The sequence below is a fragment of the Halotalea alkalilenta DSM 17697 genome (assembly GCF_000621205.1).
Lineage (GTDB): Bacteria > Pseudomonadota > Gammaproteobacteria > Pseudomonadales > Halomonadaceae > Halotalea > Halotalea alkalilenta.
Window position 1 is genome coordinate 57,672 of record NZ_JHYY01000025.1, and the last position, 57,671, is coordinate 115,342.

At 64.5% G+C, this 57,671-nt stretch carries 46 protein-coding genes (2 of these 46 cut by a window edge); 8 read left to right on the top strand and 38 right to left on the bottom strand.

Translation table 11 applies throughout. The features are described 5' to 3' along the window. Both Q376_RS21515 and Q376_RS0105320 read left to right on the top strand, forming a co-directional pair. Positions 1 to 36: the end of a metal-dependent hydrolase gene (locus tag Q376_RS21515; RefSeq protein WP_052364975.1), read on the top strand. 1,053 nt of this gene lie to the left of the window's left edge; the window shows 36 of its 1,089 coding nt (coding positions 1,054-1,089); the start codon falls outside the window, past its left edge; it ends in the stop codon at positions 34 to 36. Between the two features lie 51 nt (positions 37 to 87). Continuing rightward, the gene (locus Q376_RS0105320; RefSeq protein WP_027349439.1) at positions 88 to 1,029 is read left to right on the top strand and encodes a LysR family transcriptional regulator; all 942 of its coding nucleotides are present in this window, start codon (positions 88 to 90) and stop codon (positions 1,027 to 1,029) included. Here the strand turns inward: Q376_RS0105320 and Q376_RS21520 are convergent. Both Q376_RS21520 and Q376_RS0105330 read right to left on the bottom strand, forming a co-directional pair. Continuing rightward, entirely contained in the window at positions 1,011 to 2,702 is a 1,692-nt protein-coding gene (locus tag Q376_RS21520) for an ATP-binding protein (RefSeq protein WP_052364976.1), read from the bottom strand. The two genes, Q376_RS0105320 and Q376_RS21520, sit on opposite strands and share 19 nt — an antisense overlap. Continuing rightward, entirely contained in the window at positions 2,702 to 3,403 is a 702-nt protein-coding gene (locus Q376_RS0105330; protein WP_223302794.1) for a winged helix-turn-helix domain-containing protein, read from the bottom strand. Before Q376_RS0105330 ends, Q376_RS21520 begins: the two co-directional genes overlap by 1 nt. A gap of 785 nt (positions 3,404 to 4,188) precedes the next feature. On the opposite strand from Q376_RS0105330, the gene Q376_RS0105340 reads away from it, so the two are divergent. Next, positions 4,189 to 4,479 carry a hypothetical protein gene (locus tag Q376_RS0105340; RefSeq protein ID WP_027349441.1) on the top strand — a complete coding sequence of 97 codons (291 nt, stop codon included), beginning with the start codon at positions 4,189 to 4,191 and terminating at the stop codon, positions 4,477 to 4,479. Between the two features lie 61 nt (positions 4,480 to 4,540). Here the strand turns inward: Q376_RS0105340 and Q376_RS0105345 are convergent, their stop codons facing one another. The 7 genes from Q376_RS0105345 to Q376_RS0105375 all read right to left on the bottom strand — a co-directional run bounded on the left by Q376_RS0105345 (position 4,541) and on the right by Q376_RS0105375 (position 15,239). Then, positions 4,541 to 5,479, bottom strand: a complete 939-nt coding sequence (locus Q376_RS0105345) for a phosphate acetyltransferase (protein WP_027349442.1) — start codon at positions 5,477 to 5,479, stop codon at positions 4,541 to 4,543. 19 nt (positions 5,480 to 5,498) lie between these two features. After that, positions 5,499 to 6,521: a dihydroorotate dehydrogenase-like protein gene (locus Q376_RS0105350; protein ID WP_027349443.1), complete on the bottom strand. Its 1,023-nt coding sequence runs from the start codon at positions 6,519 to 6,521 to the stop codon at positions 5,499 to 5,501. Between the two features lie 51 nt (positions 6,522 to 6,572). After that, positions 6,573 to 10,190, bottom strand: a complete 3,618-nt coding sequence (gene nifJ, locus Q376_RS21525) for a pyruvate:ferredoxin (flavodoxin) oxidoreductase (RefSeq protein WP_052364977.1) — start codon at positions 10,188 to 10,190, stop codon at positions 6,573 to 6,575. Beyond that, complete coding sequence (locus Q376_RS0105360; protein ID WP_027349444.1) at positions 10,187 to 11,848, bottom strand: NAD(P)-binding protein; 1,662 nt, start codon at positions 11,846 to 11,848, stop codon at positions 10,187 to 10,189. The genes nifJ and Q376_RS0105360 overlap by 4 nt, the downstream gene beginning before the upstream one ends. 174 nt (positions 11,849 to 12,022) lie before the next feature. Then, positions 12,023 to 13,231 (bottom strand): MFS transporter, encoded by a 1,209-nt coding sequence (locus tag Q376_RS0105365; RefSeq protein ID WP_211266602.1) that lies wholly within the window; start codon positions 13,229 to 13,231, stop codon positions 12,023 to 12,025. 958 nt (positions 13,232 to 14,189) lie between these two features. After that, positions 14,190 to 14,588: an MAPEG family protein gene (locus tag Q376_RS0105370; RefSeq protein ID WP_027349446.1), complete on the bottom strand. Its 399-nt coding sequence runs from the start codon at positions 14,586 to 14,588 to the stop codon at positions 14,190 to 14,192. A 30-nt stretch (positions 14,589 to 14,618) separates the two neighbouring features. Beyond that, positions 14,619 to 15,239, bottom strand: coding sequence for a flavin reductase family protein (locus Q376_RS0105375; protein ID WP_027349447.1), 621 nt, complete (start codon positions 15,237 to 15,239; stop codon positions 14,619 to 14,621). Positions 15,240 to 15,510: 271 nt separating this feature from the next. Between Q376_RS0105375 and putA the strand changes: the two genes are divergently transcribed. Both putA and dps read left to right on the top strand, forming a co-directional pair. After that, a complete protein-coding gene (gene putA, locus Q376_RS0105380; protein ID WP_027349448.1) occupies positions 15,511 to 19,449 on the top strand; it encodes a trifunctional transcriptional regulator/proline dehydrogenase/L-glutamate gamma-semialdehyde dehydrogenase in 3,939 nt (1,312 codons plus the stop codon). Between the two features lie 318 nt (positions 19,450 to 19,767). Continuing rightward, positions 19,768 to 20,295 carry a DNA starvation/stationary phase protection protein Dps gene (dps, locus tag Q376_RS0105385; protein WP_027349449.1) on the top strand — a complete coding sequence of 176 codons (528 nt, stop codon included), beginning with the start codon at positions 19,768 to 19,770 and terminating at the stop codon, positions 20,293 to 20,295. Positions 20,296 to 20,916: 621 nt separating this feature from the next. Here dps and Q376_RS0105390 read toward each other — a convergent pair. Genes Q376_RS0105390 through Q376_RS23935 form a run of 3 tightly spaced genes read right to left on the bottom strand, consistent with a single transcriptional unit; the run spans position 20,917 to position 23,266 of the window. After that, the gene (locus Q376_RS0105390) at positions 20,917 to 22,068 is read right to left on the bottom strand and encodes an MFS transporter (RefSeq protein ID WP_027349450.1); all 1,152 of its coding nucleotides are present in this window, start codon (positions 22,066 to 22,068) and stop codon (positions 20,917 to 20,919) included. 20 nt (positions 22,069 to 22,088) lie between these two features. Next, positions 22,089 to 22,733, bottom strand: a complete 645-nt coding sequence (locus tag Q376_RS23930; protein ID WP_052364978.1) for a DUF305 domain-containing protein — start codon at positions 22,731 to 22,733, stop codon at positions 22,089 to 22,091. Positions 22,734 to 22,738: 5 nt separating this feature from the next. Then, positions 22,739 to 23,266 carry a MarR family winged helix-turn-helix transcriptional regulator gene (locus tag Q376_RS23935; RefSeq protein WP_052364979.1) on the bottom strand — a complete coding sequence of 176 codons (528 nt, stop codon included), beginning with the start codon at positions 23,264 to 23,266 and terminating at the stop codon, positions 22,739 to 22,741. A 211-nt stretch (positions 23,267 to 23,477) separates the two neighbouring features. Between Q376_RS23935 and Q376_RS0105405 the strand changes: the two genes are divergently transcribed. Then, complete coding sequence (locus Q376_RS0105405; RefSeq protein ID WP_081803413.1) at positions 23,478 to 25,157, top strand: tannase/feruloyl esterase family alpha/beta hydrolase; 1,680 nt, start codon at positions 23,478 to 23,480, stop codon at positions 25,155 to 25,157. A 13-nt stretch (positions 25,158 to 25,170) separates the two neighbouring features. Here Q376_RS0105405 and Q376_RS0105410 read toward each other — a convergent pair whose 3' ends face one another. The 26 genes from Q376_RS0105410 to rpsB all read right to left on the bottom strand — a co-directional run bounded on the left by Q376_RS0105410 (position 25,171) and on the right by rpsB (position 54,787). Continuing rightward, positions 25,171 to 25,869, bottom strand: coding sequence for an extensin-like domain-containing protein (locus Q376_RS0105410; RefSeq protein WP_027349452.1), 699 nt, complete (start codon positions 25,867 to 25,869; stop codon positions 25,171 to 25,173). Positions 25,870 to 25,883: 14 nt separating this feature from the next. Next, on the bottom strand, positions 25,884 to 27,554 hold the full coding sequence (locus tag Q376_RS0105415; RefSeq protein WP_027349453.1) for a BCCT family transporter: 1,671 nt from the start codon (positions 27,552 to 27,554) through the stop codon (positions 25,884 to 25,886). A 117-nt stretch (positions 27,555 to 27,671) separates the two neighbouring features. After that, positions 27,672 to 28,763 carry a 3-deoxy-7-phosphoheptulonate synthase gene (locus Q376_RS21540; protein ID WP_052364980.1) on the bottom strand — a complete coding sequence of 364 codons (1,092 nt, stop codon included), beginning with the start codon at positions 28,761 to 28,763 and terminating at the stop codon, positions 27,672 to 27,674. 305 nt (positions 28,764 to 29,068) lie between these two features. Continuing rightward, the gene (locus Q376_RS24680; protein ID WP_155834163.1) at positions 29,069 to 29,209 is read right to left on the bottom strand and encodes a hypothetical protein; all 141 of its coding nucleotides are present in this window, start codon (positions 29,207 to 29,209) and stop codon (positions 29,069 to 29,071) included. Positions 29,210 to 29,286: 77 nt separating this feature from the next. Further along, positions 29,287 to 29,490 (bottom strand): hypothetical protein, encoded by a 204-nt coding sequence (locus tag Q376_RS0105430; protein ID WP_027349454.1) that lies wholly within the window; start codon positions 29,488 to 29,490, stop codon positions 29,287 to 29,289. A gap of 86 nt (positions 29,491 to 29,576) precedes the next feature. Next, a complete protein-coding gene (gene folM / locus Q376_RS0105435; RefSeq protein ID WP_027349455.1) occupies positions 29,577 to 30,290 on the bottom strand; it encodes a dihydromonapterin reductase in 714 nt (237 codons plus the stop codon). Continuing rightward, positions 30,290 to 31,054 (bottom strand): FAD-binding oxidoreductase, encoded by a 765-nt coding sequence (locus tag Q376_RS0105440; RefSeq protein ID WP_027349456.1) that lies wholly within the window; start codon positions 31,052 to 31,054, stop codon positions 30,290 to 30,292. Before Q376_RS0105440 ends, folM begins: the two co-directional genes overlap by 1 nt. A gap of 52 nt (positions 31,055 to 31,106) precedes the next feature. Then, complete coding sequence (ubiD, locus tag Q376_RS0105445; protein ID WP_027349457.1) at positions 31,107 to 32,579, bottom strand: 4-hydroxy-3-polyprenylbenzoate decarboxylase; 1,473 nt, start codon at positions 32,577 to 32,579, stop codon at positions 31,107 to 31,109. A 105-nt stretch (positions 32,580 to 32,684) separates the two neighbouring features. Then, complete coding sequence (gene rho, locus Q376_RS0105450) at positions 32,685 to 33,944, bottom strand: transcription termination factor Rho (RefSeq protein ID WP_027349458.1); 1,260 nt, start codon at positions 33,942 to 33,944, stop codon at positions 32,685 to 32,687. Between the two features lie 578 nt (positions 33,945 to 34,522). After that, on the bottom strand, positions 34,523 to 35,830 hold the full coding sequence (tilS, locus tag Q376_RS21545) for a tRNA lysidine(34) synthetase TilS (protein ID WP_052364981.1): 1,308 nt from the start codon (positions 35,828 to 35,830) through the stop codon (positions 34,523 to 34,525). A 7-nt stretch (positions 35,831 to 35,837) separates the two neighbouring features. After that, positions 35,838 to 36,791: an acetyl-CoA carboxylase carboxyl transferase subunit alpha gene (gene accA, locus Q376_RS0105460; RefSeq protein ID WP_027349459.1), complete on the bottom strand. Its 954-nt coding sequence runs from the start codon at positions 36,789 to 36,791 to the stop codon at positions 35,838 to 35,840. Between the two features lie 346 nt (positions 36,792 to 37,137). Next, positions 37,138 to 40,641 carry a DNA polymerase III subunit alpha gene (dnaE, locus tag Q376_RS0105465; protein ID WP_027349460.1) on the bottom strand — a complete coding sequence of 1,168 codons (3,504 nt, stop codon included), beginning with the start codon at positions 40,639 to 40,641 and terminating at the stop codon, positions 37,138 to 37,140. Between the two features lie 108 nt (positions 40,642 to 40,749). After that, the gene (gene rnhB / locus Q376_RS0105470; RefSeq protein WP_425402423.1) at positions 40,750 to 41,391 is read right to left on the bottom strand and encodes a ribonuclease HII; all 642 of its coding nucleotides are present in this window, start codon (positions 41,389 to 41,391) and stop codon (positions 40,750 to 40,752) included. Then, complete coding sequence (gene lpxB / locus Q376_RS0105475; RefSeq protein ID WP_027349462.1) at positions 41,388 to 42,572, bottom strand: lipid-A-disaccharide synthase; 1,185 nt, start codon at positions 42,570 to 42,572, stop codon at positions 41,388 to 41,390. Before lpxB ends, rnhB begins: the two co-directional genes overlap by 4 nt. 65 nt (positions 42,573 to 42,637) lie before the next feature. Then, entirely contained in the window at positions 42,638 to 43,405 is a 768-nt protein-coding gene (gene lpxA, locus Q376_RS0105480) for an acyl-ACP--UDP-N-acetylglucosamine O-acyltransferase (RefSeq protein WP_027349463.1), read from the bottom strand. Further along, positions 43,402 to 43,845: a 3-hydroxyacyl-ACP dehydratase FabZ gene (gene fabZ / locus Q376_RS0105485; RefSeq protein ID WP_027349464.1), complete on the bottom strand. Its 444-nt coding sequence runs from the start codon at positions 43,843 to 43,845 to the stop codon at positions 43,402 to 43,404. The genes lpxA and fabZ overlap by 4 nt, the downstream gene beginning before the upstream one ends. 371 nt (positions 43,846 to 44,216) lie before the next feature. Beyond that, positions 44,217 to 45,245: a UDP-3-O-(3-hydroxymyristoyl)glucosamine N-acyltransferase gene (gene lpxD, locus Q376_RS0105490; RefSeq protein WP_027349465.1), complete on the bottom strand. Its 1,029-nt coding sequence runs from the start codon at positions 45,243 to 45,245 to the stop codon at positions 44,217 to 44,219. An 81-nt stretch (positions 45,246 to 45,326) separates the two neighbouring features. Continuing rightward, positions 45,327 to 45,833 carry an OmpH/Skp family outer membrane protein gene (locus Q376_RS0105495; RefSeq protein ID WP_027349466.1) on the bottom strand — a complete coding sequence of 169 codons (507 nt, stop codon included), beginning with the start codon at positions 45,831 to 45,833 and terminating at the stop codon, positions 45,327 to 45,329. A gap of 84 nt (positions 45,834 to 45,917) precedes the next feature. Further along, a complete protein-coding gene (gene bamA, locus Q376_RS0105500; RefSeq protein ID WP_155834165.1) occupies positions 45,918 to 48,251 on the bottom strand; it encodes an outer membrane protein assembly factor BamA in 2,334 nt (777 codons plus the stop codon). A gap of 217 nt (positions 48,252 to 48,468) precedes the next feature. Then, positions 48,469 to 49,812 carry an RIP metalloprotease RseP gene (gene rseP / locus Q376_RS0105505; protein ID WP_027349468.1) on the bottom strand — a complete coding sequence of 448 codons (1,344 nt, stop codon included), beginning with the start codon at positions 49,810 to 49,812 and terminating at the stop codon, positions 48,469 to 48,471. Between the two features lie 34 nt (positions 49,813 to 49,846). After that, positions 49,847 to 50,647: a CDP-archaeol synthase gene (locus Q376_RS0105510; protein WP_027349469.1), complete on the bottom strand. Its 801-nt coding sequence runs from the start codon at positions 50,645 to 50,647 to the stop codon at positions 49,847 to 49,849. Next, the gene (uppS, locus tag Q376_RS0105515) at positions 50,640 to 51,410 is read right to left on the bottom strand and encodes a polyprenyl diphosphate synthase (RefSeq protein ID WP_052364982.1); all 771 of its coding nucleotides are present in this window, start codon (positions 51,408 to 51,410) and stop codon (positions 50,640 to 50,642) included. Before uppS ends, Q376_RS0105510 begins: the two co-directional genes overlap by 8 nt. A gap of 9 nt (positions 51,411 to 51,419) precedes the next feature. Then, positions 51,420 to 51,977 (bottom strand): ribosome recycling factor, encoded by a 558-nt coding sequence (gene frr / locus Q376_RS0105520; RefSeq protein ID WP_027349471.1) that lies wholly within the window; start codon positions 51,975 to 51,977, stop codon positions 51,420 to 51,422. A gap of 83 nt (positions 51,978 to 52,060) precedes the next feature. After that, positions 52,061 to 52,798: a UMP kinase gene (gene pyrH, locus Q376_RS0105525; RefSeq protein WP_027349472.1), complete on the bottom strand. Its 738-nt coding sequence runs from the start codon at positions 52,796 to 52,798 to the stop codon at positions 52,061 to 52,063. Positions 52,799 to 52,970: 172 nt separating this feature from the next. Beyond that, entirely contained in the window at positions 52,971 to 53,840 is an 870-nt protein-coding gene (gene tsf / locus Q376_RS0105530; protein WP_027349473.1) for a translation elongation factor Ts, read from the bottom strand. Positions 53,841 to 54,055: 215 nt separating this feature from the next. Then, on the bottom strand, positions 54,056 to 54,787 hold the full coding sequence (gene rpsB, locus Q376_RS0105535) for a 30S ribosomal protein S2 (RefSeq protein ID WP_027349474.1): 732 nt from the start codon (positions 54,785 to 54,787) through the stop codon (positions 54,056 to 54,058). Positions 54,788 to 55,206: 419 nt separating this feature from the next. Between rpsB and map the strand changes: the two genes are divergently transcribed. Beyond that, on the top strand, positions 55,207 to 56,004 hold the full coding sequence (gene map / locus Q376_RS0105540) for a type I methionyl aminopeptidase (RefSeq protein WP_027349475.1): 798 nt from the start codon (positions 55,207 to 55,209) through the stop codon (positions 56,002 to 56,004). A gap of 65 nt (positions 56,005 to 56,069) precedes the next feature. After that, positions 56,070 to 57,671, top strand: the 5' portion of a protein-coding gene (locus Q376_RS0105545; protein ID WP_027349476.1) for a [protein-PII] uridylyltransferase. It continues 1,110 nt past the right edge of the window; the window shows 1,602 of its 2,712 coding nt (coding positions 1-1,602); the start codon lies at positions 56,070 to 56,072; its stop codon lies off the right edge, out of view.

Below are 57,671 nucleotides of genomic sequence, written 5' to 3' on the forward strand. Positions count from 1 at the left end.
CCCTCGACCCTGCCCCAGTGCGCGACTAGCGAATGAACATGAATGAAATTAAAGTAAAGGCCAATCAGGCTGAAAAAATCGAATCCAATGCTCGAGCTCCGTCATCTCCGTACTCTCATCGCCCTGCGTGACTCGGGCTCTTTGGTGGAAGCCGCCGAACGGGTGCACCTCACCCAATCGGCGCTTTCCCACCAGCTAAAAGAGCTGGAAGGCCGCCTTGGCGATGCATTGTTCGTACGCAAGACTCGTCCGGTGCAGTTCACCCCCTGCGGCCAGCGGCTGCTCGCGCTGGCCGAGCAGGTGCTGCCCCAGGTAAGGATCGCCGAGCGCGATGTGGCACGCCTCGCTGCGCGCCGGGACGCACGGCTGCACATGGCGATAGAGTGCCATAGCTGCTTCCAGTGGCTGATGCCGACGATCGATGCCTTCCGGCACGTCGCCGCCGAGGTCGAGATCGACATCCTCGGCGGCAACGTGTTCGAACCTCTCAACGGCCTGGTACGCGAGCAGCTCGACCTGGTGATCACCGCCGACCCCCAGGCGCTGCCGGGGATTCACTACCAGCCGCTGTTTCGCTACCAGAGCCTGCTCGCGGTTGCGCCCGACCATCCTTTCGCCGGGCGTGAGTGGATCGAACCCGAGGAGCTACGCGACCAGACATTGATCATCTACCCGGTCGAACATACCCGCCTCGATGTATTCACCCGCTTCCTCACCCCCGCCGGGGTCTATCCCCAGGAGGTGCGCAGCGCCGAACTGACGATGATGATGATGCAGCTGGTGGCCAGCGGCCGCGGGGTCTGCGCGTTGCCGAACTGGGCGCTGACCGAGTATCTGGAACGCGACTACGTCGATGCGGTGCGGCTCGGCGAGCAGGGAGTATGGGGCACGCTCTACGCGGCGATTCGCGCCGAACAGCGGGAGCTGGGCTGGATGCAGGCCTTCCTCGACACCGCCAAGCGCACCAGTTTCGACGTGCTCGACGGCATCGAACCCCCCGAGGATCGGGATCAGCCGCTGGCTTCCTGACCAGGACTAGAACTGCTGGGCTCGCGTCGCCGTCGACGCAGCAGCCTGCCGCGACTCTGCTCGCGCTGCGGCACCGGCAGCAGCAGTGAGAATCGTGCACCGCCAAGGGAGGGCGAGCTGGTCACCACCACCCGGCCGGCGTGCCAGCGCATGATCCTGGCCACGATCGCAAGCCCCAGGCCATAGCCGGATGGCCGCTGGCCGCGCGCAGGCTGGCGCCGCGCGCGACTGCCATCGAGCCGGGCAAAGGGCTGGAAGATCCGCTTGCGCTCGCTCCTGGGCACGCCCGGGCCGTCGTCGTCGATGTGCAGGCAGGCGACCCGTCCGATACGTTCGAGGCGGATCTCTACCCGAGAATCCGCATACTGGCATGCGTTGCTGATCAGGTTCTGCAGCGCGCGGGTGAGATAGCGCACGTCGGCGAGCACCCAAAGCTCGTCGAAACCACTGTGCGTGATCGAGAGCTGGGCATGCAGCGGCGCCAGCGCCTCGACCAGATCGACGACGATGCTGCGGACATCGCACCACTCGCTCGCCAGCGGCATATGGCCGTCGGCGGCGCTGTCCACCCGTGCGTAGGTGAGAATCTCATCGATCAGATGGTCGAGAGACTCGATGTCGTTGTCGACCTCTCCGAGCTGCCGACGAATGGTCTCGGATTCGCTGATGTCGCTGATCATCTGCAGCGCGAAGCGAATCCGCGCCACGGGGGTCCGGAACTCATGGGAGACCGCGCGCATCAGGTCCTGCTGGGCCCCGAGTGCCGCCTGCACCTGGCTCGCCATCGCGTTGATCTTGATCGCGAGCTGAGTGAACTGGGAGTCGTGCTCGATCGACGCGCGAACGTCGAAATCACCCGCGGCTATCTGGCCCGCGCTGACCTCGAGCTCGTTCAGACGCCGGTCGTCACGGCGTATCATCCAGTAGCCGATCAGCACGTTGAGCAGGCTGAGTATCAACGGCAGCGCGTAGAGCAGCCAAACGGGCGCCTGGGCGAAGATGCCGACGGGGCCGACCGCGATCCAGCGGCCATCGTCGAGCATCACGTAAAGCGTCACGGATGGGGCGCTAGGGTTGATGTTGAGCACCACCTGCTGGTCCACCAGCCGCTGCAACTGCTCGTTGCTCAACCCATCCGGCGTGCCGTTGCCCATCCCCATCGCTATCGAACTGCTCGAACGCAGGCGCTCGAAACGAGCATCCCGGGCGTCCCACGGAACCTCCTGGATCCAGTCGCGCATCATCGCCATCAGCTCGAGCGGCAGCTGCTGGCTGAGCGATACCGAGTGCATCACCAAGGCCCGGCTGCCATCGTCGATCAGCCGGTACAGGCTCCAACCGCTGTTGCCCTCTTCGATGACCACCTGCCCTCGCTCGAGGCGCATCCGCTGCCAGCCGCTGAGTCCCAGGGTGACCGGATCGACGATCGAGAGCCCCGAGCCGAGCCTGCGCGAATTCTCCTCGAGCCACGCATCGCGATAAGCGGCCGGCTGGTTATCGACCAGATAGCCGATCAGCGCCATCGGCGTACTCGCCAGGCGCTCGCGATAGCCCTGCTCACGATAGGATTCGTAAGCCCAGATCGAGACGATGCAGCCGACCAGGATCAGCAGCTGCATCAGTACCAGGGTCAGGTAGACGCGCCGGTAGGAGGCGCGAAACGGTTGGAACATCAAACATCCCGAACGAAGAGATAGCCTTTGCTGCGCACGGTCTTGATCCGCTGGGGATGGTGAGGATCGTCGCCGATCTTCGGCCGGATCCTCGAGACACGCACGTCGATCGAACGATCCTGCCCATCGTACTTGATCCCCCGCAGGGCGGAGAATATCTCCTCGCGGGTCAGCACACGGCCAGCGTTGGAGGCCAGGAACCAGAGCAGGTCGAACTCAGCGCTGGTCAGGTCGATGCGCTCGGCGTTGAGCCAGGCTTCGCGAGTGCCGGAATCGATCACCAGGTCGCGAAACTCGAGGCGCGCCTCGGCGGGCGCGCTCTCGAGCACTTCGGAGCGACGCAGCAGCGCGCGCATGCGCGCCAGCAGCACCCGTGGAGGCACCGGCTTGGGGACGTAGTCATCGGCGCCCATCTCGAGCCCGAGCACCTGGTCCATGTCATCGGTCCGCGCGGTCAGCATCAGAATCGGCCCGGGGAACTGCGGACGTACGCGACGGCAGATGGACAGCCCATCCTCGCCCGGCAGCATGAGATCGAGGATCACCAGATCGGGACGAAGTGCCAGAATCCGCTCGACGCCTTTCGCACCGTCGTGTTCGACACTGACCTGGAAGCCACTGCCCTCCAGGTACTCCCGCGTCAGCGACGCGAGACGCTCGTCATCCTCGATGATCAGGATATGGTCGTTACGAGTTTCCAAGACGCGCTCCAAGGCTCGAAGTCGTATGACGCCGTCATATCGAGGGTTCAATCATGACGGCGAATGGAGATACTGAGATTCGGGGGCTTTTATACCTTGATCGCCATGATGCTGACAAAACAAACGTAACTAATGACAGTCATTATCATTTCCGGCGAATACGGGAGGCGCCCCGTCAAGCCCAATTGAAAACCGCTTTCCGATAGAAAATTTTTCTGGCCCATTGCGCCCAAGCAGGACGCGGATCGAACTCCCGATCTCGAAACATACACAGCTTAGTCACAACTTATCCACTTGTGGGGGGAGGCTATCGACTCTATCGTGGCCGAGGAGATTCCCGTCCCGAGGCGTTAGCGACGCAGTATCGAGCCTCGAGGTTCCAAACCACCGTGCGGCAGCATGCGGACTCGGCCCAGCCCTTGCAGGGGCGCGCTGAATCGCTCGACGAAGCGGCGGCACCGTACGAGTTCTTGAAGTCCCGGCAAGATCGTTTCAAACGACTTTTTTCGAACTGATTGAGAACTGATTGAAAGGACACGAGAGATGCCAAAGCCAACGTTTCGTGACCCTGGCCCCGTGCCCTAGCACGGCGCAACAACGAGAAACGCCCAGTGTTGCAGCACTGGGCGTTTCGAGCGGCTCCGAAGGTTGCAGCCTCCGGGGCGAATGTCAGGCAGGCTTCCGACCTCCCCACTACGTGTTTCCAATAGTGGTCGGAATTCCTGTCGCCGTCAATCTCGCGCCGAAAAAATGGTGCGAGTAGCCGATGCAAGAGGAATCCGACCATGGATCGCTACATCATCACCTGCGACATTCCCGCCGACACCGAGCGCTATGACAAGGTGCTCCAGGCGCTGTCCAAGTGCGGCAGCTTCACCCGCGTCACCGACTCCACCTGGCTGGTCGCCACCCGGCTGCCGACGCGCGAGCTGTTCCTGCGCCTGCGCATGCACACCCACGCCCAGGACACCCTCTACCTGCTCCGCTTCGACGAGGCCCTGGAGGGTTTTGGCCCGCGCCGGATAAATCAGTGGATCGAACTCACCGAGAACCAGCCCCGCGCGGCCAACGGCTGACGCCGGGGGCACGCCCCAGGCGACTGCCGTGGAGGGCTTTGCCGGTATGCGCGGCCGTCGATCAAGCATTGATCGCCGCGGCCTGTCCCTCCCGCCGAGCGGCGGCCAGCAGCGCACCTATGCTGCAGCTGGCGATCCGCGCCCGCGCGCTGTCGGAGCGGCTGGTGAGCACGATCGGAACGCGAGCGCCGAGCACGATCCCGGCCGCCTCCGCACCGGCCAGGTAGATCAGCTGCTTGGCCAGTATGTTGCCCGCCTCGAGATCCGGTACCAGCAGGATATCCGGGTCACCGGCGACCTCCGAGCGAATCCCTTTGATCCGCGCGGCCTCGGCGCTGATCGCATTGTCGAAAGCCAGCGGTCCGTCGAGCAGCGCGCCCTCGATCTGCCCCCGATGGGACATGACCACCAGGGCCGCCGCCTCGATCGTCGAAGGCAGCTTCGCGCTGATGGTCTCGACCGCGGAGAGGATCGCCACCTTGGGGCGATCGACATGCAGCACTTTCAGCAGATCGATGGCGTTGCGGCAGATATCGGCCTTGTCGTCCAGGGAGGGGAATATGTTCACCGCCGCATCGGTGACGAACAGCGGCTTGTGGTAGCTCGGCACGCTCATTGCGAATACGTGGCTCAAGCGACGTTCGGTGCGCAGCCCGCCTTGTCGCGCGGTCACGGCGTGCAGCAGCTCGTCGCTGTGCAGGCTCCCTTTCATCAACATCTCGGCCCGACCCTCGAGCACCATCGCGACGCCCCGCTCGGCCGCTTCGTGGCTATGGGGCACATCCTCAAGCGGCAGGTCGCTGATGTCGACCCCCGCCTCCCGGGCGGTCGCCTCGATCTTGCCGCGCGGTCCCACCAGGATCGGCGAGATCAGGCCCAGCGCGGCCGCGTCCAATGCGCCCTTCAACGCACCAGCCTCACAAGGGTGGACCACCACCGTGACGATCGGCGGCAAGCCGGCGCAGCGTTCGATCAATTCCTGATAATGATCATGGGACATCGTGTCCTCGCTCCTTCGCTCATCGATGGCTGACGCTGCTGGCGTAATGCTCGATAAGATGGATGTAGTTGGCGCGCTCGTAGACACCAGCGGTATGCGCGCGCAAGCGATCGCGGCTCATCACCCCCCGCAGGCCATCCAGCGAAGGTACTTGCCGGGCCTCGCACCAGGCTTCGAGGCCCGCCAGCAGCGTGGCGATATGCCCTGGGCCGTGACGCATCACCGCCGAAGTGGTCATCACTACGTCCGCCCCGGCAAGCAGGTACTTGATCACCTGGTCGGCGCTCTCCACTCCGATCGACCCCGCTAGCGAACAGTCCAACCGTCCGGCAAGCACCGCGATCCATAGCAGAGAGAGGCGCATTTCGGCCGGCCGGCTCAGTTCCAGCTCGCTGGAGAGCTTCATTTGCAGCAGATCGATATCCGGTTGCAGATAGCGGTTGAACACCACCAGCCCGTTGGCGCCGGTTTCGACGAAACGCTGCGCCATGTTGCCGATCGAGCTGAAGTAGGCCGGCATCTTCACTACCACCGGAATCCGCACCTCGCGCCGCACCGAGGCGAGCACGTCGAGATAGCGCTGCTCGATCGCTGCGCCGGATACGCCGATATCGACCGGCACGTAATAGATGTTGAGCTCCAGTCCATCGGCACCGGCTTCTTCGATCTGGGCCGCATAGTCGGCCCAACCGCTTGGCGTGGAGCCGTTGAGACTGGCGAACACCGGCACATCGAGCGCCCCCTTGGCCTTGCGGATCAGCTCGAGGTAGCTGTCCGGTGCGACGCCGTAGGGGCCGTCCAACGCTTGGGTGGGAAGATAGGACTGCGCTTCGGGATTGTTGGCCTCGCCCTGGGCGAAAATTTCATCCAAGCGATCCCGCCGGGCCAGCAGCTGCTCCTCGAACAGCGAAGGCAGTACCACCGCGCCGATGCCGGCATCCTCGAGCGCCTTCAGATGGCCGAGCTCGGCGTTGGTGGGTGACGGCGAGGCGATCAGCGGATTACGCAGCGCCAAGCCGAGATAGCGTGTAGTGAGGTCCATGTCATCGCTCCCAATTAGATCGAGGTGCGTCGCGCTCGCCAGTCACACCGCTCATGTCGTCGCCCCCTCCCCCGCGGAGGCCTCGACAAGGTCGGGTTGCGGCTCGAGCGAGAAGCGGCTGCCGTCGCGGGTGGAGAGATCGACGTACTGCAGGTATTTCTCGTCGACCCATTTCTGGGCCGAGGCGAGCAGCTCCGCGGCCTCGTCTCCACGCGTGCGAGCAAGCGAGGAGTAGCGGATCTCGTTGTAGGCGTATGCCTTGAGCGGGATCTTCGGCGCGGGCGTGTCGAGGCTGAACGGGTTGGCACCCACCTTGCGCAGGTCAGGATTGAAGCGGAACAGCGGCCAGTAGGCCGAATCGGCGGCCAGCCCTTGCTGGTGCAATCCCTTGCGCATGTCGATGCCATGAGCGATGCAATGGCTGTAGGCCAGGATCAACGACGGCCCCTCGTAGGCTTCGGCTTCGCGGAAGGCCTGCAGGGTATGCTGCGGGTTCGCTCCCATCGCCACCTGGGCGACGTAGATGTTGCCGTAGGCGATCGCCTGGAGCGCCAGGTCCTTGCGCGGCGTACGCTTGCCGGCAGCGGCGAACTTAGCGACCGCACCGAGCGGGGTCGCCTTCGACGATTGGCCACCGGTGTTGGAATACACCTCGGTGTCGAGTACCAGCACGTTGACGTCCTTGCCCTGGGCCAGCACGTGGTCCAGGCCGCCATAGCCGATATCGTAGGCCCAGCCATCACCACCGACGATCCACACGCTGCGCCGTACTAGATGATCGACCACCGAAAGCAGGTCGTTCGCGCTTTCGTTATCGTCACCCAAGGCGAGCAGCTTGGCCTTGAGCTCCGCGACCCGCTCGCGCTGCGCGCGGATCTGCGACTCGGTGATTTGCGACGCCTCGAGAATCTCGCCGACGAACCGTTCGCCCAGCTGTGGTATGAGCTCCTCGAGCCGTCTGCGGGCAAGGGCGAGATGCTGATCGGCGGCGAGGCGAAAGCCGAGGCCGAACTCGGCGTTGTCCTCGAACAGCGAGTTCGACCAGGCGGGACCGCGCCCTTCGTGATTCTTGGTCCAAGGCGTCACCGGCAGGTTGCCGCCGTAGATCGACGAGCAGCCGGTGGCGTTGGCGATCTGCAGCCGATCACCGAACAGCTGGCTCAAGAGGCGCAGGTAAGGCGTCTCGCCACAGCCCGCGCAGGCGCCGGGAAATTCGAACAGCGGCTGCAGGAACTGGACACCGCGTACGTTGGCGAAATCCACTCTCGCCCGGTCGTTGACCGGCAGCGTCTCGAAAAACCGGATGCGTTCGCGCTCGCGCTGCAGAATCGGCGCTTTGTCGACGATGTTGAGCGCCTTGGTATCCGGTTCTATCGGACTGGTTGCCGGGCACGCCTCGACACATAGCCCGCAGCCGGTGCAGTCCTCCACGTATATCTGCAAGGAAAACCGCGTGTCGGGATAGCCACGGGTATTGATCGGCTCCGAGGGAAAATCGGCCGGCGCCCCCTCGAGCCGCCCGGCTTCGTAGTAGCGACTGCGAATCACCCCGTGCGGACAGACGAAGCTGCACTGACCACACTGGATGCACAGGTCGGCTCGCCACTCGGGCACCACGTCGGAGACATTGCGTTTCTCGAACGCGCTGGTCCCGGAGGGGAAAGTACCATCCGCCGGGATCAGGCTCACCGGGATCAAGTCGCCTTCGCTGGAGAACATCCGCGCGGTGACCTCATGGACAAAGGCCGGCGCATCCGCCGGTACCAGCGCCGGCCGCTCGCGCGCGTCCACGTCGACCGCCGCCGGCACTTCGAACCGCTGCAGCCGCTCCAGTGCGCCATCCACCGCGGCGAAGTTCATCTGCACCACCCGCTCGCCCTTGCGTGCATAGCTCTTGCGGATCGTCTCCTTGATATGGGCGATCGCCTGGTCACGCGGCAGTACACCGGAGAGCGCGAAGAAGCAGGTCTGCAGGATGGTGTTGATACGCTGCCCCAGCCCCAGCGCCCGCGCCGCCTCGGAGGCGTCGATCACGTAGCACTCGAGGTGCTTGTCGATGATCACCTGCTGCATCGGCCGGGGCAGGTGGCTCCAGACCTCGCCGGCGCTGAAGGGAGCGTTGAGCAGGAAGGTCGCTCCTGGCGCCGCGACACCCAGCACGTCCTGCCGTTCGAGGAACTCGAACTTGTGGCAGGCAACGAACTGTGCCTGGTGGATCAGGTACGGTGCGCGGATCGGCTCGGGGCCGAAACGCAGGTGCGAGACCGTCTGCGCTCCCGATTTATGCGAGTCGTAGACGAAGTAGCCCTGGGCATAGAGTGGGGTATCCTCACCGATTATCTTGACGCTGTTCTTGTTGGCCCCCACGGTGCCATCCGCGCCCAGACCGTAGAACACCGCACGCCGGGTGACATCCGGCTCGATCGAAAAATGCGCATCGTAGTCCAGGCTCCGGTGGGTGACATCGTCCTCGATACCGAGGGTGAAGCCGTGCCGGGGCCGATCGGTGAGAAGTTCATCGAGCGCCGCCTTGGCCATCGCCGGGGTGAACTCTTTGTTGGAGATGCCGTAGCGGCCACCCACCACCAGCGGCAGTGCGTCTCGTTCACCTCGGGAGACCGCGGCGGCGAAGCTTGCGATCACATCCTGGCACATCGGCTCGCCAGGCGCGCCCGACTCCTTGGTCTGCTCGAGCACCGCGATGCGCCGCACCGAGGACGGCAGCGCCGCGAGCAAACGCTCGCTGGAGAACGGCCGGTAGAGTCGCACCTGCACCACCCCGACTTTCTCTCCCCTGGCCACCAGGAACTTGACGGTCTCGCGCGCGGTCTCCGCGCCCGCCCCCATCACCACCAGTACCCGATCGGCGTCCGTCGCACCTTCGTATTCGAACGGACGGTAATGACGGCCAGTCAGCTCGCCGAAGCGCACCATCAGGCGTTCGACGATCTCTGGCAGCGCATCGTAGTAGGGATTCACCGCCTCGCGCGCCTGGAAGTAGGTGTCAGGATTGTGTGCGGTACCACGAATGAACGGATGTTCCGGATTGAGCGCACGCGCGCGATGCGCGCGAATCAGCCGATCGTCGATCATCGCGCGCAGTACCGATTCGTCGAGCAATTCCAGCGTATTGAGCTCGTGCGAGGTGCGAAAACCATCGAAGAAGTGGATGAACGGAATGCGTGATTCGAGCGTCGCCGCCTGGGCGATCAGCGCGCTGTCGTGGGCTTCCTGCACCGAGGCCGAACTGAACAGCGCGAAGCCCGTGGTACGGGCTGCCATCACGTCGGAGTGATCGCCGAAGATCGACAGTGCCGAGGTCGCAAGCGAACGGGCGGCGACGTGGAACACCGTCGAGGTGAGTTCGCCGGCGATCTTGAACATGTTCGGCAGCATCAGCAGCAAGCCCTGCGATGCGGTGAACGTGGTCGTCAGCGCACCGGACTGCAGCGCTCCATGCACTGCTCCGGCGGCACCGCCCTCGGCCTGCATCTCCTGTATCAGCGGCACGTTGCCCCACAGGTTCGTTCGCCCTGCGGCCATCCACTCGTCGGCCAGCTCGGCCATCGCCGAGGAAGGAGTGATCGGGTAGATCGCGCAGACTTCATTGAGCGCATAGGCGATCGTCGCGACCGCAGTATTGGCGTCCATCGTAGCCCGGGTGCTCATGCGTTCACCTCCTGCTGCCGGGAAACCGGATCAGCGCTAGTCTCGATGACCATATCGATGGCGTGGCACGGACACTGCTCGAAGCAGGCCTGACAGCCGGTACACAGATCCAGGTTCACGCGGTAGCCACTGCCAGGGCCGAGCTTCACGATCGCCTTCTCCGGACAGGCGGCGTAGCAGCTATCGCATTCATAACAGTTACCGCAGGAAAGGCAGCGCTGGGCCTCATGCTGGGCCTGGGCCGCATCGAGGCCGGAGACGACCTCGGTGAAGTCGGTGCGCTCGGTGACCGGCAGCTCGGGCTGAAGGGCCTTGAGCGCATCGTCGTACAGGGGCAAGTGCAGCTCCTCGAAGGGCACGACGCGGTGGCGCGGCGGCTGGGTCCAGCGCGCGCCGGCAAGCCAGGCATCGATCCGCCGCGCCGCTTTCTTGCCCAGCCCCACGGCGTTGGTCACGCTACGATGGGTCGGAATCACGTCGCCGCCGGCGAAGATGCCCGGATGACCGGTCTGCATGTCGTCGCCGACGACTACCGTACCGTCGTCTTCGAAGGCGATACCTGGCACTCGACGCAGAAATTCCACATCGGTGGTCTGGCCGAGGGCGAGCACCACCGAATCCGCTTTCAGCGTCTCGAACTCACCTGTCGAGTGAGCCTGTCCCTGATCGTCCACGGTCATCCTCTCCACCGTGAGGGTATCGCCACTGATCTGCTTGATGCTCGAAAGCCACTTGATCCTGACCCCCTCTTCGAGCGCGTCCTCTGCTTCGCTGGGGTGGGCTTCCAACCATTTGCTATCGCGGAAATAGACGATCATCGCGTCCTCAGCGCCCAGGCGCTTGGCCGATCGAGCGACGTCCATCGCGGTGTTCCCGCCGCCGTAGACCACCACGCGACGCCCGAGCAGCGGCTTCTCGCCGCTGGCGGTGTCATGCAGCAACGACACCGCGTCGAACACCCGCACCGCGTCTCGCGCGGGAATGTCGATGTGCCGCCCCACCTGGGCACCGATCGCGATGTAGACGGCATCGAAACCACCATCGCGCTGCTCGGCGAGCAGATCCTCGACCTTGTGGTCGAGCACGATCCTGACGCCGAGCGCCTCGACTCGCTCGATTTCCCGTGCCAGGACGTCACGCGGCAGGCGATAGGCCGGGATGCCGAAACGCATCATGCCCCCCGCCACGGGACCTGCATCGTAGACCTCCACCTCATGACCGAGCCGGGCCAGGTGCCATGCCGCTGCCAGGCCGCTGGGCCCAGCCCCGACCACCATCACCCGCTTGCCGCTGGAGCTCGCCTTCGGCACTTTCCAACCCTCGAGCTGGGCGCGATCACCGAGGTAGCGCTCGATCGCATGAATGCTCACCGCGCTATCGAGCTCGCGGCGATTGCAGCCGTCCTCACAGGGGTGGTAGCACACTCGCCCATGGATCGCCGGGAAGGGGTTGTCAGCCACCAGCGTCTCCCAGGCCTCGCGCCAACGCCCCGCCTGGGCCAGCGCCAGCCATGCCTGGATGTTCTCACCCGCAGGGCAGGCGTTGTTGCAGGGAGGCAGCAGGTCGACATAGGCAGGGTGACTGGTTCTCTTCGCACCGACGGCATGTCGCCGGGTCAGATCCACCCGCGGGCTCATATCGTTACGTAAAGTACTCATTCAACGATCTCCTCTCGCACGGTCTAAGCCGAGCGCCTACACGCCGTCCCGGCTGATGATGAGCGACGGCGTCGGGTGCCAACCCCTTTGCCGTGTCCTCTTGTTGTTATCCTCACCACACACTGACCCGGACCACCTCGACTGGACCCCCGCGCCAACGAAGGTCCCGTCCACTCACCGGGAGACCACCGGCACCTCAGGCGCCTGGCGGCTGCCGGTTTCCCGAATGAAAAAGGCCAGCACTACTGCGACTATCACGCCTACGACATAGATCAGGTCGACCCGCTGGAATACCTCCAGAGTGATTCCGCCATCGACGGCGAGCCTGGTGATGACGCTGCCGATGACCGGTGTGGCCAGCGCGCTCGAGGCGAATACGATAAAGTTGATCGTACCGGTGGCGGTCCCCTTCACCTCATCCGGGTTGACCTCCTTGATGATCGAGTAGGGAATCATCGCCACACCCGAGGCGATACCGAACAGCAGGCCCAGCATGTAGGGCGGCGCGACGCCTGCAGGCAGGTAGACGATTGCCCCGCCGCAGACCAGCATCGAAAGGCCCCCCGCGATCAGCACAGGCTTACGCCGTCCGAAGTAGTCCGCCAGGTAGCCCATCAGCGGGCAGCCGATGACCCAGCCGAGCGGGACCATGCTCACCCGGGCGACCGCCTGCTCGTACGGTACCCCCAGACCGGTTTGCAAAAAGGGCAGGCCCCAGATCATGTTGGCGATGTTGGTCGGCATGAACAGCAGACCGGCAACGATGCCGCACAGATAGGACTGCGGATTGGTAAGCACGACCTTGTAGGGGCGAAGCAGACTGCCCCAGCTATGTCCCGATGCCGACGAGTCGGCGGTCACGCTCTGGACACGCGGTGTCACCGCCAGCATCGCCATCGACATCAGCACCAGGAGACCGCCGGCAAAGAACCAGAACTGCTGCCAGCCGAACACTGAATGGACGAGCGGCCCCACCGCAGCCTGCCCCAGCGAGCCGCCGAGCATGCCGAAACACTGCGTGACGCCCACGGCAGTGGCCAGCCACTGCTTGGGAAAGCCACGTGTCGCGAGGTATACCGCCCCGGTGAATGCCACCCCGGATCCCGCGCCCTGCAGCAGACGCCCAACGCTGGCGCTAGCCGTTACACCGAACCCGAACAGCACCGCGCCCAGCGCCAACAGCAGGATTCCAGCGGGTATGATGAGGCGAGGCCCGATGCGATCGAGCAGCGAGCCGGAGATGAGCGCGGCAAGCGCATAGGTATAGAAATACAAGCCGATGATCGATGACAGCGTGCTGTCCGAGACGCCGAGCGCTTCGCTCAGTTCGGGCAACATCACCCCTGGCGCCGAACGCATTCCGTACTGGATGAAATAGAACATCGCGCAGATTAACCACGCCATCACGAAGACCCTATTGAGCCGACTGTGATCGGCCCCGGGTGGGTGGTTTTCTGCAGATGACGATGGCGATGCGTAGTGGCGTGACATGACGAGGCCCCCTCTCCTACTCAGGATGGATGCGCTGCACCAATGACTAATGAAATTAGCACGCAAATTAAACTTTTTGCGTTCAAAAGCACCGAATGTGACAATTAGCCACACTCTGAGTAGAAGTATCGAACACGAGATTGAATGAGTTTAATTGTCATTATTTACACGGGTGGCATGAGTGGTAAGTGCCAATATCTTATCCCTCTATTCCACCGTGAGTGGCGAGTTCCTCGGACCAGGCTTCATCCAGGATGCGCGGGTGTCGAAATTCACTCAAGGGCAGGTCGCGCCACGGCTGAATGCCGGCGAGCGGGCGTCTAACACGGGCGTGGCGCTAACATTCGAAGCCTCTGCAACCTGCGAGTCAGCGAGAGGGCGACTCAAAAGTGTCATCATCACATCGTAAGGAGCCTGCGAAAAACAGAGACTGAACGCATAGACGACTACTGGCGCTATTGATTCAAATCAAAATATACATTCAAGCACGGAGGCCATCATTCAGGTAATTCGTCCAGCTCCTTTGTTTTGAATCCAAAAAACAGGCCTATTACCCCCTTATAACCCCAGAAGTACTGAAGAATCACTGCAAAAGGATTCACGGCCCTCAATCCAGTCCGATGCCATCTCAAGCCCACGAAACAACGACGCTTCGCGCAAGCCTTGGTGTTGAGGTACAAGGGTTTCTCATTCATGGAATGAGCCTTTACCGGAAGAGGGCCCACGGCGCGGATACTTCACCAGCGCACCGCGACCACGCCCGCCATCGGAAAAAAGGCAGCGATCTAAAGCCTCGGGCGCGGCGCTGCGTCGACGCAATGGCCTCGATCCCGAGACCATATCCAGGGCATCAGCCAGATATCAGCAGGTTGAGGATCAGCAGCACCAGGCCGAGCAGGCCCGCCGCCCAGACCAGCGAACGCAGCCACGGCACACCGAAGGCATAGAGCGGCAGGTAGATCACTCGGGCAAGCAGGTAGAGCCAGCAGCCCCAGAGGGTCATGCTCCCCTCGACCCCGGCGAGGTGATTGATCACCACCGCGGCGAGGAACAGCGGCAGGGTCTCGAACAGATTCGCCTGGGCGCGAAACAGCCGCGCCGTCAGCGTGCCCATCGGCGGGCCCGGACGGTCGCGCGGACCGGCGTTGTAGCCTATCCCGGTCTCGCGATTGCGCGCCATCGCCGGCAGCAGCAGTTGAATGACCGCCAGCACCAGGGCCCAAGCCGCCAGACTCAATTCGATACTCATCGAAGTCTTCCCTCGTTCGCGCGCGCCGCTTCAGCCTTGCGGCCGGAACATCACGAACCGCTGCGCCTCGCTGATGGTGAAATAGTCGCCAGGGCCGCCGCCTCGCAGTACCGGCTTGCCCGCGACGGTATCGTAGATGCCGTCTTTCAATAGCGCGGTGTCGATGTGCACTCCGACCACCTCGCCCAGCACCAACCAGGTATCGACCTCATCACCCCTGGCGGTTCGCAGCCGCACCACCTGGGTCGCCCGGCACTCGAAGGACACCGGCGCCTCGGCGACCCTGGGCACGGCGATCTCGCGCGAAGGCGTCGGGGTGAGGCCGGCGAGCATGAACTCGTCGGTCGCGGGTGCCACCATCGCGCTGGTGGCATTCATCCGCTCGGCGAGCTCCTCGGTCGCCAGGTTCCAGACGAACTCCCCCGTGCGCTCGATGTTACCCACGCTGTCTTTGTAGCCAACGCTCGAGAAGCCGATGATCGGCGGCACGTAATTGAACGCATTGAAGAAGCTATAGGGGGCGAGATTGAGATTCCCGGCCTCGTCGTGGGAGGAGATCCAACCGATCGGCCTCGGCGCAATGATCGAATTGAACGGATCATGGGCCAGCCCGTGCCCCTCGCTGGGGCGGTAGAAGTGTTCGTCACGCATGGTCGATTCCTGGTCGAAGTCTCGTTTCACTCTAGCAGCCCTGGTCGCCAGCCGGGCACGGACTGATTCACACAGCGGGAAAACGGCACTTTTCCAGCGCGCGCCGCCCCGGTTGCACCCAACTGGTGCTCACTCCGCCCAGGCCATCCTTCTTTAGCCGAGGATAGGAAAAACTGGGTTGCAACTAGTTGCACTGCCCTCTTGCGCACCTTAATCTCGCTCGACGTTCATCGTCTTCGGACACCTTCTTCAAGCGTCACGCGAGAGCACCATGGCCAATACCACAACGATGGGTGTGAAACTCGACCAGGCGACCCGCGACCGGCTCAAGGCCGCCGCCCAGTCGCTCGACCGCACGCCGCACTGGCTGATCAAGCAAGCGATCTTCAATTGCCTCGAACAAATCGAAAACGGGCGCGGCTTCAGCCTCCAATCCGACGGCGATACGGCCGAGCGCGAAGAGCTCGGCGAGGCGACGCCTCCGGCGGCCCAGCCGCAGCCTTTCCTCGAGTTCGCCGAGAGCATCCTGCCCCAGTCGGTGCTGCGCGCCGCGATCACCTCTGCCTATCGGCGCCCCGAGCAGGAAATGGTACCGATGCTGCTCGAGCAGTCGCGGTTGCCGAAACCGCTCGCCGAATCGGCCCACCAGCTCGCCTATCGGCTCACCGAGCAGCTACGCAGCCAGAAGAACGCCGGCGGCCGCGCCGGTATGGTGCAGGGACTGCTGCAGGAGTTCTCGCTCTCCTCCCAGGAGGGCGTCGCCCTGATGTGCCTCGCCGAGGCGCTGCTGCGCGTACCGGACAAGGGCACCCGCGATGCACTGATCCGCGACAAGCTCAGCGGCGGCAATTGGCAGCACCATCTTGGACGCAGCTCGTCGATGTTCGTCAACGCGGCGACCTGGGGCCTGCTGGTCACCGGCAAGCTGACCGCGACCCACAACGAGGCCGGGCTCACCTCCTCGCTCAACAGGATCATCGGCAAGAGCGGCGAGCCGCTGATCCGCAAGGGTGTCGACATGGCGATGCGCTTGATGGGCGAGCAGTTCGTCACCGGCGAGACCATCGGCGAGGCGCTCGCCAACGCGAGCCGTCACGAGGCCAAGGGCTTTCGCTACTCCTACGACATGCTCGGCGAGGCAGCGCTCACCGAAGAGGATGCCAAGCGCTACCTGGCCTCCTACGAGCAGGCGATCCATGCGATCGGCAAAGCCTCCAACGGCCGCGGCATCTACGAAGGCCCGGGCATCTCGATCAAGCTCTCGGCGCTCCACCCGCGCTACTCGCGCGCGCAATACGACAGGGTGATGGACGAGCTCTACCCGAGACTCAAGTCGTTGACGCTGCAGGCCAAGCAGTACGACATCGGGATCAACATCGACGCCGAGGAAGCCGACCGGCTGGAGATTTCACTCGATCTGCTCGAGCGACTGTGCTTCGAGCCAGAGCTCGCCGGCTGGAACGGTATCGGCTTCGTCATCCAGGGCTACCAGAAGCGCTGCCCGCTGACGATCGACTACCTGATCGACCTCGCCCGCCGCAGCCGCCGCCGGCTGATGATCCGGCTGGTCAAGGGCGCCTACTGGGACAGCGAGATCAAGCGTGCCCAGATCGAGGGGCTCGAGGGCTACCCGGTCTATACCCGCAAGGTCTACACCGACGTCTCCTACCTCGCCTGCGCGCGCAAACTGCTCGCCGCCCCCGAGGCGATCTACCCGCAGTTCGCCACCCACAATGCCCATACGCTGGCCGCGATCTACCATCTCGCCGGACAGAACTACTACCCCGGCCAGTACGAGTTCCAGTGCTTGCACGGGATGGGCGAGCCGCTGTATGGACAGGTGGTCGGCAAGAGCGGGCTCAATCGGCCGTGTCGCATCTACGCCCCGGTAGGCAGCCATGAGACCCTGCTCGCCTACCTGGTGCGCCGCCTGCTCGAAAACGGTGCCAACACCTCGTTCGTCAACCGGATCGCCGACCATTCGATCTCGCTCGAAGAACTGGTGCGCGACCCGGTCGAGGAGGTCGAACGCCTGACCGCCAGCGAAGGTGTCCAGGGCCTGCCGCATCCGCGCATTCCGCTGCCGGTCGAGCTCTACGGCAACGAACGCGCCAACTCAAGCGGCCTCGACCTCTCCAGCGAGCACCGCCTGGCATCGCTCTCCAGCGCACTGCTCAATGGCCTGAACCATCCGCTCGAAGCACGCCCCCTGCTTGCGCGCGCGGCCGCGCCCGGCCCCCTCGAGCCGGTGCGCAACCCCGCCGACCAGCGCGATGTCGTAGGCCAGGTGCAGGAGGCCAGCGATGCGGACGTCGCTGAAGCGCTGGCGGCCTCGATCGAGGCCGCGCCGATCTGGCAGGCCACGCCGCCCGCCGAGCGCGCCGCCGTGCTCGAGCGCGCCGCCGAGCTGATGGAAACCCAGATCCAGCAGCTGATGGGCATATTGGTACGCGAGGCCGGCAAGACCTATGCCAACGCGATCGCGGAGGTGAGGGAGGCGGTCGACTTCCTGCGCTACTACGCGGTGCAGGCCAGGACCCACTTCTCCAACGATACCCATCGCCCGCTGGGGCCGGTGGTCTGCATCAGCCCGTGGAACTTCCCGCTGGCGATCTTCACCGGCCAGATATCGGCCGCCCTCGTCGCGGGCAACACCGTACTCGCCAAGCCGGCCGAGCAGACACCGCTGATCGCCGCGGCCGGTGTGCGCCTGCTGCTCGAAGCGGGGCTTCCGGCCGGCGTGCTGCAGCTGCTACCCGGGCGCGGCGAGACGGTCGGCGCGCGCTTGGTCGGGGATCCTCGCGTCAAAGGGGTGATGTTCACGGGCTCCACCGAAGTGGCCAAACTGCTGGCCAAGAACCTCTCCGGACGCCTCGACAGCAACGGCCGCCCGGTACCGCTGATCGCCGAGACCGGCGGGCAGAACGCGATGATCGTCGACTCCTCGGCGCTGCCCGAGCAGACCATCCCGGACGTGATCAACTCCGCCTTCGACAGCGCCGGCCAGCGATGTTCTGCGCTGCGCGTGCTGTGCGTACAGGAGGACGTCGCCGAACGGGTGCTGAAGATGCTCAAGGGCGCGATGGCCGAGTATCGGCTCGGCAACCCGGAGAACCTCTCCACCGACATAGGCCCGGTGATCGACCTCGAAGCGAAGCGAACCATCGAAGCGCACATCGAGCGGATGCGCGCCAAGGGCCGCCGGGTATTCCAGGCCGCCCTGGGTGATACCGAAATGCCGCTACACGGGCTCTTCGTCGCGCCGACGCTGATCGAGCTCGAGAGCCTCGACGAGCTCGAGCGCGAAGTATTCGGCCCGGTGCTCCACGTGATCACCTACAAGCGCCAGGAACTCGACTCGCTGCTCGAGCGGATCAATGCCAGCGGCTATGGCCTGACCATGGGCATCCATACCCGCATCGACGAGACCATCGCCAAGGTGATCGCCAAGGCCCAGGTCGGCAACCTCTACGTCAATCGCAACATCGTGGGCGCGGTGGTCGGGGTACAGCCGTTCGGCGGAGAAGGGCTCTCCGGCACCGGCCCCAAGGCCGGCGGCCCGATCTACCTCACCCGCCTGCTCTCGGTGCGCCCCAACGGCGTACCGCTCAGCGCAGCCGACGAAGAGGGAATGTCGACCACCCAGCGCGAGGCCATCCTCCCCGCGCTCGAACGCTTCGAACGCTGGGCCCGCGAACAGGGGCAGCCCGAGCTGGCCGACTACTGCCGACTGCTGGCCGAGCTGACGCCGAGCGGTGTGACGCTGGTACTGCCGGGACCGACCGGCGAGCGCAACACCTATACCCTGCTGCCCCGCGAGCGGGTGCTGTGCCTCGCCGATCACGACCAGGACCTGCTGACCCAGCTGGCGGCACTGCTCGCGGTAGGCAGCAAAGCGATCTGGGTCGAGAACGAGCAGAGCAGGCGCTGCCTCGCCCAGCTGCCGGAGGAGCTCTGCGAGCGGATCGAGCTGGTCGACGACTGGCAGGCGGACGGGGTCGAATTCGATGCGGTGCTCCACCACGGCGACTCCGACGCACTGCTCGACGTCTGCCGCGCGGTCAGCGCCCGACCCGGGCCGATCGTCAGCGTCTTCGGCCTGGCGCGTGACGAGCGGGCGGTACCGATCGAGCATCTGCTGGTCGAGCGCGCCCTGAGCGTCAACACCGCCGCTGCCGGAGGCAACGCCAGCCTGATGACGATCGGCTGAGCGTCACGCACCGCCCCTCCCGGCCAAGGCTCGGGAGGGGCGCGGCCCTTGGCCGCGAGCCCGGTGCGCGCCAAAGCGGAAATCGGCATGCGGCGAGTTGCCTCACCCTGGGTGAATCATCCCCGCAGCCGCGCTGCATCGGCCGGCGGGCGACCCCACTGACGGCAAAAATTCACGGTTCGCCGCTTGATATTCAGCCTCAAGGTGCCCACCTTTAACCAAGTAGGCACCGAGCATTGTGCTTGCCGGAGATCAGGCGAGCGTACGTCAAGGAATCCGGCGCCCCCATCCACTCTCGATCAAGAAGGATTTTGAACCATGAGCAGTGCAAAGCCGCGTAGCCTCAAAGACGCCAAGAAGACCACCAAGCTTTTTCCGACCCGTAACGACCTGCCTGAAGCGACCCGCGCCAAGGTCGTCGCGATCCTCAATGCCCGACTCGCAGAACTGATCGATCTGTCGCTGGTGATCAAGCAGGCTCACTGGAATCTCAAAGGCATGCAGTTCATCGGCGTGCACGAAATGCTCGACGGCTTCCGCACCGAAGTCGACGGCTTCGTCGACTCGGTCGCCGAACGCGCTACCCAGCTCGGCGGCACCGCCTTCGGTACCGTGCAGAGCGTCGCCGAGAGCACCTCTTTGAGTCCCTACCCGACCGATATCCATGCCGTGCCGGATCACCTGGTAGCGCTCGCCGAGCACTACGCCGGGGCCGCAGCGGCGGTACGCAAGGCCATCGACGACACCGATGAACTCGGCGATGCGGACACCTCGGACCTTTTCACCGAAGTATCCCGCGGCCTCGACATGAACCTCTGGTTCCTCGAAGCCCACACCCAGGTCTGATCGCGATGAGCTCCCGCCCCATGCACCGGGCGGGATGGCGACGGCAAACGGTGATCGAGCAAGACAAAGGGGCGATGCCAAATCGCCCCTCAGACTGCTGGCAAAGTATTTGAAGATGCCACGATGGCTTCCAGCCGCCTCCGAGAGCGCGCTGGCCGGCAATCGCTTGCACCGGGGTTTGCGACATGGATGTCGCAAAAGGCGCGCCCGGACAGGGACGTCCATGCGCGCCGACCCGAGGGCAAGCGATTGATCGGTCAGGGTTTCGCGATCTCGTGGCGGCGCGTCCCCTTTCAGGGGGAGCGCGAGGGGACCGCCCCTCGCATCTAAGCGAGCGATAGGCTCGTTGGGGCGAAAACGGTTCTCGACTCGCCAGGATCAAAAGTGTCGCTGGGTCTAAAAGGGGTTTGTCATTAATCTGAGGGGCGATGCCAAATCGCCCCTTTTTTGTTTCACCCTGATCTCAGGCAAAGGGTGAAAGGTAGCCGCCTGGACAACGATTTCCTCACTGGACGGCATCCTGAACACTGCTGAACCTGGAATGCCGGACAGGCCCGCTGAACACCGCTAGCACAGCCACCCTGGTGCTCGAACGGCCACACAGGGCTTACGATCCATTGATCAGGATGCGACGTGGCGCCTGCTCCGATGCGCAACGCTCAGCGCCACAGCCACCAGCAATGCGATCAGGGCTGCCGCCGCGAACATGCGCGGTGTGTCGCCCGGTACGTACTCCATGAAAGACGAGGCGAACTGGCCGGAGAAGATCGCCATCGACAGATAGGCGAGATTGCGGCCTCGCGCATGCGGATGGCTTCGCTCCACGGTCATGTGGTTGACCATCGGCACCGTGAATCCAAAGCCGCATCCGAGCAGAATGCCGCCCGCCGCGAATCCCAAGATGCCATCGGCCACGGAAAAGCACCCATGTGCGGCCACATAGCAGAGGAAGCCGAAGACCAGCAGCCGATGCCCGCCCAAGATCGAGGCAAGCCGCGGCATGGCCGCGGCCGCGCCGACCGCGACCAATGACACGAAGGAGAGGAAATAGCCGACCTCAGCCGCGCCAACGCCTATCTCGTGCAGCCGCACGGGAAGAACGATCACCCCGGTGAAGAACGCCACCATGGTGAAGAATGCAGCGGCGTACACGATCTTGAGCGCGGCGGAGAAGGACGCGGTCTGCCCTTCTCCAGCATCGGCAGCGGCTTCGCTCGGCTCATCGAGTTTCGAGGGCACGTACAGGATCACCATCACCAGCAGCAGCCAGGCCAACAGATAGAGCGCGAAGGGCCAACGCCAGCCCGCCGTGGCCAGCAGGCCGCTGACGAACAGGAAGATCACGCCTCCCAGCTCGATCGACATGCCCTGCTTGGCCATCATCGCCAAGCGTGCCCTGCCATGGTAGAGCGCCGAGATCAGCCCCGTCCCAGACGCCATGACCATCGCCGTGGCGCCGCCCAGCAGGAAACGGTCGGCGAACACCCATAGCTCTCCGTGCAGCCAGGCACCGGCGAACCCGAGCAGCCCATAGAGGAACAGGCCCGCGCACAGCGTGCGGTACAGCCCAACGCGGCCGATCATCCAGCCCGCCAGCGGCCCCAGCACCACCACCCCGAGCGCCGGCACCGTCACCAGACCGCTGATGTAGCGGTCGATGCCCAGATGGGCCGCGATATCGGGCAGGCCCGGCACCAGCACGCAGCCGACCATGATGGTCAGGCACGCGACGCTCAGTAGGGTGAAAGCTGTGGTGCGCGTCTGACTAGGCATACGGAGCTTCTCTCGCTATCTCAGTGGTCATGGCTGGGCTCGTCGAGCAGCTTCATCATCTGCGCGTGCTGCTCCTGCTGTCCTTCGAGGATGGTGCGCGCCAGCGTCAAGAGATTCGGATCGCGCCCGAAGTGCAGCTCCGTGGATGCATAGACGATGGCGCGCTGGTGGTGCGCTCCCATGAAGTGGGCGAACTGGCGGTCGGTATCGCCCTCGACCCGCTCCTCGAAGGCAGCGCGGGCTTGCGCGTTTGCACCGGCGAGCGCCCGGATAACCATTGCGCGGCGTGGATCTGCCGCAGGAAGCGGCGGGGCCTTGCTGGTCACCGGGTCATTGCGGTCGGCGTGCGCCAGGATGTCCGCTGCGATGTCGCGCAGGGTAGCGTCCTGGCAGTGGTCGATCGCCACGCTGGAAAGCTCGACTCCGCTCAGGTGTTGGGGCACGAGGAAAGCGGCGAAATCCTGATCGACGTCCCCGCTCGGCGGATGGCTCTCGATGCGCTCGACGTAGGAGCGCGCAGCCTGGGCGAAAGAAGGCGCCTCGGCGCAAAACGCTGTGGCTGCGCTCAACGACGCCGTCATTGCCAGCACCGGCATCATTGCCCAGCTGGTCAGGAATCGTCCCACCGCGATCGCTCGACGGCGAAGCACCTGGTATATGGCCATGCCGATCACTCCGTAGTGGACTTGGCTCGCCTCTCGCTCGCACCAGGTTCATCGCCGTCAGGCGCAGCAGCGAGGTCGGACAGCATCGGGTGCTTAGGCAGATGGGGGCCCAGCGCGGAAAGCGCGGATGCCAGCTGCTCCAGCACCGGCGCCGGCACAGGAGACAGCAGCCGGGCATAGGTCTGGATGGTGAAGACCCGCATGTCGTCCAACCGCTGCGTACCGGCGGGCGTCAGCTCGACTTGCTTCTGGCGGCGGTCGCGCGGGTCCTCGCGCCGCTCGGCGAACCCGGCGCTGACCAGACCCTCGACCATCCGGCTCGCGGCGTTGTGGGACAGATCGGTAGCCTTTGCCAATTCGGCGATCGTCAGCGGGCCATCGTGGTGGAGCTGGTACAACGCATTGAACTGGCTGAAAGAAAGGTCGCCACCGTGCAGCGTTCCTGCCAGATGGGGGAACACCTGGTGCATCGCCAAGCCATGCAGCAGGTCGAGGGCACGGGCCAGCGAGATAAGATCGGGTGAGGAAGGCATATGTCGCTCCATTACATCCATCTGCGCATTATATGCGCAATGGAATATAATGCGACAGCACATCCATTTCTCGGAAGCATGGATACGCCCAGGCCCCCGCTCAGTCCCAGAGCGGTGATGACGGCACCAGCGACGGTTGCTGCGCTCGGGGGCGTACAATCGGTGGCATTGCCCAGCCAGTAGGGCCTTCCCCACCCCATGGAGACTGCAGATGCAAAGACTCTTGGCCACGAAAGCTCATGCGCTCGGGGCCGGCCTGCTGCTGTTGGCGGCTCCGGTGCTGGCCAATCCCGCAAGCGACGCGCCTGACGATGCCGGATTCGAGCAACGCTGCGCGGCGCTGGCCGCCCAGGCTGGTCCCACGCTGGTGATCGACGACGCCCGTTATCTCGCCGCCGGTGAATTGCCACAGGCCAGTGCGTCGAGCGCGGCCTTGACGGGGGCGGCCCTGAGCAAGGCGGCGATGCCGGCGCAGTGCCTGGTGACCGGCACCCTGCAACCCAGGCAAGGAGTGGGCGGCGATTACGGCATCGGCTTCGAGCTGCGCATGCCGCTCGAGTGGAACGGCAACTTCCTCTACCAGGGCGGTGGCGGACTGAACGGGATCGTCAGCCAGGCCATCGGCGCCGTGCCGGTCTCCGGTTCGACCTCGCTGCCGGCGCTGAGCCGCGGGTTCGCGGTGATTTCCACCGATTCCGGCCACCAGGGCGAATCCAACGCCGATGCCTCCTTCGGCGTCGACCAGCAGGCGCGCCTGGATTTCGGCTATGCGGCGATCGGCAAGGTCCACGACCTCGCGCTGGAGCTGATCGATGCCTTCTACGCCAAGGCGCCGTCGCACAGCTACTTCATGGGCTGCTCCAACGGCGGCCGCGAGGCGATGATGGCGGCACAACGCTTCCCGCTGAACTTCGACGGCATCGTCGCCGGCAATCCCGGCTTCCGCATGAGCCATGCGGCCATCGGAGAGGCGTGGAGCACCAGGCAGCTGTCGCAGATCGCGCCCCGTGACGGCGATGGCCAGCCGATCCTGTCGGCGGCGCTCACGAGCAAGGACATGTCGCTGATCGGCGACAAGGTGCTGGCCCAGTGCGATGCAGCCGATGGGCTCGAGGATGGCCAGATCGACGCGATGAAGGCATGCAGCTTCGATCCAGCGACATTGGCCTGCCCGGCCGAAAAGCACGATGGCTGTCTGAGCCAGGCGCAGGTCGGTGCGCTGAAGGAGGTCTTCGACGGGGCCCACGACAGCAGCGGCGGCCAGCTCTATGCCTCCTGGCCGTGGGACGCGGGCCTGGCTGGCGACAACTGGCGCTCCTGGGTGCTGGGCACGTCCACCACCGCCGAGCCCGATGCGCTCAACGCGGTCATCGGGACCAGTTCGCTGGCCCACTATTTCATCACGCCGCCGCAGCCGGACCTCAAGCTGTCATCGCTGGATTTCGACACGATCGCCGAGCAGGTGGCGCAGACCGCGGCGATCAACGACGCCACCAGCACCCAGTACGCCAGTTTCGAGCATCGCGGCGGCAAGCTGCTGGTCTTCCACGGCAACAGCGACCCGGTGTTCTCGGCCAACGATCTACGCAGCTACTGGGACGGCTTAGTGCAGGACAACGGCGGCCGCGACCCGGTCGCCGAGTGGGCGCGCCTGTTCATCGTGCCGGGCATGACCCACTGCGGCGGTGGACCAGCGCTGGACGACTTCGATCCGCTGGCCGCGATCCAGGCCTGGGTCGAACAGGATCAGGCGCCGGCGCACCTCATCGCCCAGGGGGCCTCGTTCCCGGGCCGCAGCCGGCCGATCTGCCCCTACCCGGAGGAGGCGCGATTCACCGGCACGGGTGATCCGCAGGATGCGGCGAACTTCGCCTGTCGGCTGCCCGATTGACCCCGCGCTGTCACTATCGGCAGATGCCGAAACCCCGCATGCCCAGATGGAAGTGGTTGGCATGGGCGGCGTTGTAGTCAGGGCCGATCGAGTTGCCGAAGTAGCTGCAGCTGCGCTCGAACAGCGTATGGAGGAAGGCGCCCGCCTCGTCGTCTCTCCCCCATCCCCGCAGTACCGCAAGCTCGCGCCCGTCACCGAGGCGAAAGCCGGAGACGTCGAGTGCATCCGCGGTGGCATGCTCGCTGAGCCGCCCCTGTTCACGATGGTAGACGTTGCGGCAGGCGTAGCTGCCGAGATGATCGATGCGCGCAAGCGGTGAATCCAGCCGCGACTGCGCCTCGGGGATGGCGACCTGGGCGACGAACATCGCGCTGCTCAGCGCCAGCGGACAGCTGGCAAGGAAGCTCGAACTCAGCGCGACCGAGCCGAAGCCCTGTACCCGCACCGGGGAAGACAGCGGGCACTGGCCGCTGCTGTCCCCAGGCAGCGAGAAGGAGATCCACTGCGCCTCGCGCGCTCGTTCGAGTACGGCAAGGCAGCCATCAGGATCGCCCGCCAAGCGCGAGAGCTTGAATCGGGTCACCACCGTCGGTGGATCGTCGATCGACAGCGGCGCGAACGGATCATAGCCGGGCGGCAGCCATCGTTCGATCAAGGGCGTGAGTCCTGCGAGCAGCAGCACGGCGATCAGCCCCCAGAACAGTGAACGCAATGGGTCTCCCTCGGTCAGACACGATCGCTATTGGCTCCGCGCCCGGTGTTGATTCGCCGGTTCACCAGCGTGGACGTGCGCTTGATCTTCTCGTCGAAGCCGCTCTCCATGCTGTCCGCCTCGAAGATGTCGGCACCGACCGGCGTCTCACCATGCTGGCGATAGAGCGCCATCAGCATCGCATGGCGGTCGGCGCGCAGCTCTCTGAACAGTACCACCACCATGCCATAGATGATGAAGGTGAACGGCAGCGCCGCGACTACCGCAGCCGACTGCAGTCCGGAAAGTCCGGTATCGCCTCCCGCGGCGATCAGGGTCAGGCAGATCGCGGCGATCAGGATGCCCCAGGTGAACCGCTTGTAGAGCGGTGGGTGGAGCGAGCCGTTGTCGCTCATCTGCGAGACGATGAAGGCGGCGGAATCGGCCGAAGTGACCAGGAAAATGAAGATCAGCAGGATCGCGACCAGCGAGACCAGGTAGGAGAACGGCAGCTGGTCGAAGAGCAGAAACAGCGCGGTGGTGATGTTGGCCTCGGTCGCCGCGGCCAAGCCTTCGGCACCGTTGAGCTCCATGTTCAGCGCGGCACCACCGAGTATCCCGATCCACAGGCAAGCGAGCATCGGCGGCACGATCAGCACACCGAATACGTACTGGCGGATGGTGCGCCCGCGCGAGACTCGCGCGACGAAGCTGCCGACATAGGGCGACCAGGAGATCACCCAGGCCCAGTAGAACACCGTCCAGCTGCCGATCCATTCGCTATCGCCGAAGGGATCGATGCGCAGGCTCATACCGATGGCGTTTTGCAGATAGTCACCGATCCCGACGGTGAAGGTCTCGAGGATGGCGATGGTCGGGCCGGTGACCAGCACATAGAGCATCATCCCCAGGCAGAGCAGCATGTTGAGGTTGGAGAGGTTCTTGATCCCTTTGTCGAGCCCCGACCAAGCAGAGGCCATGTAGCAGGCGAACATCGCCGCCATGATCACGCACTGCCAGAAGAAGCCCTCCTGGACGCTCTCGAACACGACGCTCAGGCCACCGTTGATCTGCAACACCGCAAGCCCCACCGAGGTGGCGACCCCCATCACCGTGGCGACCACTGCGAACACGTCGAGCGCACCGCCGGAGGCTTTGCGTGCCCGCCCGAGCTTTGAGGTGATCGGTTTCATCACCGTCGACACCAGCCCGGGCTGGCCCTTGCGGAACTGGTAATAGGCAATGATCAGGCCGACGATCGAGAACGCCGCCCACTGATGCAGGCCCCAATTGAACATCGCGTACTGGATCGCGTAGCGTGCGGACTCCGGCGTCCCGCCCTCCATGTCGCCGAAGGGCGGCGAGAGGTAGTGAAGCATCGGTTCGGACATGCCATAGAACACGAGCCCTACGCCGAAGCCGGCGGCCAGCAGCATGCTGATCCAGGAAAAGAAGCCGTAGGTCGGCCTGGAATCCTGCGGGCCGAGACGAATATTGCCGTAGCGGCTACCAGCGACGAACAGGAGGAACACCACGAAGCCGAATACCGACCAGAGATAGAACCAACCGAATATCCGGGTAACTCCACTCAGCGCCGCTGAAGCCCCTGCGCTGAACTGGCTGGGAAACACAGCGCCGATCGAAACCAATGCCACTATCAGTGCCGCTGAAACGAAGAACACCCGCTGGTTGCTGGCTCGAGCCATCGAAATTCCTTTTCACCCTTGAAATGAATCAGTCCCGCGGCGAGCGCGGGACTTTGACCATGTACAAGGGTAGGAAAGGGCCGGTCGGCTCTCCACTCGGAGCCCACCGCTTAAACTTCAACTCAGCATCAATGATTCAGCCCTGGCGGCCAGCCGACCGCCGCGCAGCCGTTCGGCCGCCTCGAGCAGTGCCGCTTCGGTCGCATCCCACCCCAGGCAGCCATCGGTGATCGATACGCCGTAGCGCAGCGGCGCATCCAACGATTGAGCGCCCGATTCCAGGTGGCTTTCGAGCATCACCGCGCGAAGGCTATCCTCGCCCGCCAGCCTCTGGGCGATCACCTCGGCCAGCACCGCCGGCTGGCGCAGCGGATCCTTACCGCTGTTGGCGTGGCTGCAATCGACCATGATCCTCGCAGGCAGCCCGGCCCGCTCCAGCGCCAAGCGCGCATCATGAACGCTCTGCGCATCATAGTTGGGCCCATGACGACCACCGCGCAGCACCAGGTGCGTGTCGGGATTCCCCTCGCTGGTCAACATCGCGGGATGCCCATCGCAGTCGATGCCGAAGTGATGATGCGGATGGGAAGCAGCGCGGATCGCGTCACAGGCCACGCCAATACCACCGTCGGTCGCATTCTTGAAACCAACCGGAAGCGCGAGCCCGCTGACCAGTTCGCGATGAATCTGCGACTCGGTGGTACGCGCCCCGATCGCCGCCCAGGCGAGCAGATCGGAAAAGTAGCCCGCGGCCATCGGGTGCAGCAGTTCGGTCGAGACGGGCAGGCCCAGCTGCAGAATCTCGCGCATCAGCGAACGGGAGAAATGCAAACCGGTGGCCATATCGTCGCTACCGTCGAGGTGCGGATCATAGAGCAGTCCCTTCCATCCCACCGTGGTGCGCGGTTTTTCGACGTAGGCGCGCATCACCAGTACCAGCTGGTCGTCGACACGCGAAGCCAGGTCGGCAAGGCGCTCGGCGTATTCGAGAGCCGCGCGGTCGTCGTGGATCGAGCAGGGCCCCACCACCACCATCAGGCGAGCATCGCGGCCCTCGATGATCCGACGCAGCGTTGCGCGCTGGGTGGCCACGCGGCGCGAGAGCGTGGGGCCAAGCGGCAAGCGGGCCTTGAGCTCGGCGACGCTCGGCAGCGGCAGTGACGAGCGCTCGGAGGCAAGCGCGGCGGGAATAGAGAGATTGGAGTTCATGATCTTTCCTTGTCGGGACGCTGTCAGCGTGGCCCGTGGTCAGGGTGTTCGTGATCGCAATGAAAGCGGGAGCGGTTTGCCACCGAGAAGGGATCGGCCGGAGGCGACGGACTGAGCCGACCGATGATGGCTAAATCGCCAGAATGAGTGACGGTATCGAAAGGCGTTGGTGTACATGTGCGACTCCTGGTGCGTGGCGGCCCCGTCATGGGCCTGCGAAAACGAAAAAACCCCCGGTCAGGAAGCCTGACCGGGGGTGATGCGATTCTCAGGTAGGCGTCCCGTTTACGGGCGCGCCTGGGGGTTCAGGCGCGCGAGCGGCTAAACCAATACCCGTAATAGCTTGGCTGGGAAACGCCAACGAACGCCTCGACGACGCGCACGACGACACCACCACGCAGGGCGCGGTGGTGATCGGCTGGAGTGTCGATGAAGATGGCGGACATTGGAGAATCCCGGAAATCGATGGAATGCAGGATACTGCACCGCTACCCGATCGGCAACCTCGCCCAATGGGCGAGCTTCAATCGGGCCGGATCAGCTCGATCCAGATGAACAGCGCAGGCAGAGCGCTGATCAGTCCGATCACCAGCAGTGCGGCAGCCAACCAGCAGAACGCGCGCAGCTCTCGCCTGAAGGCGTGCAACGTGAACGACGGCTGGCGCTCCCGATGCAGACTGGCACCCCGGCTGCGTCTCGCGCCGGCGAACAGGTGGGAGGGCCTCATGTCAAAGCTCCGGTGTCGCCGACGACGGCAAGAAACGAACCACATCCATCCCGGCGCGAATCGCTCGATGAAAAGTTGAAGAAGTTCTACTTCACATTGCGCCCACCGTCAATGGCGAGAGTACTGCCAGTGACGAAGCGAGCGTCGAGCAGATAGCGCAGGCCTTCCCAGATCACCGATGGACCGGGGATCGCCTCAAGTACCGATTTGTCCCTGAGCGAGGCGGCATAGGCCTCGTCGTCGTCGGTGTTGAGCATGATCGCCGCCGGGGCGATCGAGTTGACCTTGATGCTCGGTGCGAAACGCGCGGCGAACGAGCGGGTCAGGTTCTCCATCCCCGCCTTGGTCGAGGCGTAGGCCGAATGGTGCCGCGAACCTTTGCTGGCGGAAAAGTCGCTGATGTGGACGATGTCGCGCATCGGCTCGGTGCAGGCATCGAGCAGGTCACGAGCCTTCAGGTTGATCAGGTAGGGAGCGAGCATATGGACGCGGAACATCAGCTCGAACTCCGCGCCCATCGAGGCGTCGCTGTGATCGGCCTGCCACCTGGAGGCGTTGTGGACGATCGCACGCAGGCTCGGGGTGAGCGAGTGGAGCGTCTCGATGAACTCGAGGATACCTGCCTCGCTCGAGAAATCGGCCTGCACCGCGATCACGCCGCGGGCGCGCAGCGCCTCTACCGCGGCCCTGGGACGACGATAGGTGATGATCACCGGATGGCCATCCTCGAGCAGCCGCTCGGCGCAGTAGCGCCCGAGCCGCTGGGCGCCGCCGGTGACCAGGATCGGTGACTGGGGCATCAGCGCGGCTCTCCGTTGGCGGCCGGCGCCCTCGGTGCATAGCTGAATACGTCGGAGAACACCCGTTCGGTGAGCGGCTCGATCGCCTCCAGCGTATCGACCACAGCGTAGACCATGCCAGGGGAGCCGGAGATGTAGACGCTGGCGTGGCGCGTCGCGGTGATATTCTCGGCCAGCGCCCGGTCGATACGCTCGATCACCCCATCGAAATCATCCTCGCCCGGCAGCTCGAGCACCGGGTGATAGCTGAAGTAGGCGTAGTCCCGTGCCCAACGCCGGGCCAGGTCGTCGAGGTAGAGTTCAGGCCGAGTGCGCGCCGCCCACCATAGATGGATCTCGTGATCGGGATCGTGGGCGAGCGCGGCCTCGATGATCGCCTTCATCTGGGCGAAACCGGTGCCGGCGGCGATCAGCAGCAGCGGGCGACGGTCGGCGAGATCGAACACGCACTCTCCCATCGGCAGACGCACCTCGAGACTCTCGCCGAGACGCAGGCGACGCGCCAGGGCCGCGCCGCTACGGCTGCCCTCGGCATGCAGGATATGCAGCTCGAGCAGGCCATCGCCTCGATGGGCGTTGGCGATCGAGAACGGCACCCAGGACTTCTGGCCCTCGAGCTCGATGGCGACCTCGAGATATTGCCCAGGCGCATGGGCGACGTCGCCCTGCCCTTCGCGCAGGTCAGCGCGCAGGAACACCCGCGTGACGTTGGCGTCGAGGGTCTCGAGCGCCTCGATCCGGCAGTTCAAGGTGGTGGACGTCATCGTGCTCTCTCTCGCTTGGTATCTTGGAGCGCCGCCCGGCACGGCGCGCTCCTCACTGTTCGAATATAGCCAGTTCGGCCCAACGCTCCGAGACCCGCCGCTTGACCGCCTCGTCCATCGCGATCGGCACGCCCCATTCGCGGTCGGTCTCGCCCGGCCACTTGGAGGTCGCGTCGAGCCCCATCTTCGAACCGAGGCCGCTGACCGGCGAGGCGAAGTCCAGGTAGTCGATCGGGGTGTTCTCGATCATCACGGTATCGCGGGCTGGATCCATCCGCGTGGTGATCGCCCAGATCACGTCCTTCCAGTCGCGGGTGTCGACGTCTTCATCGACCACGATCACGAACTTGGTGTACATGAACTGGCGCAGGAAGCTCCACACTCCCATCATCACCCGCTTGGCATGGCCTGGATACTGCTTGCGCATCGACACCACCGCCATCCGATAGGAGCAACCCTCGGGCGGCAGGTAGAAGTCGATGATCTCGGGAAACTGCTTGCGCAGGATCGGCACGAACACCTCATTGAGCGCGACGCCGAGCACCGCCGGCTCGTCCGGTGGACGCCCGGTGTAGGTCGAATGGTAGATCGGGTCGCGACGATGGGTGATCCGGGTGACGGTGAACACCGGGAAGGTATCGACTTCGTTGTAGTAACCGGTGTGATCGCCGAACGGCCCTTCGGGCGCGGTGTCGTCGGGGTAGATGAACCCCTCGAGGACGATTTCCGCCGAGGCCGGCACTTCGAGCTCGGCATGCCCGCAGCTCGTGAGCTCGGTCTTGCTGCCGCGCAAGAGCCCGGCGAACGCGTATTCGGACAGGCTGTCGGGCACCGGCGTCACCGCGCCGAGGATCGTCGCCGGGTCGGCGCCGAGCGCCACCGCCACCGGGAAGGGCTCGCCGGGATGGGCCTTTCGCCATTCGAGGAAATCGAGCGCACCGCCGCGGTGGGAAAGCCAGCGCATGATCAGCCGGTTCTTGCCGATCTTCTGCTGGCGGTAGATACCGAGGTTCTGGCGTTTCTTGTTCGGCCCCTTGGTCACCACCAGCGGCCAGGTCACCAGCGGCCCCGCGTCTCCCGGCCAGCAGTGCTGGATCGGCAGCCGGTCGAGATCCACCTCGTCGCCTTCGAGCACCACCTCCTGGCAGGCCGCCTTGCGCACGCGCTTGGGGCCCATGCTCAGCACTTTCTTGAACAGCGGCGCCTTCTCCCAAGCATCGCGCAATCCTTTGGGCGGCTCCGGCTCCTTCAGATAGGCGAGCAGCTCGCCGATCTCGCGCAGCTTGCTCACCTCCTCCTGCCCCATGCCCAGGGCGACGCGCCTGGGTGTGCCGAACAGGTTGGCGAGCACCGGCATATCGTGTCCGCGCACGTTCTCGAACAGCAGCGCAGGACCTTCGGCGCGCAATACGCGATCGCAGATTTCGGTGATCTCCAGATAGGGATCGACTTCCGCGGAGATGCGTTTGAGCTCGCCCATCGTTTCGAGGCGCTCGATGAATTCGCGCAGATCGCGATACTGCATGTGACCTTCCTTGATGAGGGCGACGAGAAAGAAAAAGGGGCGGAGAATCATATCATCCGCCCCTCTCGCTCGCTCGTTCGACACCGCCGCCGAGGCGAGGCTCGTTCAGCGGCGCTTCATCGCCTCGAAGAACTCCAGGTTGGTCTTGGTGTCCTTGAGCCGGTCGATGAGGAACTCGGTCGCGGCGACGTCTTCCATCGGGTTGAGCAGCTTGCGCAGGATCCACATCCGCTGCATCTCGTCCTCGGTGCAGAGCAGGTCCTCGCGGCGGGTGCCGGAGCGACGAATGTTGATCGCCGGGAAGACGCGCTTCTCGGCCAGCTTGCGGTCGAGATGCGCTTCCATGTTGCCGGTACCCTTGAACTCCTCGAAGATCACTTCGTCCATCTTCGAGCCGGTATCGACCAGCGCGGTAGCGAGGATGGTCAGGCTGCCCCCCTCCTCGATGTTGCGCGCGGCACCGAAGAAGCGCTTCGGCTTCTCGAGCGCGTGGGCGTCGACACCACCGGTCAGCACCTTGCCCGAGGAGGGCACCACGGTGTTGTAGGCGCGCGCCAGACGGGTGATCGAGTCGAGCATGATCACTACGTCTTTCTTGTGCTCGACCAGGCGCTTGGCCTTCTCGATCACCATTTCGGCGACCTGGACGTGGCGGGCGGGCGGCTCGTCGAAGGTCGAGGCGACGACTTCGCCGCGCACCGTGCGGCTCATCTCGGTGACCTCTTCCGGACGCTCGTCGATCAGCAGCACGATCAGGTAGCACTCGGGGTTGTTGCGCACCAAGGCGTTGGCGATGTTCTGCATCATCATCGTCTTGCCCGCCTTGGGCGGCGAGACGATCAGGCCACGCTGGCCTTTGCCGATCGGCGCGGTCAGATCGAGAATTCGCGAGGTCAGGTCTTCGGTCGAGCCGTTGCCGATCTCCATCACCATCCGCTCGTCAGGGAACAGCGGGGTGAGGTTCTCGAACAGGATCTTGTGCTTGGCGTTCTCGGGGCGATCGAAGTTGATCTGGCTGACCTTGAGCAGGGCGAAATAGCGCTCGCCCTCTTTCGGCGGGCGGATCTTGCCCGAAATGGTGTCGCCCTTGCGCAGGTTGAAGCGGCGGATCTGGGAAGGTGAAACGTAGATGTCGTCAGGACCGGCAAGGTAGGAGCTGTCGGCGCTGCGAAGGAAACCGAAGCCGTCCTGGAGGATCTCGAGCACGCCGTCGCCGTAGATGTCCTCGCCGCTCTTGGCGTGCTTCTTGAGGATGGCAAAGATGATGTCTTGCTTACGTGACCGCGCGACATTGTCGATGCTCATGCTCTGAGCGAGTTCGAGCAGTTCCGGGACGGTCTTTTGCTTGAGTTCGGTTAGATTCATCGGCTTCGTTCAGAAATGGCTGAGCAGGTCAGCATGGGAGATAGGAAAATGGTGGTGTCGACGTGCCATCGGAGCAATCCAGGCCATGAAGCTGGCGAACGGCGAACGCTCAATCGGCCTGCAACGCCCATCGGCCGGGCGCGTAATGGTCAGGCGCCATCGGAGAAGGACAAGGGCACGAGTCGGTGGAGCATCTAGCGATCGCGACAGGTACAGCCCACCTTCGTCGCTACGACACCACCGCAGAGCGGCATGACGGGAAAGAGCGTCTCTCGCACTCACGCAGCCGGTCTGTCGGATAGTGGGGCCAGGTACTTTTCACGTGATCGATTGCTGCGTCATGATGATCGTCATGAACACCGAATGCACTCCTCGGTAGGAGGTGCGACTCAGCCGAGGCCTGCGCGGCGAACGAGATCTGACGGGAGTACTCGAAACACGTTGGAATAGAAAAGTCTGGAAGGTTCTTGGAACCGCAGGGTAACCAGAAGAGGTATCGAAGCTGGCGGACCTCGTGATGTTAAGCAAGCACCGGCGACAACGCAAGCATGCATGATGAAAATTTCGCTCAGGCTCGATCATCGCCGATTTGCACCTCGATGTTCGTCCTCCACTAACGCCCCGCCCTCCAGCCGCCAACCATCCGCCACCCAGGCCTGCCGCTCGCCCAACACCGCGACCAATGCCTCCGAGCCGCTCCGGCGCACCAGCACCAGGCTGTCGCGCTCCCAGGGCGGCACGCCGCTGTCCTGGCACAGTGTCTTGAGCCGCCGGTTCATCCCACCGATCCTCAGCCGCTCCCCTGCGCAACGCTTGCCGCCTTCGAGCGCGACGCGCTGCCCATCCTTGGGTACCGGCCGCCACTGCTCCAGGCGGGCGGCAACCCAGGCAGGCCAATCAAGCTCGAGCGCATCGCTGCCGAGATGGAGCGCGCCTCGCCAACGACGCGCCACCCCACCGGGCCAGCGCACCTCGACCGAGCGGTCTCCGGCCGCGCCGAGCTGGGCGAGCAGCTCCAGCAGCCGCGCCCGCGGCGGAGACGGCACGTCGATCCGGCCGAGCGCATGGCGGATCAACAACGCCGCTCGTGCCTCGCCCAGGGCGAGCAGCGAGGCGCAGTCGAGCCGGCTGGGGTCTGCGCCAAGGCGGGCCAGGTCCTCGGCGGCGAAGGCTTCGAGCAGCCGGGCGCTATCGCCCAGCCGCTCAGCGGCTTCGGCGAGCCGGGCGGCGGCGCCGGGCCATCCCGCCTCGAGCGCGGGAATCACCGTGTGGCGCAGGCGGTTACGGGCGTAGCGCAGCTCGAGATTGGTCGTATCCTCGATCCAGCGCCAGCCGCGATCGCGCGCGAGCCGCTCGAGTCGATCTCGGCCGATACCCAGCAAGGGGCGCTCGAGCCGCCCACGGCCGAGCCTGCGCGCGGCGGGTATGCCGCCCAGCCCGCTGACCCCAGCGCCCCGCAGCGCGCGCAGCAGGAAGGTTTCAGCCTGATCGTTGCGATGATGGGCGAGCCAGAGTCGATCGCCTTCGTTCAGCACGGTGCAGAAACAGCGATAGCGCGCCTCCCGCGCCGCCGCCTCAGGACCCATGCGGTGATCCAGGCAGTCGACGGTACGGACTTCGAGCGGGACTTCGAGAGCAGCGCAGAGTTCACGGCAGAAATGCTCGAAGCGCTGAGCATCGTCCTGGAGCTGGTGATTGACGTGGATGACGTGGAGGGAAGGAACCGGCTCGCCGGCCAGACGGCGGCGAGCATGGGCTTCGATGGCGAGATGGAGCAGGCAGACGCTGTCGAGTCCGCCGGAGAGCGCGAGCCAGAGCTTCGCGCTTCCGGCGGCGGCGGCCATTGCCGCGTCGAGCGTCAGACGCTCGCCATCCGCCCCGTCCATGGCACGATCAGCCCGGCGCGCCGTAGCTCATCAACCGCTGGTAGCGGCGCTCGAGCAGGGCATCGAGATCGAGCGCATCGAGTCGCTCCAGCCCCTCGAGCAGCGCCTGCTTGACCCTGGAGCAGGTCTCGCGGGGATGGCGGTGAGCGCCGCCGAGGGGCTCGTCGATCAGGCTGTCGACGAAGCCGAGTTCCTTGAGCTGGCTGGCGGTGATCCCCATCGCCTGGGCGGCGTCGGAAGCCTTGTCGGCGCTTTTCCACAGAATCGAGGCGCAGCCCTCTGGCGAGATCACCGAATAGGTCGAATACTGCAGCATCATCAATTCGTCGCAGACACCGATCGCCAGCGCCCCGCCGGAGCCGCCTTCGCCGATCACGGTGGCGATGATCGGGGTCTTGAGCCTCGACATCACCGCCAGATTGTAGGCGATCGCCTCGCTCTGGCCGCGCTCCTCGGCGTCGATCCCCGGATAGGCACCCGGCGTGTCGATGAAGGTCAGCACCGGCATCTTGAAGCGCTCGGCCATCTCCATCAGCCGCACCGCCTTTCGATAGCCCTCGGGGCGCGGCATACCGAAGTTGCGCCGCACCTTCTCCTTCACCGTGCGCCCTTTCTGGTGGCCGATCACCATCACCGGCCGATCATCGAGGCGTGCTACCCCGCCCACCAGCGCCGCATCGTCGGCGAAGGCGCGATCACCATGGAGTTCGTCGAACTCGGTGAAGACCTCCCCGAGGTAGTCGAGGGTATAGGGCCGCTGGGGGTGCCGGGAAAGCTGGGAAACCTGCCAAGGAGTGAGGTCGCGGAAGATCTGCTCGGTGAGCCTGCGACTCTTGTCCTCGAGCTTGCCGATTTCGTCGCTGAGATTGATCTTGCTGTCGTTGCCGACCAGCCGCAGCTCTTCGATCTTGGCTTGAAGCTCGGCGATGGGCTGTTCGAAGTCCAGGTAGTTCGGGTTCATATGGCGTGTCTGAAAGGCTCTGTCGAAGAACTGGCAGCAGGTGAAGGGCGCTCGCGGCAACGCGATGCAACACTACCCCGAGATGAACAACCGGAGTAGCGGACCTTCGCAGGTACGCGGTCGCCGGAACGGGCACTGGGCGGAGTACCGAGTGAGACACCGGCCCTCTGCAAGCAGCCTGCTTCGCGGTACAACATCCAGGTCGCGGCCCGCCTTGCCCCACCCGCGCTCGCGCCACCAGCACCGTGAAACGCATCGAACGCGAGGGACGCTCCACCGCAAGGTCGGCGCAAAAGTGCGTCATTATCCCATTGTGGCGACAACTCGCAAGGCCGCGTCGCGGTGATCAGCGATAGCACAGCCGCACACCCTGCTGGCCACGCACCTCGGCGAGGCTGATCAGCAGCTCGTCGCAAGGAGCGACGCGCCAGCGCTCGTCGAGCTCGAAGGCGCCGCTGGCGGCGGCATTACGATAGCGTAGACGAACCGGCAGGCCTTGCTCGTCGAGATGCGCGCTCAGCCCTTCGCGCAGGGCGCGGGCGAACTGTGCATCGATACGCTGACCATCGACCGCCACCTCGACGGCCTCACCGAACCGCTTGCGCGCATCGACCATCGGCGTGATCTCCTTGACCCGCATACGCAGGCCACCGGAATAGTCGTCGCTCGATACGTCGCCCTCGCAGATCAGCACTTGGGCGTCGTTGAGCTGGCCGCGCACCTGGTCGAACAGCTCACCGAACAGCGATGCCTCGATGCGCCCGGTGCGGTCGTCGAGGGTGATGAAGGCGATGGTCTCGCCGCGCTTCGATTTCATCGTCCGCATCCCGACCACCAGCCCGGCGATCCGCTGGGGCTGGCGCGAAGGCTTGAGTTCATTGATCCGGGTCGAGACGAAGCGCTTGAGCTCGCTTTCGTACTCGTCGATCGGGTGGCCGGTGAGATAGAGCCCGAGAGTATCCTTCTCGCCGCCGAGCCGCTCGCGGTCGGTCCATTGGCGCACTTCGGCGTAGGCGGCGAAATTGTCCTGCCCGCCGCCGTCGCTCGAGAACGCCTCGCCGAACATATCGTCGATGCCGATGCTCTGGTTGGCGTGGCTCTGGGAGGCGGCCTTCATCGCATCCTCCAGCGCCGCCATCATCACCGAGCGCGAAGGGCCGAGGCGATCGACCGCGCCGGAGCGGATCAGCGCCTCGAGGGTGCGTTTGTTGAGCCGCTTGGCATCGATGCGCTGGCAGAAGTCGAACAGGTCGACGAATGGACCGCCGCTTTCGCGCGCCGCGACGATCGCCTCGATCGGACCCTCACCGACCCCGCGGATCGCACCTAGGCCGTAGACCACTTCGCCCGCCTCGTTGACGCTGAACTTGTAGGCACCGAGGTTGACGTCCGGCGGGGTGACGGTGAGGCCGATCCGTCGGCACTCCTCGATCAGCGGCACCACCTTGTCGATGTTGTCCATCTCGGTCGAGATCACCGCCGCCATGAACGGCGCGGGATAGTGGGCCTTGAGCCAAGCGGTCTGGTAGGAGACCAACCCATAGGCCGCCGAGTGCGACTTGTTGAAGCCGTAGCCGGCGAACTTCTCCACCAGGTCGAACAGGTTGCCGGCAAGATCGCCGTCGATGTCGTTGGCGGCGCAGCCGTCGAGGAAGCCCTGGCGCTGCTTGGCCATCTCCTCGGGCTTCTTCTTGCCCATCGCGCGACGCAGCATGTCCGCCTGCCCGAGGGTATAGCCGGCCAGTACCTGCGCGATCTGCATCACCTGTTCCTGGTAGAGGATGATGCCGTAGGTGGGCTCGAGCACCGGCTTGAGCCATTCGTGCTGGTAGTCGGGGTGCGGGTAGGCGAGTTCCGCGCGGCCATGCTTGCGGTTGATGAAGTCGTCGACCATCCCCGACTGCAAGGGTCCGGGGCGGAACAGCGCGACCAGTGCGATCATGTCCTCGAGCGAATCGGGCTGCAGCCGTTTGATCAGCTCCTTCATCCCGCGCGATTCGAGCTGGAACACCGCGGTGGTCTCGGCGCGCTTGAGCAGGTCGTAGGTCGGCTTGTCATCGAGCGGGATGGTCGAGATGTCGAGCGGGCCCTTGCCCTGGCGGGCGCGCACCACATCGACCATCTCCAGCGCCCAGTCGATGATCGTAAGCGTCCTCAGGCCGAGGAAGTCGAACTTGACCAGCCCTGCCTCCTCGACATCGTTCTTGTCGAACTGCACCACCAGACCATTGCCCTCCTCGTCGCAAAGCAGCGGCGAGAAGTCGGTCAGCTTGGTCGGCGCGATCACCACGCCCCCGGCGTGCTTGCCGGTGCCACGGGTGATCCCCTCGAGCTTGACCGCCATTTCCCAGATTTCACCGGCCTCGTCGTCGTTCTCGACGAACTCCTTCAGCGCCGGCTCCTGCTCGATCGCCTTGGCCAGGGTCATGCCGACTTCGAAGGGAATCAGCTTGGAGAGCTTGTCGCCGAGCGAATAAGGCTTGCCCTGGGCGCGAGCGACGTCACGCACCACCGCCTTGGCCGCCATGGTGCCGAAGGTGACGATCTGCGAAACCGCGTCGCGTCCGTAGCGGTCGGCGACGTAGTCGATCACGCTGTCGCGCTTCTCCATGCAGAAGTCGACGTCGAAGTCGGGCATCGAGACGCGTTCAGGGTTGAGGAAGCGTTCGAACAGCAGATCGTACTCGAGCGGGTCGAGATCGGTGATTTCGAGCGAATAGGCGACCAGCGATCCCGCACCGGAGCCGCGCCCCGGCCCCACCGGTACGTCGTTGCGCTTGGCCCACTGGATGAAGTCCATGACGATCAGGAAGTAGCCGGGGAAGCCCATCTGATTGATGATCTTCAGCTCGAAATCGAGCCGCTCCCGATAGGCCGGCTCCTCCTCCGCACGCGAGCGCCCCTGGTAGATCGCCGATGGGGCGTCGAACAGCTGGTACAGCCTGCGATCGAGCCCCTCGTGGGAGACCTTGCTGAAGAACGCCTCGAGCGTCATGCCCTCGGGCACCGGGAACTCCGGCAGGAAGTACTCGCCCATTCGCACGTCGACGCTGCAGCGCGCGGCGATCATCACGCTGTTCTCCAGCGCCTCGGGGATATCGGCGAAAAGCTCGGCCATCTCCTCGGGCGACTTGAGGTACTGCTCCTCGGTGTAGCGCCGCTCGCGGCGAGGATCTTCGAGCGCCTTGCCTTCGCCGATCGAGACCCGGGTCTCGTGGGCCCAGAACTCCTCGCGCTTGATGAAGCGCACGTCGTTGGTCGCGACCACCGGGGTACCGGTCTCGAGCGCCAGCTCGACCGACAGATGGAGGCACTCCTCGTCGTACTGCCGCCCGGTACGCTGGAGCTCTAGATAGAAGCGATCGGGAAAGAAGCGCTGCCATTCGGTGAGCAGGGTACGCGCGGTCTGCGCATGGTCGGCGAGCAGGAAGCGGCCGATCTCACCCTCCCGTGCCCCTGAGAGCGCGATCAGCCCGTCCGACGCCTCAAAGATCCACTCCTTGTGCAGGATCGCCCTGCCCTTCACCTGCCCTTCGCGCCAACCGCGCGAGATCAGCTCGATCAGGTGGCGATAGCCGTCGCCATTCATCGCCAGCAGGGTCAGGCGATAGGGGTGTTCTTCGTCCTGTGCGTTGTGCATCCATAGATCGGCGCCGATGATCGGCTTGAGCCCGGCCCCCTGGGCTGCCTTGTAGAACTTGACCAGGCCGAAGAGGTTGCTCTCGTCGGTCACCGCCAGCGCCGGCACTCCCATCGCCTGGGTCGCCGCGGTCAGCGCCTTGAGCCTGACCAGGCCGTCGACCAGGGAGTATTCGCTGTGCACGCGTAGATGTACGAAAGGCGTCGTCATGGCTCGCTCGACTTTGGCATGGAGGTGGCTCGAAGATCGACCATGATAAAGCATCGACCGGCCCGATTCAGTGCCACCGGCGCACGGTGCCAAGGTGGCGGACAGGATTCACGACAGCGCGAGCTGGCGCTTGACCGGGCCGAACGAGCGGCGATGGACATCGAGCGGACCAAGCCGCTCGAGCGCCTCGAGGTGCTCGCGGGTCGGGTAGCCCTTGTGGCGGGCGAATCCATAGCCGGGATAGCGCTGGTCGAGCGCGAGCATCTCGGCGTCCCGTGCGACCTTGGCGATGATCGAGGCGGCGCTGATCGCCGGGTGGCGCAGATCGCCCTTGACCACCGCGATGCCGGGCAGCCGATGCCCGGGCAGCCGATTGCCATCGACCAGGAGGAATTCGGCCGCGGGAGAGAGCGCGTCGATCGCGCGGCGCATCGCCAGGTGGGTGGCGTGGTAAATGTTGAGCTGGTCGATCTCGGCGGGCGTGGCACGGCCGATCGCGAAGGCCAGCGCCACGCGCCTGATTTCGGCATCGAGCAGCTCGCGCCGAACGCTGGAGAGCGCCTTGGAGTCAGTGAGTCCATCGATCGGTCTTTCAGGGTCGAGGATCACCGCGGCGGCGACCACATCACCGACCAGCGGGCCTCGTCCGACTTCGTCAACGCCGGCGAGCCAGCGGCCGCAATAGTCGATCACGAGCGGCGGATACTCGCTTGGGCGCAGCTTGCGCGGCCCGCTCTTTTGCTCTCTCACCGCGCGACCTCCCGCTCGCCGACAAAGGCCTGCGGGCCTTTCTCCACCAGCGCCGCCACCGCATCGGCGGCGCTCGCGCTCGCCCCCAGGGCGAGCTCGGCGTGCATCCGCGCGAAACGTTCGCGCAGCGCCTGCTGGGGATCCGTCAACAGCGGCTCGAGCAACGCGGCGATCCGCGGCGCAGTGGCATCGTGCTGGATCAGCTCGGGCACCAGCGTCTCGCGGGCGATCAGGTTGGGCAGCGAGATCCACTCGGTCTTGACCACCCGCTGGGCGATCCAATGAGTGATCGGTGCCATCCGGTAGGCGACCACCATCGGCCGATGGCAGAGCATCGCTTCGAGCGCCGAGGTGCCGGAGGTGAGCAGCACCGCATCGGCTGCGACCATCGCCAGCGCAGCGTCGCCATCGATCAGCGTGATCGCCTCGCGCGCGGGTTCGTCGAGCAGGGCCTCGATCTCCGCGCGCCGGGCGGGAGACGCCGCCGGCAGCACCGCGCGCAAGGCAGGCTGGCGCTGTCTGAGCAGCGCCAGCGTCTCGAGATAGACCGGCAGCATCAGCCTGACTTCATTGTGTCGCGACCCAGGCAGCATCGCCAGCAGCGGGCCGGTGTGCTCGATCCCCAGTGCGCGGCGTGCGCCCAGGGCGTCGTCATCCAGCGGCAGCTCGTCGGCCAGCGGATGACCGATGAAGCGTACGGGCACGCCGTGCTCACGATAAAAGGCCGCCTCGAACGGCAGGAAGGTGAGCATCAGGTCGACCGCACGGCGGATACCTTCGACCCTGCCCTGGCGCCATGCCCACACCGAGGGGCTGACGTAGTGCACGGTACGGATCCCGGCTTCGCGCAGCTGACGCTCGAGGCCAGTATTGAAGTCGGGCGCATCGATACCGATCATCACGTCGGCACGCCACTCCAGCGCCTCTTTGCGCAGCATGCGGCGCAGCTGGATCAGCCCGGGCAGGTGCTTGAGCACTTCGACCAGCCCCATGACCGACAGCCGCTCGAGTGGCGCCAGGCTTTCGAGCCCTGCGGCGATCATTCGTGGACCACCGATGCCGCGAAAGCTCGCCTCGGGATAGCGTCGCTTCAGCTCACGCAGAAGCCCCGCGCCCAGCACGTCGCCGGAAAGCTCACCGGCGACGACGAAGACCTTGAGCGGACGAGGAGATGGGGTCATACGCAGACTCGTCACCAAATCGGAGGGGATGCCACCATGCCCCGGCACCGGGGCATGGTTCGGGCTCAGCGGGTGATGCCGCGCGATGAGTTCTTCAGCGAACCGATGAACACCTGGAGCGCAGCGGAGGGCGTTTCGCGCTCGAGGGCTTCGATGCTTTCGGCAAGCTTCATCTGGCTGCGGAACACCTTCTTGTAGGCGTCACGCAGGGTCGCGATGGCCGCGGCGTCGAAGCCGCGGCGCTTGAGCCCTTCGGCATTGATGCCATGCGTATGCGCCGGGTTGCCGTTGACCATCACGTAGGCGACGACGTCCATGGTGATCGCCGACAGCCCACCGACCATCGCGTGGGCGCCGATGTGGCAGAACTGGTGGACCGCGGCGAGACCGCCGAGAATCGCATAATCGCCGAGCACTACGTGGCCGCCGAGGGTCGCCTGGTTGGCCATGATGCAGTTGTCGCCGATCACACAGTCGTGGGCGACGTGGGAATAGGCCATGAACAGGTTGCCGCTGCCGATCCTGGTCAGCCCCTGGTCCTGCACCGTGCCACGATGGACGGTCACGCCCTCGCGGAAGACGTTGTCATTGCCGATCTCGAGACGGGTCGGTTCACCGCGGTACTTCTTGTCCTGGCAATCCTCGCCGATCGAGGCGAATTGGAAGAAACGGTTGTTGGTGCCGATGACGCTCGGCCCCTTGATCACTACATGAGGCGAGATCACGCATCCCGAGCCGATCACGACGTCAGGACCGATGACGCTGTAGGCGCCGATCTCGACATCGGACGCGACCTGCGCCTTGGGATCGATGATGGCGGTGGGATGGATCAAGCGATCTTCCTCTCTGCGCAGATGATATCGGCTTCGCAGACCAGCTCTTCGCCCACGTGGGCGCGGCAGGTGAATTTCCAGATACCGCGGCGGGACTTGTCCATCCAGGCTTCCAGGCTGAGCTGGTCACCGGGGAACACCGGGCGCTTCAAGCGCACGTTGTCGCTGCCGACGTAGTAGTAGATGTAGCCATCTCGCGGCAGCTTGTTGACCGTCTTGAAGCCAAGGATACCAGCGGCCTGGGCCAGCGCTTCCGTGATCAGCACGCCCGGCATGATCGGATGGCCAGGAAAATGACCGTTGAAGAACGACTCATTGACGCTCACGTTCTTATAGGCCTTGATGTATCGGCCCATCTCCAGTTCGACGACGCGGTCGACCAGCAGGAACGGATAGCGGTGGGGCAGATATTCCTGGATTTCCTTGATATCCATGACCATGCAGAAAAACCTCTGAGGCACGCGCCTCTTGAATAGCGAAATGTCTGTCCTCCGGACAGACGGATGAAGGAGACGCCTCGACCGATCAAGGCGAAGCGTCCCGACGACCGGGCGCGTTCACGGATCGTCTAGCCGGAGGGCGCAAGCGCTACCTCACTGGCGGTTTTCGCCGGAAAACCCGGCAAGCGCATCGTTGTTCTTCCGGCCACTCCTGCCCGCCGCTCTCGACAGGCATAGCGCCCAGGGCGTGGCGACCGCCGACTCTTCGATGCTTCGAGCCGAGGGCGACCCCGGCCACGCAATCGAATCGACCCGGCCATAGCGGATGCGAGCCGCCTGAAAACGCCTGTATCGCGGCCCTCGGACGAGCGCTAGGATTTCTCGAGCTTGCTCACCCGGCGCGCCAGCGCGTCGAGCTGCTTGAAGCGCACCGCATTCTTGCGCCACAGCGCATTGGGCATCGCCCCGGTGCCGGAAGAGTAGACCCCGGGTTCGAGAATCGAATTGGTCACCAGGCTCATGCCGGTGACCTGGACCCGATCGGCGATCTCGAGATGACCAGCCAGGCCAACGCCGCCGCCCAGCAGGCAGCCGCGCCCCACTCGGGTGGAGCCTGCGATACCGACACAGCCGGCCAGCGCGCTGTGGTCGCCGATGTGGACGTTGTGGGCGATCTGCACTTGGCTGTCGATCTTGACGTCATTGCCGATCACGGTATCGCCGAGCGCCCCGCGATCGATGCTGGTGCAGCTGCCGATCTCGACGTCGTCCCCCACCACCACGCCACCGATCTGGGCGATCTTCTGCCAGCCGCGACCGTCGTGGGCGAACCCGAAGCCGTCTCCGCCCAACACCGCGCTGCTGTGGATGATCACACGAGCCCCCACCATCACGCCGTGATAAAGGGTCACGTTGGCATGCAGCAGGCCATCTTCGCCGATCTCGCAATCGTCTCCGATCACACAGCCGGCGCCGATCCTCACCCGCGCGCCGATGCGGACATGATCACCGATCACCACCTGGGGACCGACCGAGACCCCCTCGCCCAGCACCGCGCTCTCGCTGATCACCGCGGTCGGATGCACCCCGCCCTCGGTGGCACGGGCGAAGCGATCGAAACAGCTCGAGAGCCTCGCGTAGCCGAGATAGGGGTTGTCCAGCACCAGCGCATTGGTCGGGCAAGCCTCGACGTGCTCGGGCCGCAGCAGTACCGCAGCCGCGCGGGTACCGGCGAGATGCTTGAGATAGGCCGGATTGGCGAGGAAGGCGATGTCGTCGGGTCCGGCATCGACCAAAGTCGCGAACCCGGTCACCCGACGCTCGCCGTCGCCTCGCAGCGTGGCGCCGGAGAGGGAGGCCAATTCGTTCAGTGACAAACCGATCGTGGCGGTCTTTTTCATGTCCATCCGTTAGAGCATCCGGGCAACGACGAAACGGTCGCGTGCCCGGTTCTTCGTGGGTGCGCCACAGCTCGACGTCGATTAGTTGCCGGCATTATACGCCGCGGTGACTTCGCTGGTCAGATCCAGCGCGTCGTCGGCATAGACTACACTGTTGCGGTCGACGAGTACCTTGACCTGGTGGCGCTGTACCACCTGCTGGATCGCACGGTCGAGACGGGGACGCGCCTGTTCGAGGAACTGCTGCTCCTGGTTGGCGCGCGCCTCTTCGAGTTCGCCGCGCTGCTGCTGGTACTGCCCACCCTTGGTCTGCAACTGCTGGATCAGGTTGTTGCGCTCAGCCTCGGAGAGCGTCGCGCCATCGCGCTGCAGCCGCTGCTGGAGCTGCTGGAGCTCCTGGCCGAGCGCCTGCACCTGCTGCGGCTTGTTGCCGAGCTGGTTACGCAGCTGGTTCATCGACTGCTGCGCGGACTGGGTCTCGAGCAGCGCCTGCTGCCAGTCGATCACCGCGACGTCGGCGGCCTGGGCAGCCATCGAGGCCGAACCGAGTGCCGCGGCGACGCCGAGAGCCAGGGTCAACTTACGCATATCTCTACTCCTGAATGACGCGAAGACAAAGGCGCGCATCGCGCCCGTGCCGAGTCGTGAAATGTCGTCGGGATTTCACCCGAATCAGAACGTTTGTCCCAGCGAGAACTGGAATACCTGTGACTCATCGTCGCTTTTCTTGTTCAGCGGCTGTGCCAGACTGAAGGTCAGCGGTCCTACCGGGGTCAGCCACGAGAGCCCGACACCCACTGAGTAGCGCAGCTCGCCCAGATCGATACCAGAATTGCACTGGGAATCGCCATCGCCCGTTGCATAGCAGTCGCTCAGGTAGGTACTGCCGGTATCGAGGAAGAACGAACTCTGCATCTGGCGGCGATCCTCGATGAACGGAAGCGGGAAGATAAGCTCGGCCGAACCCTCGACCAGGATGTTGCCGCCCAGGGTATCGTTGTCGCCATCGCCGCGAGCCGTGGTCCGCTCACCGATGGTGTTGCTCCTGAAGCCGCGAACCGAGCCCAGGCCACCGGAATAGAAGTTCTCGAAGAACGGATAGACGTCGGTGTCGCCATAGCTGTCGGCGTAGCCCAGCTCGGTGCGGAACTTGAGCGCCCACTCAGGGTTCAGCTCGAACAGCTTCTGTCCGCGATAGCGCAGCTTGTAGTACTCCGCGTCGCTGCCGGGTCCGGCCGCCTCGAGCGAGACCTGCTGGTAGCTACCGCTGGTCGGCAGCACACCGCGGTTGAGGTTGTTGCGTGTCCAACTGGTGGTCAGCTTGTAGCTGTCGAAGGTATCGCCTTCGTTCTGGACATAGTGGTAGATCTCTTCCGGCGTATCGGTGTAGGTGTCGAGGGTCAGGTGCTCGACGCCGAGCCCGAAGTTGAGCCGCGAGAGATCGCTGATCGGGTAGCCGAAGTTGATCCCGCCGCCGATGGCGTCGCTCGAATAGGTCGAGATATCGGAGTCTTCGTAATCGGTACTACGGTAGTAGACATCGTAGCCGCGCGAGATCCCGCTCAGCGTCCAGTAGGGGTCAGTGAAGCTGAAGCGCAGGCTGGTGTAGTAATCGCTCCTCTGGGCACCGATGTCGACCCGGTTGCCACTGCCGAGGAAGTTGCTCTGCGAAAGCGACGCGCCGTAGATGATCCCTTCGGACTGGGCGAAGCCGACGCTCGCCGAGATGCTGCCGGAGGGCTGCTCGGTGACGTTGTAGTTGACGTCGAGCTGGTCGGACTCACCGGCCACCGGTGTGGTCTCGACATCGACCTGGCTGAAGAAGCCCAGGCGCTGCAGCCGCTCCTGCGACTGGCGGATGTTCTCCGTCGACGCGGGAGCGCCCTCCATCTGCACCAGTTCCCGGCGCAGGACCTCGTCCGCGGTGGTGGTATTGCCTTTGAAGTTGACCCGCCGCACGTAGGCGCGCTGGCCCGGGTCGACATTGAAGGTGACATCTACCGTATCGCCGTTTTCGTTGACCCGGGGAACCGCGTCCACGTTGGCGAAGGTGAAGCCCTCGTTGCCGAGCGCCTGGCGCAGTGCCTCGGAGGACTGGGTCAGCAGCGACTGGTTGAATACCTGCCCCGGCTGGGCGGTCACCAGCGAGCGGGCCCGCTCCTCGCTCATCTCGAGCGAGCCGGCGAAGTTGATCTTGTCGATCGTGTAGCGATCGCCTTCGTCGAGGTTGACGGTGACGTAGATCGCCGACTTGTCGGGGCTGATCGAGACCTGGGTCGATGTGATGTTGAAATTGACGTAGCCGCGGTCGAGATAGAAAGCGCGCAGGCGATCGAGATCGCCGGTGAGCGCTTCGCGCGAGTAGCGATCGCTCGAGAACCAGCCGAAGAACCAGCCCGGCTTGTCGGCGAGCTCGAACTGGCGCCGCAGCTCGTCATCGCTGAAGGCATGGTTGCCGACCAGGTTGATCTGCTGGATCCGGGCGACCGCGCCTTCGTCGATGTTGATGTTGACCTGGGCGCGGTTGCTGTCGAGGTTGACCACCGAGGTGGTGATTCTCGCGTTGTAGCGTCCCTGGCCCTGATAGACCTGCTCGAGCTCGCGCTGGACCTCTTCGAGGGTGGAGCGCTGCAGCACCTGACCTTCGCTGATCCCGGTCTGGTTCAAGCCTTTGCGCAGGTCGTCGGTGGATATCTGACGATTGCCGGTGATGTTGATCTGAGCGATAGAGGGCCGTTCCTGAACCCTGACCACCAGCACATTGCCGTCGCGATCGAAACTCACGTCGTCGAACAGCCCGGTGCGGAACAGCGCCTGTCCGGCGCTGCTCAGTGCGTTCTCGTCGATGGTCTGGCGAGCGGTGAACGGAAGCACGTTGAAGACCGTCCCGGCCGACACCCGTTGCAGCCCCTCCACGCGAATGTCCGAAACTTCGAAAGACGCAGCGAACGCCACCTGGGAGCTGCCAAGCAACCATACTGCCAAACCGAGGGTCTTTATCTTCATGCCGTCATTTCGCTTCTTTCGGGTCGCTTTTCAAGATCCTGCCGCCGAACACGCCGCTGGACCGGCGAGCGGCCCTCCATCGTGCACAGGCACCTTATACACAAGCCCCCCCACCTGACAAGCGCGGGCGAAAGCTTCCACGATCCAGGATCATCAGAGGTTCCAACCCGCTGCGCCGCAGGCCTTGCTGGATACCGGAAGGCGTGCGGCGAGCGGTTCAAAGACGCAGCAGGTCGAAGTAGAGCGCCATCACCATCAGCGTGCCGATCAATACCACGCCGACCTTGAGCCCGGCGAGCTGTACTCGCTCGGAAACCGGGCGGCCGCGCACGGCCTCGATGATGAAGTAGAGAAGATGGCCGCCGTCGAGCACCGGGATGGGCAACAGGTTGAGCACCCCAAGGCTGATCGACAGATAGGCGAGGAAACCAACGAAGGTTTCGACGCCGCTGCGTGCCGAATCCCCCGCCACACGGGCGATGGTCACGGGTCCCGAGAGATTGCTCGGCGAGATCAGGCCCACCACCATCTTGCGGATGGAGTCGACGGTCAGCCAGGTCATCTCCCAGGTCTTGCCCACGGCCTGGGGCAGCGCCGCGAACGGCGAATAGCGAATCTCGCGCAGGTACTCGGCCGGCCACTCGGGCGCAACCGCCGCCGCGCCGATATAGCCGATCGTCTCGCCGCCGTCGAGCTCACGCGGCTGCGGCGTCAGCTCGATGCTGCGCTGCACACCGGCCTGGCTCTCCACATCGAGGCTCAATGTCCGTCCACTCGACGCCCGCACGCGCTCGACCAGCACGTTCCAGTCATCGATCGGCTCGCCGTCGACTGCGAGCACTCGATCGCCGGTCTCGAGCCCGGCCTGCGCCGCGGGACCATCGGCGAGCACCTGCCCCAAGCGCGCTTCGATAGGCGGCTGCCAAGGAGTGATGCCAAGGGTTTCGAGCGGACTCGGCGGGTCCTGGCGCACCATGTACGCCTGTACCGGCAGCCGATGTTCTCCGCCGTCGGCGGTATCGATCAGCAAAGAGCCATTGCGACCGATCTCCCCGATCAGCTTGAGACTGACCTCCTGCCAGGAGGGGGTCGGATGCCCCTCGACCCGAACGATCTCCTCGCCACCGCGCAGCCCGCCAAGCTCTGCGGGAGAGCCGGGCGCGACGGTGCCGACCACCGGCGCCACCACGCTGGTACCGTAGATGAACAGCGCCCAGTAGGCGACGATCGCGAGCAGGAAGTTGGCCACCGGGCCTGCCGCGACGATGGCGATCCGCCGATAGACGCTCTTGCGGTTGAAAGCGCGATGGAGCTCCTCCTCCGGGACGTTGCCCTCGCGCTCGTCGAGCATCTTCACGTAGCCACCGAGCGGGATCGCGGCGATCTGAAACTCGGTGCCGTGCCGATCGGTACGCGACCACAGCGGCTTGCCGAATCCGACCGAGAAGCGCAACACCTTGACGCCACAGCGACGCGCTACCCAGAAGTGGCCGAATTCGTGGATCGTGATCAATACGCCGAGTACGACGATGACCGCAAGGATGTTCTGCAGCGCACTCATGGTGTTTCCTCAGCGGGCGAAAGCACGGAAACGCTCAACTGCCGACCCAAGGGGCCAGCAAGGCGAAGATCGGCACCGCGGCGGTGAGACTGTCGACCCGATCGAGAATACCGCCATGCCCAGGCAGCAATTGGCTCGAGTCCTTGAGCCCGCGATGACGCTTGAGCATGCTCTCGCAGAGATCGCCGAGCACGGAGGCGAAGGTGACTATCCAGGTGACGATCACGAGCCAGATGAACTCGCCGAATCCAAGGCCCTCGATCAGCGCCATCAGCACCGCCAGTACCGCGGTGCCGGCAAGCCCACCGTAGACCCCGGCCCAGGACTTGCCCGGACTGACCCGCGGCGCCAGCTTGCGGTCGCCGAAGGCGCGGCCAGCGAAATAGGCGCTGATATCGGCACCCCAGACGACGAACAGCACGTAGAGCAACCAAAGCGGCTCGACACGCAGCTGGTTCAATCCGATCCAGCATGGCACCAGCGCCCCCACGCCCATCGCCAGACGCATCGCGCGGCCATTCCACTGCGACTCGGACGCGGGATAGCGCACCACCCAGTAGCAGCACAAAAGCCAGCCCCAGAATGCCAGCCACAGCGGCCAGCGCTGCCAGACCACGCCGCTCGACCAGGCCAGCGACAGCACCACACAGATCGCAAGAGCAAAAAGCGTACGCTCGCGGTTATCGCCGAAACCGGCCAGGTTGGCCCATTCCCACGCGGAAAGCACCACGATCGCACCGACGAAACAAGCGAACCAGCCACCACCAAGGGTAAAGAGCAGCACCAGCGAAATGGGACCGATCGCCAATGCGGTCAACACACGTTGTTTAAGCACCCTGTACCTCGATCTGCTCATCGGTCATGCCGAAACGGCGCGTGCGCTGAGCGAATGCCTCGAGCGCTTCGTCGAAAGCCTCGGCACCGAAATCCGGCCAATAGAGCGGGGAGAAAAAAAGCTCCGCGTAGGCGAGCTGCCAGAGCAGGAAATTGCTGATGCGCTGCTCGCCACTGGTCCGGATGCACAGATCGACATCGGGGACGTCACCGCTGTCGAGCTCGTGGGAGATCATCGCCTCATCGATCTCCCCAGGATCCAGCTCGCCTCGCGCCACCCGCTCGGCCAGCCGGCGGGTAGCCTCGGCGATGTCCCAACGACCGCCGTAGTTGACCGCGATGAACAGGTGCATGCCGTCGTTGTCGCGGGTCTTGCGCTCGGCGCCATCGATCAGCTTGACCAGCGAGGGGTGCAGACGGGCGCGATCGCCGATCACCGAAAGGCGGATGTTGTTGCGGTTGAGCTTGCCCACCTCGCGCTTGAGCGCCAGCACGAACAGCTCCATCAAGGCGCTCACTTCGGTGGCGGGGCGCTTCCAGTTCTCGCTGGAGAAGGCGAACAGCGTCATCGCTTCGACACCGCGCTCGGCCGCGCGGCGTACCACCGCGCGCACCGCTTCGACGCCAGCGTGATGCCCACGCACACCGGAGAGTCCACGCGAGCGGGCCCAGCGGTTGTTGCCATCCATGATCACCGCGACGTGTCGCGGCACTGGGCCCTGGGCGCGGACGTTCGAAGTGTTCGAGGTCATGGTTGGGGACATGTGCGAGCGTCAGACCTGCATCAGGTCGTGTTCTTTCTGCTCGAGCAGCTGATCGATCTCAGCGATGTACTTGTCGGTCAGCTTCTGGATCGTATCCTCGGACTGGCGAGCCTCGTCCTCGGAAATCTCCTTCTCCTTGAGCAGCGCTTTGACATCACCGTTGGCATCACGGCGCACGTTGCGCACCGCTACCTTGCCCTGCTCGGCCTCGGCACGCGCCTGGCGGGTATAGCTGCGTCGGGTTTCCTCGGTCAGCGGCGGCATCGGCACGCGGATCACCGTACCGGCGCTCGAAGGGTTGAGCCCGAGATCGGAGGTCAGGATCGCCTTCTCGACCTTCGGCACCATCGCTTTCTCCCATGGCACCACGGCGAGCGTACGGGCATCCTCCACGTTGACGTTGGCAACCTGGGTGATCGGCACCTCGCTGCCGTAGTAGTCGACCTTGATCGCCTCGAGCAGACTCGGGTGGGCACGTCCGGTGCGAATCTTCTGGAACGCGGAGCGCATGGACTCGACGCTCTTCTGCATCCGCGTCTCGGCGTCCTTGTGAATGTCGTTGATCACGGAGACTTCCCTCTGAACCTAAGATGTATCGGACGGCGCTTCACCGCCCGCTTTACTCTCGACCGGGGCAACCGCCCCGCCGCTCACTCGCCGCGATCGATCAGCGTGCCTTCCTTGCCGCCCATCACCAGGTTGAGCAGCGCACCTGGCTTGGTCATGTCGAACACGCGCACCGGCATGTCATGGTCCCGCACCAGGCAGATGGCGGTCAAATCCATCACGCCGAGCTTCTGATCGAGCACCGCATCGTAATCGAGACGATCGTATTTTACCGCATTGGGATGCTTCACCGGGTCGCAATCGTAGACGCCATCGACTTTGGTCGCCTTGATCACCACGTTGGCATCGATCTCGATACCGCGCAGGCAGGCCGCCGAATCGGTGGTGAAGAAGGGATTGCCGGTGCCCGCGGAGAAGATCACCACATCACCGGAGGTCAGGTAGCGGATCGCGGTGCGGCGATCGTAGTGCTCGACCACCCCGCTCATCGGGATCGCCGACATCACCCGCGAACGGATGCTGGCGCGCTCGAGCGCGTCACGCATCGCCAGGCCGTTCATCACCGTGGCGAGCATGCCCATGTGATCACCGGTCACTCGATCCATGCCAGCGGCGCTGAGCGCGGCGCCGCGAAACAGGTTGCCGCCGCCGATCACCAGCCCGACCTGCACGCCTATGCCGACCAACTGACCGATCTCCAGCGCCATCCGATCGAGCACCTTGGGATCGATGCCGAAGTCCAGCTCGCCCATCAGGGCCTCGCCGGATAGCTTCAGCAGGATTCGCTTGTACTTGGCGTTGCGGTCGTTGGGGATGGACATTGACACTCTCCTGGGCGGACGGATGAGATGGAGGGAGGGATATGGCCCGCGTACCGACGCTCGTCACCAAGTGCCGGACACGCAATGGCGTGCGCGAACGCACGCCATTGTCGATACAATCTCCGTGCCGCGCCAGCGCAGCGGCATGGAAATACGCGGTTTTGAGCCAGGCTCAGCTGCGCCGCGCCTGCTCCATGACTTCCTTGGCGAAGTCGACTTCTTCTTTCTCGATACCTTCACCGACTTCGAAGCGCACGAACGAGACCACCTCGCCACCCGCCTGCTTGGCGTACTCGGCGACGGTCTGGTTCGGATCCTTGACGAACGGCTGAGCGACCAGGCTGTTCTCGGCCAGATACTTCTTCAACCGTCCCAGGACCATCTTCTCGGCGATCTCGGCAGGCTTGCCGGCCATGTCGGGCTGCGCCAGGATGATCGACTTCTCGTGGTCGAGCTTCTCCTGCGGCATGTCTTCGGGAAGCGCTACCGCTGGGTTGATCGCGGCCACGTGCATCGCGATGTCGCGCGCGACTTCTTCGCTGCCGCCTTTGAGCACCACGACGGCACCGATCCGGTCGCCGTGCACATAGGCACCGACCTTGCCACCTTCCGGCGCTTCGATCACCGCGGCGCGACGAACGCTGATGTTCTCACCGATCTTCTGCACCAGCTGGCTGCGAGCATCTTCGAGCTCGCCTTCCATCAGCGAGGCGATGTCCTGGTTCTTGGTCTCGAACACGCGGTCGACGACGCGCTGGGCGAAGCCCTTGAAGTTGTCGTCGCGCGAAACGAAGTCGGTCTCGGAGTTGACTTCGAGCAGCACCGCAAGGCTCGCGTCCTCGGCGGTACGGGTGACGATCGCGCCTTCGGCGGCGATGCGCCCGGCCTTCTTGGCCGACTTGAGCCCAGCGTTCTTGCGCAGGTTGTCGATCGCAAGCTCGATGTCGCCATCGGCTTCCTGGAGCGCCTTCTTGCACTCCATCATGCCGAGCCCGGTGCGCTCGCGCAGTTCTTTGACCATAGAAGCGCTGATAGCTGCCATGTCCAGATTCTCCGTGGTTGTCTCTCGACCGACCCGTGTCGAACACGTCCGGTCTGCGTTGAATGGGGGTCCGAGGCCCTCGAAGAGGGCACCGTTCGCGCAAGGCCTGCGCCCGAAACGGCGACTCAGGTATGCAAAAGGGGGCCGCGGCCCCCTCGAGCCTTCGCTCACCTCACCCTATCGGGATGGCGGGCAAGGCATTGCGACCGACGGCATCACTCGGAAGCGGAAGCCGCAGCCTCTTCGACCTCGACGAACTCGTCGGGACGACCTTCCTTCGCCTTGGCGCAAGCGTCTGCGATCGCCTGGACGTAGATCTGGATCGCGCGGATCGAGTCATCGTTACCGGGGATGACGTAGTCGACGCCGTCCGGATCGGAGTTGCTGTCGACCACACCGATCACCGGGATGCCGAGCTTGTTGGCTTCGTTGATCGCGATGCGCTCGTGGTCGACGTCGATGACGAACAGCGCGTCGGGCAGGCCACCCATGTTCTTGATGCCGCCGATGGAACGCTCGAGCTTCTGCTGCTCGCGGGTCGCCATCAGGACCTCTTTCTTGGTCAGCTTGTCGAAGGTACCGTCTTCGTGCATCTGCTCGAGCTCGCGCAGGCGCTTGATCGACTGACGAATGGTCTTGTAGTTGGTCAGCATGCCGCCCAGCCAGCGGTGGTTGACGAACGGCTGACCCACCCGGACCGCCTCTTCGGCGATGATTTTGCTTGCTGCGCGCTTGGTGCCGACAAACAGGATCTTGTTGTTGCTCGACGCCATCTTCTCGACCACCGAGACGGCTTCGTTCAGCGCCGGCAGGGTATGCTCGAGGTTGATGATGTGAATCTTGTTACGCGCACCGAAGATGTACTTGCTCATCTTCGGGTTCCAGTATTTGGTCTGGTGGCCGAAGTGCGCACCAGCCTTGAGCAGGTCGATCATTTTTACTGCCATGGAACTTCTCCTTGGATCGGGTTACGCCTCCACGCACCCCATGGATCCGACCGCTAAGCGGCACCCGGGACCATGTGACGGTACGTGTGTGGTGTCGTTTTGATTGCGTGCGCGAGCACGCGGTTACTTTGGCGCAGCCGCACATACCTCGACGCGGCTGCAGTGGAGATCCCTATCGGGATACCCCACGAGCCCCCTGCGAGCGAGATTTTCGATACGCAAGCAGGCGCGGCTTTATATCACATACAGCCTGCCAAGAGAAGCCTGCCCACCCCCTCCAGCCCTCGCCAAACCGGCTTCCCACCGCAGGGTGTTCGCCACCCCAGCGAGGCTTTATCCTTGTAGCCCCAAGTGTGATCCGGAAGAAGCGCCATGCCCCTTCCCACCGACCCAGTCAGCAGAGAAGTCCACCCAACCCCATGAACATTCCTATCTATACCCCGGAGGAGATCGCCAAGCTGCGGATCGCCGGACGCCTCGCCGCCAAAGTGCTGGAAATGATCGCGCCCCATGTCCAGCCAGGCATCTCGACCGGCGAGCTCGACCGGCTGTGCCATCGCTACATCGAAGACGATCTCGACTGCGTATCGGCGACCATCGGCTACCACGGCTACCAGCACGCCACCTGCATCTCGCTCAACCACGTGGTCTGCCACGGCATCCCTGATTTCGGCAAGAAGCTCAAGCGCGGCGACATCCTCAACATCGACGTGACGATCATCAAAGACGGCTTCTACGGTGATACCAGCGCGATGTACTTCGTCGGCGAAAACATCAAGGGAGAGCGGCTGTCGCGCATCACCCAGGAGTGCCTCTACGAGGCGATGAAGGTGATGCGCGCCGGTACCCGGCTCTCCGAGATCGGCCGGGTCATCCAGCGCCACGCCGAGAGCAACGGCTACAGCGTCGTGCGGGACTTCTGCGGCCACGGCATCGGTAAGGAATTCCACCAGGACCCCCAGGTGCTGCATTATGACGGCTACGACGAGCGTACCGACGCGGTCCTCGAGGAAGGCATGTGCCTGACCGTCGAGCCGATGATCAACGCGGGCGGCTGGGCGACCAAGGTGCTGCGCGATGGCTGGACCGCGGTGACTCGCGACAAGAGTCTTTCCGCACAGTGGGAACACACGCTGATCGTCAGCGCCGACGGCGTGATCGTCACCACCAAGCGTGAAGACGAGGATCTCTCATTCCTCGGCGGCGAGTACGCCTGAACCGCGACGACTGCGCGGGCTGAGCCTGCGAGACCGCCAATCCGAGCCGAGAACCACCGACGCCCATGCTGCTGCACCATTACCGCTTCAGGCCCGACCCGAGCCTGCTCGACGAAGCCGGGCTACGCGCCCGCCTCGCCGCACTGGATGCCGAACGGGGCTCGACCTGCACCACCGCAGGCCATATCGCCGCCTTCAAGCAGGCGCTGGGCGATATGTCGTCGACCCTAGACGCTCGCTTCCACCAGGGCGAGGACATTCGCAACCTGGTCCATGGTCGCGCCTGGGGAATGGACCGCATCCTCACCCTTGCCTGGGAACGGGTGCGCTGGCCGGAGAGCCTCGAGGGCATCGCGCTGCTGGCGGTGGGCGGCTATGGCCGCGGAGAGCTACACCCCCACTCCGATATCGATCTGCTGTTCCTGCTCGGCGATCCCGATGACGCCCCCTATCGCGAGCCGCTGTCCCAGCTGATCACGCTGCTCTGGGACATCGGCCTCGAGATCGGCCATAGCGTGAGAACCGTCGCGGAGTGCGTCGACGAGGCCAGAAGCGACATCACGGTGATCACCAACCTGCTCGAGACCCGGACGCTGATCGGACCCGAGCGGCTGCGCGATGAAATGCGCAGGCTCACGGCGCCGGACCAGATGTGGCCATCGGATGCTTTCTTCGCCGGCAAATGGCAGGAGCAGGTCACCCGCCACCGCAAGTTCAACAACTCCGAATACAGCCTCGAGCCGAATCTCAAGAGCTCGCCCGGCGGCCTGCGCGACCTGCAGATGATCGGATGGGTGGCCAAGCGCCACTTCGGCGCCCCGCTGATCGAGGAGATCGTCGAGCGCGGCTTCATGACCGACTCGGACCTGCGCATCTACAGCCAGGGCCAGGCATTCCTGTGGCAGCTGCGCTACGCCCTCCACGAGCTCACCCACCGCGCCGAGGACCGCCTGCTGTTCGATCATCAGAAGACGATCGCAACGATGCTCGGCTATCGGGACCAACCCGACAGTCTCGCCATCGAACAGCTGATGCGCCGCTACTACCGGGTGGTGACGACGATGGCCGAGCTCAACGACATGCTGCTGCAGCACTTTTCCGAGTGCATTCTCCAGGCCGAGCAGCCACCCGATATTCGCGTCCTCAACAATCGTTTCGAGGTCTACGCCCGCCATATCCAGGCCCGTCACCCCAACGTGTTCAAGCGACGTCCAGGCGCCCTGCTCGAACTCTTCGTACTGATGGCCCAGCACCCCGAGATCGAAGGGGTGCGCGCCGAGACGATCCGGCTGATCCGCGAGCACCGCCACCTGATCGACGATGCCTTCCGCGACGACGTGCGCCACCAGAGCCTGTTCATGGAGCTTTTGCGCAGCGGCGGCGACGTCGCCCGTCAGCTGGCACTGATGGCGCGCTATGGGGTGCTCGGCAAGTACCTGCCGGAATTCGGCCGGATCATCGGTCTGATGCAGTACGACCTGTTCCACATCTATACCGTCGACGCCCATACCCTGCGCGTGCTCGACCGCATGCAGAGCTTCCGCGGGCGCGCCGCTCAGCGCGACTTCCCGCTCGCCTACGAGCTGGCGCGTCACCTGCCGAAGCTCGAGATCCTATGGATCGCTGGCCTGTTCCACGATCTCGGCAAAGGGCGAGGGGGAGACCAT

Coding starts and splice junctions, on each gene's coding strand:
- Q376_RS0105320 (WP_027349439.1), top strand. CDS start 88: ATGCTCGAGCTCCGTCATCTCCGTACTCTCATCGCCCTGCGTGACTCG.
- Q376_RS21520 (WP_052364976.1), bottom strand. CDS start 2,702: ATGTTCCAACCGTTTCGCGCCTCCTACCGGCGCGTCTACCTGACCCTG.
- Q376_RS0105340 (WP_027349441.1), top strand. CDS start 4,189: ATGGATCGCTACATCATCACCTGCGACATTCCCGCCGACACCGAGCGC.
- Q376_RS0105345 (WP_027349442.1), bottom strand. CDS start 5,479: ATGTCCCATGATCATTATCAGGAATTGATCGAACGCTGCGCCGGCTTG.
- Q376_RS0105350 (WP_027349443.1), bottom strand. CDS start 6,521: ATGGACCTCACTACACGCTATCTCGGCTTGGCGCTGCGTAATCCGCTG.
- nifJ (WP_052364977.1), bottom strand. CDS start 10,190: ATGAGCACCCGGGCTACGATGGACGCCAATACTGCGGTCGCGACGATC.
- Q376_RS0105360 (WP_027349444.1), bottom strand. CDS start 11,848: ATGAGTACTTTACGTAACGATATGAGCCCGCGGGTGGATCTGACCCGG.
- Q376_RS0105365 (WP_211266602.1), bottom strand. CDS start 13,231: ATGTTCTATTTCATCCAGTACGGAATGCGTTCGGCGCCAGGGGTGATG.
- Q376_RS0105370 (WP_027349446.1), bottom strand. CDS start 14,588: ATGAGTATCGAATTGAGTCTGGCGGCTTGGGCCCTGGTGCTGGCGGTC.
- Q376_RS0105375 (WP_027349447.1), bottom strand. CDS start 15,239: ATGCGTGACGAACACTTCTACCGCCCCAGCGAGGGGCACGGGCTGGCC.
- putA (WP_027349448.1), top strand. CDS start 15,511: ATGGCCAATACCACAACGATGGGTGTGAAACTCGACCAGGCGACCCGC.
- dps (WP_027349449.1), top strand. CDS start 19,768: ATGAGCAGTGCAAAGCCGCGTAGCCTCAAAGACGCCAAGAAGACCACC.
- Q376_RS0105390 (WP_027349450.1), bottom strand. CDS start 22,068: ATGCCTAGTCAGACGCGCACCACAGCTTTCACCCTACTGAGCGTCGCG.
- Q376_RS23930 (WP_052364978.1), bottom strand. CDS start 22,733: ATGGCCATATACCAGGTGCTTCGCCGTCGAGCGATCGCGGTGGGACGA.
- Q376_RS23935 (WP_052364979.1), bottom strand. CDS start 23,266: ATGCCTTCCTCACCCGATCTTATCTCGCTGGCCCGTGCCCTCGACCTG.
- Q376_RS0105405 (WP_081803413.1), top strand. CDS start 23,478: ATGCAAAGACTCTTGGCCACGAAAGCTCATGCGCTCGGGGCCGGCCTG.
- Q376_RS0105415 (WP_027349453.1), bottom strand. CDS start 27,554: ATGGCTCGAGCCAGCAACCAGCGGGTGTTCTTCGTTTCAGCGGCACTG.
- Q376_RS21540 (WP_052364980.1), bottom strand. CDS start 28,763: ATGAACTCCAATCTCTCTATTCCCGCCGCGCTTGCCTCCGAGCGCTCG.
- Q376_RS24680 (WP_155834163.1), bottom strand. CDS start 29,209: ATGTCCGCCATCTTCATCGACACTCCAGCCGATCACCACCGCGCCCTG.
- Q376_RS0105430 (WP_027349454.1), bottom strand. CDS start 29,490: ATGAGGCCCTCCCACCTGTTCGCCGGCGCGAGACGCAGCCGGGGTGCC.
- folM (WP_027349455.1), bottom strand. CDS start 30,290: ATGCCCCAGTCACCGATCCTGGTCACCGGCGGCGCCCAGCGGCTCGGG.
- Q376_RS0105440 (WP_027349456.1), bottom strand. CDS start 31,054: ATGACGTCCACCACCTTGAACTGCCGGATCGAGGCGCTCGAGACCCTC.
- ubiD (WP_027349457.1), bottom strand. CDS start 32,579: ATGCAGTATCGCGATCTGCGCGAATTCATCGAGCGCCTCGAAACGATG.
- rho (WP_027349458.1), bottom strand. CDS start 33,944: ATGAATCTAACCGAACTCAAGCAAAAGACCGTCCCGGAACTGCTCGAA.
- tilS (WP_052364981.1), bottom strand. CDS start 35,830: ATGGACGGGGCGGATGGCGAGCGTCTGACGCTCGACGCGGCAATGGCC.
- accA (WP_027349459.1), bottom strand. CDS start 36,791: ATGAACCCGAACTACCTGGACTTCGAACAGCCCATCGCCGAGCTTCAA.
- dnaE (WP_027349460.1), bottom strand. CDS start 40,641: ATGACGACGCCTTTCGTACATCTACGCGTGCACAGCGAATACTCCCTG.
- lpxB (WP_027349462.1), bottom strand. CDS start 42,572: ATGACCCCATCTCCTCGTCCGCTCAAGGTCTTCGTCGTCGCCGGTGAG.
- fabZ (WP_027349464.1), bottom strand. CDS start 43,845: ATGGTCATGGATATCAAGGAAATCCAGGAATATCTGCCCCACCGCTAT.
- lpxD (WP_027349465.1), bottom strand. CDS start 45,245: ATGAAAAAGACCGCCACGATCGGTTTGTCACTGAACGAATTGGCCTCC.
- Q376_RS0105495 (WP_027349466.1), bottom strand. CDS start 45,833: ATGCGTAAGTTGACCCTGGCTCTCGGCGTCGCCGCGGCACTCGGTTCG.
- bamA (WP_155834165.1), bottom strand. CDS start 48,251: ATGAAGATAAAGACCCTCGGTTTGGCAGTATGGTTGCTTGGCAGCTCC.
- rseP (WP_027349468.1), bottom strand. CDS start 49,812: ATGAGTGCGCTGCAGAACATCCTTGCGGTCATCGTCGTACTCGGCGTA.
- uppS (WP_052364982.1), bottom strand. CDS start 51,410: ATGTCCCCAACCATGACCTCGAACACTTCGAACGTCCGCGCCCAGGGC.
- pyrH (WP_027349472.1), bottom strand. CDS start 52,798: ATGTCCATCCCCAACGACCGCAACGCCAAGTACAAGCGAATCCTGCTG.
- tsf (WP_027349473.1), bottom strand. CDS start 53,840: ATGGCAGCTATCAGCGCTTCTATGGTCAAAGAACTGCGCGAGCGCACC.
- rpsB (WP_027349474.1), bottom strand. CDS start 54,787: ATGGCAGTAAAAATGATCGACCTGCTCAAGGCTGGTGCGCACTTCGGC.
- map (WP_027349475.1), top strand. CDS start 55,207: ATGAACATTCCTATCTATACCCCGGAGGAGATCGCCAAGCTGCGGATC.